Here is a 47801-nt window from a genome sequence, read left to right as displayed (position 1 = left end):
GTATAGTTTTTTCTCAGCATCTCTGCTGATTCGTTTCCTAGCCCTATTGATTCTGACTGTATTTTAATACAGACAGTATTTTGTGTTATTTCTCCAGTACTTCAATGAACTTTTACTGCTTCTTTTTACAGTAATGTAAGACCCTTGTCTTAAAAGCGAGTGCAAATATCGGGATATAAATTTGAACTTTCAAAATCTAAATCAAAAAAAAGATTTTTTATTTTTGACCAGTAATTGAGATTTGATTTTTCAACCTTATTCACCCTCTTTTGGGTGATCTTAGCCGTAATTGGATTGCAAACTTAGCAGACTGAATGAATATTACCAAACTGTGATGTTAAAAAAACTGCATACATAACCTAAGTATCTGTATACAAGATGAATGTTTTTACTTGGGACCCTTATATAAGGGTACAGTGCTACATGGTTCACCATACATGATTGATTTCGCATAAGGCTGAATGACGGCCATTATTCTACCATATGCATATAAGGGGACAGGGTATCTACTGCATCCTTTAATAACAACAGGTTTGTTTTCATATTCTCTCGGATTGATTTCTGAAATTGCCTTTTCAAATAGGTATTGCTCAAGGTCATCCATTCCCCCAATTACATATTCAATTCCGGCCTTGGAAAGAAAAGTTCCTACTAACATGAAGGCCCAATTGGGGACTATGGCATCTGCAGAACAGAAAACCGCAACAAGTTTACCTCGGTAAAGATCCCAATCAATTTTACTCAAATCTGACCGGAAATCTTTTTCTCTCAAAACCAATTCCTGAAAAAGAAATTCCTTGAGATCAAACCCCACTCTTTCTTCATGTCGATACAACGTCTCAAGATCTATTGTAATAATTGGGCTAGCCGCTACTCTATTGACAATTTCACTCATAGTAACAGGGGATTCTTTTTTGAAGTTAAAACCCTAAATTCCTTTAGGTAGTTCGGTTCAAAATATGCAATATCTTCAAAAGCATTATGAAGGTATTTCTTGAAAGCCAATGAACCAATCGAAGAAGCAGAGTTTAAATTTGGTAAGAAAACAGCCTTCTCATGGCTCAGGATACCGGTAAGTTTTGCAAGGCCATCTCCCAAGAAATATACCTTGCCAATTTCATGATAATTTAAAAATGGATTTTCAATAATTTCGAGAGGATGAGATGGTTCAATCAATTTACCTGCTCCATCAAATACACTAGTATAAACTTCCATTCTTCTTGCATCTAATAATGGAATCACAAAATCATTTTTGCCACATAAAAAGAAAGCTTGCGAGGCCAATCCTTCCAATGTATCCACTGCAATCAAGGGCAGCCCAAATGCAAATGCCAACCCTTTTGCTACTGAAACTCCTATCCTTAAACCTGTATAAGAACCCGGGCCTGAAGAAACTGCCACAGCTGCTAGATCAGACGGTTTCATACCCAATTCCTTAAAAATCCCCTCAATCAAAAGCATTAATTGTCTCGCATGGGCATTTTCTTGGTCATATTCAGATAACAACAACATCTCACCGTCACGATGAAGTGCGACAGAACAAATGGAAGTAGCGGACTCAATAGACAAAATCAACGCCATGTTTTTATACTTTCTATTTTGCCGAGGCTGTTAAAACCCTATTGATCTCAGCAGGATTTGAAAGGATTCCCAAGGCAGCAATTACATCTTCATCATTAACCAGAGATGCTTCAACTATACCTTGTTGAAAATAATATCTTGACACCAATTCTTCTCTAAGCGCCTCTTTGATCTCAAATTTGAAAGTGATTAAATCCTGCTCTTTATTATGGCTCACCTTTTTCTTAAGGTCTTCTATGGTTGGTTTGATATCATCAAAAAACTTCTCCCTTAAGGCATATTTTTCAAGATCATCGAGGGTTTTTTCAACATAAGTAGTGTAGTCATAATCCTTTCCTTCTAAAGAGGCTACAAAATCAGCATAGATTTCGTCAGTTACCACAAAATCCCTAGGATTGGAGATCATTTCATTTTCCAAGAAAAATTTGTTACCATATTCAAATACAAGGTTTCTAGCTACCAAACTATAGGTAATAGGGGCAAATGATTTTGATTCAGTTTTTTGGTCTGGTTCAATTCCCGCACCATCAAGAACAATCCTGCCATTTTTGGTTTTAAATTCTTTTCTCAGGGAATCAGGTATTGAAATAGAATTACCATTCTCATCCCTGTTCTCCTGGCTATAATCAATGGCTTGAATACACCTGCCACTTGGGATATAATATTTGGCAGTTGTGATTTTTACTTGTGCGTTATAGGAAAGCGGTACTGTTGTCTGTACCAATCCTTTTCCAAAAGTCCTTCTTCCTATCAAAACGGCCCTGTCATAATCTTGAAGCGCACCTGCTACGATTTCAGCTGCTGAGGCACTTCTTTCATTGATCAAAACCACCATTGGAATATCTTTATCCACAGGTGACTTAGTCGTTTTATATACTGAATTTACATTTTCCAGCTTTCCTATTGTCCGAACTACCTCTTTCCCTTTCGGTACAAATAAATTGACAATGTCTACCGCTTCTTTCAAAATCCCTCCCGGATTGTCTCTCACATCTAAAACCAGCCTTGTAATTCCCTGTGATTTAAGATCAACCAATGCATTTCTGACATCTGAAGCAGCGTTGGTAGTAAAGTCTGAAAGTTTGATGTAGCCTGTTTGGTCATCAAGTTTACCATAAAATGGCACATTACTAATGACGATTTTCTTTCTTGTCAGATTTACAGAAATGGTGTCTGTACCCCTCTTAACCTGAACAAAGACATTTGTATTGGCAGGGCCTTTTAACAATTTTGAAATATCGGATGTCAGACTGTTGACTACATTGACGGTATCTACTTTCAAAATCTCATCACCAATTCTTAATCCGGCAGACTGTGCCGGAAAACCCTTATAGGGCATCAAGATCATGTTCGAGCCAATTCTATTCCCAATCAATGCACCTACGCCTGCGTATTCACCGGTAGTCATCATCCTAAAATCATCTGAGTTTTCTTCAGGAATAAATTCAGTGTAGGGATCCAACTCCTCAAGCATGGCATTGATACCGATGGTCACAAGTTCATCTGCATTGATTTCGTCCACATAATAGGAGTCCAGTTCCCTTACAAGTGAAGCGAAAATGTCAAGGTTCTTTGCGATGGCAAATAGCTTGTCATTTTTTGTGGCAAAAGAAAACAGCAAACTTAAAGTGAGGAATGATACAAGAAGTAGAATTACAGGCTTTTTGAAATTTTTATTCATGGATTGTTTTTTTCGGAAAGCGGCTTTTCCTTAATAGTGGTAAGTATTTTTTTGATTTTGTTCTCAATGACCTGAAATGTAACAATTTCTGAAGAAACGTATATGAGGCCAATTATTTTTTTGCCCCCATTAATTTCTCCTAGAATTTGCTTATTGAGTCTATAGGACTCTCTCATCCTACGTTTGATCAGGTTTCTATCGACAGATTTTTTTAGCTTCTTCTTTGAAACGGAAAACAATACCTGATTGGTTTCTGGAATTTCAAAATTGATTTCCAAAACCATTACCTTAAAGGGATATAAAAAAAAAGAGGAACCTTTGTCAAAAAGTTCCTTTATTAACTTTTTAGAATGTAATCTCTCATTCTTGTGAAGTCGGAAATTCATTGCATTTTGATTTACGTATTAAACATACGAAACAGAATGCTCAAAATTACTTCTTCAAAGTCTTTTCAGAAGATACTGTAAGCTTGTGCCTTCCTTTTGCTCTTCTGGATTTCAATACTCTTCTTCCATTGGCAGTGGACATTCTAAGTTTGAATCCATGCTTGTTTCTTCTTTTTCTTCGAGAAGGCTGAAATGTTCTTTTCATGACGCTATCTATTTAATATTTTGTGCTTTGCTTGTAGAATTCCTGAAGGTCTCCCTTTAAAGGACTGCAAAGATAGATAACCTTTTTTTATTTACAAACCGTAGATTTACTTTTGTTTTGAATCCTAAGTCAAAGGCATATGCATTATTCCATTTTCAGAAAATCCTTTACTTCCCAATTTATCCAAATCCGGTTGGAGATTAATTGCTTTGAAAAGCAAATAATCCATCTCCAATTGCCGGCTTGGAGGCCTGGAAGATATGAGTTGGCTAATTATGCACAGAAAATCAGAAATTTTGAATTGACTTACCATGAGACGAAGCTTCCTTGGAAAAAAACGAGTAAAGACCTTTGGGAGTTTATTGCCCCGGTGTCCGGATTATATGTAATTCAATACGAGTATTACTGTAACCAAATGGATGCTGGAGGATGTTGGTCTGATGATGAACAATTATACCTCAATTTCTCAAATTTTATTTTTGATATTCAGGAAGGAAAAAATGAAGAAATCTATATTACAATTGAATTGCCAAATGATTATCAAGTAGCGACCGCTCTTGAAAACATCGAAGGCAATAAATGGAAAGCTGGCTCTTTTCAACACTTGATGGACAGTCCATTTTTGGCAAGTGCAGGTTTAAAGCATTTTTCGTATGATGCCCTGGATTCCAAATTCCACGTATGGATTCAAGGAGAAATCCATTTTGATGTAACTTATTTTCAATCTGTTTTGAAATCAATCACTGATTCTCAAATCAAGGACTTTGGAGAATTTCCGGCAGAGGATTACCATTTTATTTTTCAACTTTTGTCATATCGACATTTTCATGGAGTAGAGCATGCCTTTTCGACGGTCATCACCTATGGCCCTGCATATGCATTATCGGATAAATCCGAACTAGATGAACTTATCGGAGTAAGTTCGCATGAACTGTATCACTTTTGGAATGTTTGTAGAATAAGGCCATCCGGGATTCTTACCTATGATCTTTCCAAAGAAGTTTATTTAAACGAAGGATTGGTTATGGAGGGAGTAACCACATACATGGGAGATTATTATCTATTAAAATCCGGATATTTGAAGTTTGAAGATTACATAGATCTTCTTCAAAAACAGATCCAACGTGAATTTGATAGCTTAGGATGGAGGAATCAATCAATAGTTGAATCAAGTTTTGACCTGTGGCTAGATGGATACAAACCAGGAATACCTGACAAAAAAGTCAGTATTTATAACCGAGGTGCACTAATTTCTCTTTGCCTAGATCTGATGTTAAAATCTTCAGGTTCCTCACTTTCTGAATTAATGAAGGAAATGTGGGAGAAATTTGGGAAAACCAGAGTTGGATATAACCTTGGAGATTTTGAAAATCTAATTAGAAGTCTATCAAAAGAAGGGGAAAAAATAACTTCGTTTTTCCAAAGCTTTGTTTTTGGAAAGGAAGATTTACTAACGCTGATAAAAGAATTATTAGCACAGATAGGAATCGAAATCATTGAAAATTTTGAAGGAGATGGTCTATTGCACCATTGGGGAATCCGAAAGGATGAATCAGGAATCATCACACAACTGCATCCCGATTCTGGGGCATATGCCATCCTAATGAAAAATGACAAAATTCTGGAATATGATTTTGAAAATGCAACCAATGATCAAATCAATTTCAAAATAGAGAGATTAGGAAAAATCAAAGAAGTACCATTATCAAAGAACACGAAAAAGTATTTTCCGAAATTTATAATCCAAATTAAGGAAGATGACATTTTCAGTCTCAACAAACTCCTTGGAGAATAACTGTCTTTCTGATTTCAAAGGGAATTCTCAAAAAAAGCTAATAAGGATTTTTCAAAAATAGATCAAATCTTAAAGGTAATTGGAATAAAAAAAGGGCATCCAAAAATCCGGAGGCCCTTTTTCTTTTTTGATGCTTTTAATTTATTTGAAATCCTCGTCAGAAAGCTCCTGATTGAATTTCATTGATACCATCTTTGCTTCCAATGCCACAGGTAACATTGGGTTTTTGATCGAAAGCCTCATAGGGATTTTGACTCCGTCTATTTCAGAATAATCCATATAAGTGATATCTCCCGCTGCATCAGAGCTTGTTCTTAACTTAAGACCTGAAGCTACTGAATAATATTCTACGGTTTTCATGCCGTTTGGTGCAGTGATGATCAGCTTATTGGCATCTTCATCATTAATAATTTCTGTACCTTGAACCTCCATAGTATATCCAAGGTCTATGTAATGCATCTCAGGAAAAACATATGTTTGTGCTTTTAGCATAGTGACCATTTCCTCTGTCAGTTCTTGCTCCTGCCCCATACCGGATATTTTACCTTTGCCATTTACCAAAACCGTCTTTTGGGCAACATTACCCATCACGGATGTTTCTTGAAGCATCCTGCTGTTGACTTGGTCAGAAATTCCTTTAATCACTATGGTCGCCCCCTGAAATTCTGCTTCCATTAGCAAAACCGAATTTTTGATTTTTTCAACATTAGCTTTGCCTCCTACCGCTTTGATATAATTTTCAATAATAGAAGCAGGATCATTCTCAACATATGAATGGTCTTTTGATGGCTCTTTGTCTGTAATGTTTGCCTTGACATCTGATCCGATCAGAACTACACCCAATGCTAGTGCTGCAACAAATAATTTCTTCATTTTCTCTTGGTTAAATTTTTGAAATTTAAATAAAAAAAGAGGGATTGAATCCCTCCTTAAAATTTATTTTATATCGTCCTCAGAAATAGTAACATTGAATTCGATTTTTTCAACCTTTGTTTCCAAAGGCATCGGGATCATCGGGGATTTCAACAACATCATCATTGGATATTTTACTCCATCGATTTCTTTGTATTCGCTAAAAAACATATCGCCTGCTTCAGCACTTTCCGTTTTGACTTTCAATCCGGACTCTACACTATAGTAGTTGACCTGCTTGGAACCTGTGGGATTGGATACGATTACCTTGTATGCGTTTTCTCCTTCTACATCTTTGATTCCTTCCAAAACCATAGAATATCCCAATTCCTCATAATGTAACTCAGGAAAAATAAACATACTCATTTTGGCAGCCTCGTATTGTTCGTCAGTGAGTGCGGTGGATTGTCCCATTGCTGTAACTGAACCTTTTCCATCTTTGATAACAGTATTGGATGCCACATTGCCCATCATCATTACTTTTTGGGCAAATGCAGATTTTGGCTCATCATAAACAGCTACGAAATTCAGTGTCATTCCTTGTATTTCAGCGACAGATTCCATTTTGGATGTTTTTATGCCTTTAGCTTTGCCTTCTCCACCGATAGCATTGAGGTAATTTTCAATTACCTGATCTGCGGTCATTTCTGTATTCATGGCAATCTGCCTCTCAGGTTCCGCTGTGTTGGTGAATCTTTTTACTTCACCAAAAGCAAGAAGGCTTTTTTCAATTGCAGCCCCGTTTCCTACGACCGTAATGTACATGTTGTCAGGCTTCATGAATTTTTTTGCTGCAGCATTGATATCGGCTACAGTCAAGGCATTCAATTTCTGAAGATAAGTGGCATAGAAATCTTGTGGAAGCTTATACCTCTCAGTGTTAATAGCAAAATTGGCGATGGTGGAAGGACTTTCCAATGATCTACCAAACGAACCACTCAAATTGGCCTTTGCACTGATTAATTCTTCTTCAGTAATGCCGTTGTCTCTTAGGTTTCTGATCTCATAAATTATCTCTGTGATTGCTGAGTCAGTCGCAGTTTGCTTTACACTTGCATTTGCAGAAAAACTTGTGATCAATTTATCAGCACCGATTGAGGAATAAGCCCCATAAGTGTAGCCTTTTTCCTCTCTTAAGTTCATAAACAACCTTGAAGATGCTCCTCCACCAAGAATATAATTCAAAACCCTTGAGGCCAAATAATCGGGATTGCTTAGGTTCATTTCAAGTGGATAAGTCACATCTACGACAGACTGTACGGATGCTGATCTGTCCACTAATGCTACGGTATTTTTTGCAGGAAGAGTTGGTTTTTCATAGGAATGGGTCGGAACATTTCCTTTTTCCCATTTACTGAAATACTTCTTGACCAAAGCTTCTGCCTCTTTTTTGTTGATGTCCCCTACAATGGCAAGGTATGCGATGTTAGGTTTAAAATAAATATCGTAGTAAGACTTGATATCCTCCACCGTGATGTTTTTGACAGTAGCTTCAGTTTCTGATTCTCCATAAGGATGGTTTGTTCCAAAATTAAGTGTGGATGTCAACCTTCCTGAGATGGAATTTGGGTCGTCTTTGCTTGCGGCCAAGCCTGAAATCGTCTGTTTTTTAAGTTTATCCAATTCTTCTTGCGGAAAAACAGGATTGTATAATACATCCGTCATCAATTCGAGCACTTTTTCTTGGTGTTTTTTCAATGAGGCTGCATAAATGGAAGAAGCACTGGCATTGATGGAAGCACCGATAAAATCAATTTCCTCATCCAATTGGTCTTTTGTTCTGTTGGAAGTTCCTCCGGTCATCATCTGACCTACCATATTGAGCATTCCGGCCTTATCTCCTTCGAAAATGGGATCTCTTTCCAAGACTAATGAAAAAGCAACCCTTGGCAATTTCCTGTTTTCGACAACAAATACCTTTAGTCCGTTTGGAAGGGTAAAGGAGTCTGCATTTCCAAGTTTGATTTCTCTCGCAGGACCCGGTTCAGGATAGGAACTCCTATCAATCTGTGCAAAGCCTGATTGAACAACAAAGGCAAATAATATATATAGGATTATATTTTTCATGTTTTCTGATAGTATGAATAAAAGTGATTGGGAAAGTATCTTTTATCAATTTTTATTTTCCTTCATTGATGCTCCTGCAGGAGTTTCAGGAACTTGTGCTGACTTTGGCAGATAATACAAAACTACCCTTCCGTTCAACGAAAGGTACTCATTAGCTACCCTTTTTATGTCTTCAGGAGTTACCTTTGAGTAATATTCCATCTCCTGATTGATATAATCTGTCTTCCCGTAGAACACTTTTGACTCAGCGAGATTTTGTGCAATTCCTGCCATTGAACTGTTTTTAGTGACAAGGTCATTTTCGATGATATTTTTTAATTTTTGAAAATCCTTGTCGGAGATACCTTCTTTCTGAACCTTGGCTAAAATGACATCCATCTCATTTTCAAGTTCTTTTGGATCAACTCCCATATTCGCAATGCAATACATCAAAAACACACCTCCATCTTCTAAATCCAATGGAATAGCAGCTACTCCCAATGCCTTTTGTTGTTTGTCCACAAGTTCTTTCGTCATCAAGGAAGAATTCCCTCCCGCCAAGTAGGTCGAAAGCATAGAAAGGGCATATGAGTCAGGATGGTTTTTTGGAGGGAGATTGTAGGATTGGATCACAGCAGGAATCTGGATATTGTCATAAATGACGTCACGGGTTTCAGTTGTTTTTTTCGGTTCTGTGATGTTTGGACGGTAAAAATCAGATGGGCCTGACGGGATTTCACCGAAATAATCTCTAACCCACCTTTCAGCCTGACCATAATCTATATCTCCTGCAATAGTCAGGGTGGAATTTCGCGGCACATAATAAGCTTCATGAAAAGCCATAAATTCTTCCAATTTGGCTGAATCCAAATGTTCCATGGATCCGATCACAGGTGACATATAAGGATGCTTGACAAAAGATCTTTTCATTGTCTCAGGAAGAATTGTACCATATGGACGGTTGTCATAAGATTGCCTTTTTTCCTCTTTGATGACTTCTCTTTGGGTATCGACACCGATTTGATCGATTTTAGGATGAAGCATTCTTTCAGATTCCATGTATAAGGCAGTTTCCAGTTGATTGGAAGGAACAATCTCATAATAGTACGTCACGTCGTTTGATGTAAAAGCATTGAGCGTACCACCTATAGACTGGATTTTGCTCATATATTCACCCCTGCCGATATTCTCTGTACCTTCAAAAAGCAAATGCTCAAAGAAGTGGGAAAAACCTGTCCGATCCGGTTTTTCATTTTTGGACCCGACATGGTACAAAACAGATACAGCCACAATTGGAGTACTGTTGTCCTGGTGCATAATCACATTCAAACCATTGTCCAAGGTAAATTCCTTGAAATCAATCTTGTTTTGGGCTATCGCCGAAAGTGTCAAAAAGACTCCCGCCAACAGCGTAAAGGTAAACTTTCTCATATACTTGGATTTAGTTTTTGGTTCATGTAAGTTTTACTTTTTTTAATCAGATTTGTTTATCAAAAAAGGATAAAAGAATAAAAACGGATACCGGTGAAGAAATTTTTAAGTTATTTCTGCGAAAAATATAACACAATCAATAACTGAACAAATCTCCAACTAAATATTTTCAGTCAATTTCTTTACTCCCATAAATCTCATTTTGGAATCAGGGCAATAACCTACCAAGTATTTCTTTGGCTTCATGCCATTTCAGTCTAGGGCCAAATTGACTCACAATTTTAGAACTTGCCATTGAGGCCAATTTTCCGCTTGATGCATAGCTATGTCCATTGGTAATCCCATACATAAATGCACCTGCAAACATATCTCCTGCCCCATTGCTATCGATTGCCACTGTTTTGTAAGGTTCTATGTCTATAAATGTGTCTCCATCCCAAATCATAGCGCCATTTTTTCCTTGTGTGATTACAAAATGTTTGGCAGCCTTTTTCAATTCCTCCCTAGCCTCAAGAATGTTTTCCTTTCCTGTAAAAAGCATGGCCTCCTCTTCATTGGCAAAAAGCAAGTCAACACTCGGACCGATTACTTCATCAAAACCGGTATGAAAATACTTTACCATTGCAGGGTCTGAGAACGTCAGAGCGACTTTAGTGCCGGCCGATTCTGCAGTTTTCTTGGCATGGACCATGGCTTCTCTGCCGTTTGGAGAGGTAACCAAATAGCCTTCGATAAACAAATATTTGGAATCTTTGATAGCCGACTCACTCAGATCTAGAACGGAAAAATTTTGGGTAATTCCCAAAAATGTGTTCAGAGTTCTTTCAGAATCTTCGGTAACCATTACAAGACATTTGCCTGTAATTCCATCCTGGGGGACTTTACCTTCCAGGCTGTTGTCTACTCCGGAATTTTTTAAATCTTCAAGATAAAAATACCCTAATTCGTCATTGGCCACTTTACAACAATAGAAGGCATTTCCACCAAATTGGCTCACCGCAATGACTGTGTTCGCTGCAGATCCACCACACTGTTTTTTTGCTTCTTTGGTATTGATCACCTTCATGAGAGCATTTTGACGGTTTTCATCAACCAGTGTCATCAGGCCTTTTTCAACGTGATTGTCAAAAAAAAACTGGTCGGATACTTTAAATTCTATATCTACAAGAGCATTGCCTATGCCCGTTACATCGTATTTTTTCATGTTTTTTGATTTATTAATAATTGGTTTATTTATACCAAAAGGGAGATCCCACAAAAGCAGACCTTTTTCATTCAAAAATCTTATGCCTTTCAAATGGCAGCGACCTATCGAATAAATACCTGTAGGTATGGTGGGTTTTGTAAATTTTAGCATTCAGTTGCTCACAGACGCGCATCATTTTGGGATTAAAATCACCGATCCAATTCATTTCAATTGTTTTGTAAGGAAAAGAATCATGACGGGCAAAAGTTTCATTGTAGGCCATAATCATGGCGCTTTCCACACCTTTCCCTTGAAATTCCGGAATTACTCCAAATACCAAGCCCAACATTTTATTGGGTGGGAAAAAAGTTTTGTACCAAAGAAATTTGAGTTTTCCCATTAAATCTAATTTCCCATCCACATATTTGAATATCTGGTTGATCTCCGGAATATTGATAAAAAAAGAAACCGGTACGCCTTTATAAAAGCCAAAATAGACCAATCGGGGATCTCTGATAGGTTTTAATTTGGCAAACATCAATTGGGTTTCCCTAAGTGTGAGACTTTTCCCCATATGCTTTGCCCAAGCTTTGTTATAGACTTCCATAAAATATTCTGGGGCTTTTTCTGAAAGCTCTTTCCCCGTCAGGTGTCTAAATGAAAAATCCGGATCAGCCAAAACTTTATTGGCTCTTTCTACCATTTTGGCATCAAAATTTCCTCCTTGTACAGGCCTCATATAGGTATACTGTTTGAAATAAACTTGAAACCCGTAATCTTCGAAGAATTTTTGGTAGTATGGAAAATTCCAAGGCATGTTGTAATTAGGAGGCGAAAAACCCTGAACCAATAGACCCCACCATTTATCACGCTCACCGAAGTTGACCGGACCATCCATCGCTTCTATGCCCTGCTTTTCAAGCCAGGATTTTGCGGTGTCAAACAAAAGGAAGGCAACTTTGCTGTCATTTATTGCCTCAAAGAAACCAACTCCACCTGTCGGTTGCTTCTCTTTCCATTTGGGATGGATAAAGGTGGCAATTCTTCCAATAGTGTTTCCTTTTTGATCCTTGACAAGCCATCTTTTGGCTTTTCCGCCTTGCTTGAACAGCTTATTTGTCTCCGGCTCAAACAATCCCTGTATGTCTTTATCGAGAGGTCTTATCCAGTTTTCCTCATTTTTATATAGCCTTACGGCCATTTCCAAAAATTCTTTTTCAAGGGCTGGACTGTTGACCTCCAGAATATCCATAGTCATGATTTTAATTAAGCGGCTAAAAATAGGGAGATAATTTTAAAGTACGAAAGCGTCATGCCTCGCTTCCCTATCAATATGAAATTTACCGATTCTATTTGGGAGTAATAAATGTAATCAAAAGACTTTTTCTCCTTTATTTACCCAAATACTCCACGTTCTGTTATAGGTATGGATACGGTTTGTCTTCTTTTGATCTTGGTACACTGGACGCTCCTCATTGATCCAATGAAAAATCCCTCCATAAAGGTTATACACCTCTTTATATCCTGCGCTTTTGAGTTTTTTACCAATTTCCTGACTTCGTGCACCTACCGAACAGTAAACCACTATCGGTTTATCTTTTGGAATATCTTTTATGCTTTCCAATGAAAAAGTATCGTAGCCAACCCATCTTGCATTTTTCAGGTGGCTCACTTCGTATTCCTCTTTTTCTCTGGTATCGAACAAAATAGCCTTTTCAAGAATTTCATCTTGGTCCAAATACACCAATGGAAATTCATTATCATAAATCCCATTCAGCATGGTTTTATATGCAAAACTTTGACTGAAAGCAGGGAAATAAAATAAGAATCCAAGGAGGAAAATTCCAAGAATACGGATTCGCATGAGATTGAACTTGTTAAATTCCAAAATTGGACCTAGTAAATGGATACTTTTATTCAAACAAAAAAAAATTAAAATGATTGGATTAGCCTAAAAAAACTGATTTCAACAACTTTCAGCAAGGATGGTTATTTTTCAGTTCAAGAAATTTCATCCATAGAAATCAGACAACCTTGCCAAACCTCTCTTGTCAAGAACAAGGATTTTCTTTCCTTCAAAGTCGATCAACTCGTCCTTTTTGAATTCAGAAAGTAGTCGGATTACCGTTTCGGTTGCAGTACCCACCAAGCCTGCGATTTCTTCTCTTGTGAGTACAATGTCAATTTTCTCACCTGCATTCCCATCTATCCCGTAAGTCTCACTGAGTTTCAATAGCGTAAAGGCTAGCCTTTCTCTTATTGACTTTTGTGTGGCATCTGTAAGTTTGTCCTCCATGATTCCTAAATCATGGCAAAGTGCCTTGGTAACTCTTCTATGGAATTCTGTGTCTTCAGCCAATACCTTTAAAAAAGATTCCCTTGGGACAAAACAGATTTTGGCATCTTCTACAATTGTGGCAGAATTGGAATATGACTCTTCACCAAGTAGGGAAGCATATCCTAAAAAATCACCTTTTTTTGCAAGTCTGATAATCTGCTCTTTCCCATTGGATGCGGTTTTATAAACCTTTACTACCCCATCATTGATGCAGAAAACACCCAAGGGTTTGGTCCCTTCATAAAATAAAATCTGACCTTTTTTGTGTGTGATAAAATTTTTATGATCCGATAAATGGCATAAATGTGGTTCAGAAAGATTGGCGAAGAGTGAAAATTTTCTGCTCATGCAAAGCTCACATGGAGTACTTTTTTCTATCGTTTTCATATCAATTGGTTAAAACCGCTGAACAAACTTAAATGATAAATATAATTGATTACATGACAAATATCACATTAATCAAGGTTGAAATTGAGGTAAATCTGATATTTGTTCATAATTATTTACTTCAAAATTGTATTTCAAGAACAAATGCTGCCTACCGTTACTAATTCCCATGAAGGCAGCTCCAATTGTCTTATTATAGACCGCCACCTGTTCTACTGTTTTTTTGGAAAGCTTGACTTCGGGTGCTTTGCATTCGATCAATAGGAATGGATTTCCGACTCTATCCAACACCAAAATATCAAATCTTTTTTGAAGCGAATTATACATTACTTCTTTTTCCAAAGAAAAAAGTCCTTTGGGGTAGTTCCTATATTGGACCAAAAAAGAAATCATATGCTGTCTTACCCATTCTTCAGGTGTCAATATCAAATATTTCTTTCTAAGGGAATCGAAAATGCTTAATTTCCCATCAGTTTCCTGAATTTTGAATTCAAATTCTGGAAAATTGAGGGCAAACTGCATAAAACCATACCTATCCTCTACCATTCCGCAAATATGTCCGCTTTCTTGTTAGAAACTTCCACCAAACTCTCTAAAATGAAGAAATTTATTTTCTTTTCGCTTCTGTATTCGACTTTTTCAATTTTTTCCTGTACTACAAAGGAGAAAGTTGACCTCATTGTACATAACGGTTTAGTCTATACTGTAGATGAAGGTTTCACAATAACAAACGCATTTGCTGTCAAGGACAACCGATTTGTGGCAGTAGGCAATAACAATGCTATACTTTCAAAATATGACTCCGAGGAAATCATTGACTTACAAGGAAAACCAATTTACCCTGGATTTATCGATGCCCATTCCCACTTTTTTAGGTATGGATTAGGATTACAGGTCGCAGATTTGCTTGGTGCAGAATCAGAAACAGAATTGGTAGAAAGGGTAAGGATTCATGCAGAGAAAAACCCTGAGGCTTCATGGATATTAGGGAGAGGTTGGGACCAAAACCTTTGGGAATCAAAGGAATTTCCGACCAAAACCAAATTAGACTCCCTTTTTCCTGACAAACCTGTACTTCTGACGCGAATTGATGGTCATGCCGCCCTAGTCAACCAAAAAGCTTTGGATCTTGGAGGGATCACTTCATCCACATCAATGGTCGGTGGAAAGGTTATTCTAATCGGTAACAAGCCAACAGGAGTTTTGATTGACAATGCCATTGGATTAGTTTCCTCGAAAGTTCCGGATCCAAGCAAAGAAGAAGCCCGGATAGCCATGACTAGCGCTCAAGAAAACTGTTTTGCGGTAGGACTGACTACAGTAGTGGATGCAGGTTTGGATAAAGAAACTATCGACTTGATCTCCGAGATGCACAAAGACGGTTCTTTGACCATGCGTGTATATGCAATGATTAACCCAACCGAAGCCAATATGGCGCATTATTTCAAAACTGGAATATACCAAGATGACAACCTCACAGTAAGGAGTTTTAAAATTTATGGAGACGGCGCTTTGGGTTCAAGGGGTGCCGCATTGCTCAAACCTTATCATGATCATGCAGATTACTACGGGTTCCTTCTCAAAAATCCGGAGGAATTTGATGAACTCGCCAAAAAAATGTACGAAAACGGCTTCCAAATGAACACCCATTGTATAGGTGATTCAGCCAACAGAACGTTATTGGACATTTATGCCAAATACCTGAAAGGAAAAAATGACCTCAGGTGGCGGATCGAGCATGCACAAGTGGTAAGCAAAGAAGATATGCCTAAATTTGCACAATACAGCGTCATCCCATCTGTTCAGCCTACCCATGCCACCTCTGATATGTATTGGGCAGGTCAACGGCTTGGCCCTTTTAGGATAAAAACAGCCTATGCCTACAAAGAACTTTTAGATCAAAATGGTATGCTTGCCTTAGGAAGTGATTTTCCGGTAGAGCATATCAATCCCCTTTATGGGTTTCATTCCGGTGTAGTACGAAAAGATGCAAAAAATTGGCCTGAGGATGGATTTCAGCCTGAAAACAAAATCACAAGAGAGCATGCTTTAAAAGGTATGACCATTTGGGCTGCATTTGCCAACTTCGAAGAAAATCTAAAAGGAAGCATCGAACCGGGCAAACTCGCGGACTTTGTAGTCTTGGAAAAAGACATCATGACAGCACCTGAAAATGAATTAAGAGAAATCAAAATCTCAGGGACATTCGTTGGCGGAAAAAAGGTCTATTAACCTCGCGATCAAAAGAGAGTCAAAATTCCAGGTATGGTTTGAGTCTGTCCACCCATTCTTGATTGAATATTTTGATTTTTAGCAAATCGTCTGCTGATTGATATGGTCCATGCTGCTCTCTAAAAGCAATCATGACTTTGGCTGATCCGTAGTTTATATATGGATGTTTTGCCAAATCATTGACATCAGCCTGATTGATCAGGATTTTGTTTTTGATTTCGGGGACGAATTCAAAATATTCAAAAACCTTTTCCAATACTTCAGGCGTCATTCCGTAGACCTCCAATAATTGGTCCTTGCTGTATAACCCCCCCATATTCTCGCGAAATTTGACCACCCTTCCTGCCATCGTCTGACCAATCCCAGGTACAATCTGAAGCACAACAGAGTCAGCATCCGAGAATGACATTTTGTTCAGTTGTGGACTTTTGGGTTTTTGATATGTATTGGCCCTTTTGACTGTATCTGATTTGAGATCATTCAATTGATTTTGAAAATTACTCTGGTAAGGTTTCCAGCCGGCCATCACCAAGCTGTCTATTTTAATAGAGTAGGCTAAAAATTTCTCTTCATTTTTCTTTCTGACTAACCAATCATAACCTGAGGGAATAAGATAAAGGACAATAAGGGCAGGCACAACCAAAACGAACCCCTTTGATTCTCTTTTGGAGAATCCAAAATACGACTTCAGAAAAAAATAAATTTTAGCCATTTGATATAATTATAAAAAACCATGATCCAATCGCAACCGATAAATCGTATCTATCCCCGATAAAGTAATTCGATTGGAAATATTTTACAATTATTACGAAATTTGAAATTGAAAACCAAAAATTTAAGTTTTGTCTTTTTTATTTAGACCGAATTTAAATTGAACGGAAGTAAAGGGAAATTATCTTTTGCTATCTAATCTGAATTAAATTTGTAACGCAAAAGTATCTAAAATGCAAAAAACGTTTAGAGCCATCAGTTTATCGCACAAAAGTGCTCCTGTCGAAATACGGGAAGTCATCGCACTCGATGAGGGTTCCATCCATTCTCTTTTACTTAAACTGAAAGATTTTTTCAGCATTACAGACACGCTTATCCTATCCACCTGCAACAGGACAGAAGTATATTATTCCCACGAAATTGACCTTAATGAAGAAATCATCAAACTCATCGGTCTGGAAAAGGGCTTGACCAATGTGGTTGATTACATGGAATATTTCAAAATCCATAACGAGGACAGAGATGCCATCGAACATCTGTTTAGGGTGTCAATGGGTCTTGAGGCCCAAGTGGTAGGTGATATGCAAATTTCCAATCAGGTAAAACGGGCTTATCAGGCTTCCGCTGACTTGGACATGGCAGGGCCTTTTTTGCACAGATTGATGCACATGATCTTCTTTACAAGTAAACGACTTGTACAAGAAACCGCTTTCCGTGATGGGGCAGCGTCAGTTTCGTATGCAGCCGTCGAACTTATCGAAGAACTTACTTCCAATACTTACCAACCAAGGGTTTTGCTTATTGGCGTAGGTGAAATTGGCGAAGATGTTGCCAAAAATATGGTACACATCCCTGATGCTAAAGTCACTATCACCAACAGAACTTTTGAAAGGGCAAAGGCTTTGGCAGATGAAATGGGATTTGAAGTGATTCCCTTTGAGAATTGCTTTGAAGCCATGAAAGAGGCCGACGTAATTGTTTCCTCAATCATGAAATCAGAGCCATATATCACCAAGAAGATGGTGTCTGAAATCGAAATCAACAGCTATAAGCTTTTCGTAGATCTATCGGTACCGAGAAGCATAGAAACAAACCTGGAGGAAATTCCCGGGGTGATGCTTTATAACGTAGACAATATAAGAAGTAAGGCAACTGAAACTCTCGAAAAACGTCTTGCTTCTATTCCACAAGTCGAAAAAATTATAACTGAAAGTATTGAAGATTTTTTTAACTGGAAAAAAGAAATGATGGTTTCTCCGACCATCAATAAGCTTAAAAATGCATTGGAACAGATCCGTTTGGAAGAAATGGAAAGATTCCTTAAAAATGCTGATGAGGCACAAGTTGCCATGATTGATAAAATCACCAAAAGCATGATGCAAAAAATCCTCAAAGTCCCTGTGGTTCAGCTTCGCGCTGCATGCCAAAGAGACGAAGCGGATAAAATGATCGGAATCTTATCGGATCTTTTTGATCTTGAAAAAGATCCAGAAAAAAAGGTCTAGAATATTCCCCGCACTATCTTGAATTACAGATTCAATCCATTTATTTTACCTTCGTCAATTTCTAGATTTATGAAGCTTAAAATTTATTGGACAGTACCTCTTTATCTCATTTTTGTAACAATCACTGCTGAAACAGTAAAATCCCAGACCTATGAAGTTTTTGACCAAAACCTTAAACTAAAGTCGAGAATTGAATTTGACCAAATCAGTATTTTGGGAGAATCTGTAAGGATAAGCACTTCCAACAATCAACTTAAACTGCTAAGCAAGGAATATAAGCCATTTGTAGACTTAAAGGCAATTTCTGTATACAAATACGAACAACCATGGATAGTCGTGGAAAGCCCCAACGGAAAAGGAGCATTTCATGAATATGGTGAAGAAATTTTTGCTCCTGAATATGATGAAATTCAGATTTTGTATACCAGGCTACTTGCCAGAAAAGGAAATAAATATTGGATTTATTATCATTCCTCAAGAAAAACCGAATATTTAGGGGTTTTTCTCGAAGCAAAATTGGCAATGAACGGACAGGTAATCGCTAAGAATCCTGAGGGTTACTATTTGCCTATTTCCGAAACTCCTGATAAGCAATATGAACATCTTCAAGAGGTAAATGAAAGTTTCTTGATTTCAAAAGAAAGTACGGGATACGGATTGATAAACAGAGATGGTGATTACATTTTAGATCCTATTATAGACCATATGGTCTATCTTGACGGTGATTATTTTTATGCATTTGATGGGAAACAATACATGCTTGTCAGGTGCCTTGAAGAAAGAGCAGATATCAAATATACATCATACCATAAAATAACACTTGAGGACGGAATGCTTTTGGAATATATACACGGAAAGCTGCGTAGAGTAATGGATAATGATGGAATTTTATTGGACCAGGTTGGGATGGAAAAAGTTTCGGATGTTGGGTCAAAGCATTACAATGTTTGGCTGAGAGATAATAAATTGGGTCTTTTAGGACCTAATGGATGGGAAGTTTCCCCCATTTCGGAAGTTGATTTGATCCTTCAGGGAAGTGAAAGCCTTTACCCGGCAAAAAAATCCGGTGCTTTTGGTTTCATCGATAAATCAGGAAACTGGGTAGTTGAAAACCGCTTTGAAGAAGTTAGGAAGTTCAAAGAAGGAATCGCTGCATTCATGCTCAATGGGAATTGGGGCTATATCAACAACAAAGGTACTATAATCTTAGCGGCAGAATATGAGCATGTTTCAGATTTCAATAAAGGAAAAGCTATTGTTAAGCGTGAAGGCAGGTACTTATTGGTTGGCAAGGACGGTCTCCCAATTTTAGAAAAAACTTTCGACAGGATTTCATTGGCTGCCGACAGTTATTTTATTACTGAAAATGATGAAAAGTTTGGTTTGATTTCACCTGAAGGAAAAGAAATAGTGGAACCAAAATTTGAAGAACTTAGAAGAGAAGATTTAAATAAAATCTTGGTAAGGCTTGGGGATAAATATGGGATTTTGGATGAAAATGGCGACTATATCCTCCCCGTTTATTATAAAAGTATAGTATTCGATGTCGGCACCAATCAAATTCTGGCTGAAGATGACTATCAATTTGCGCCCCTAGAACCCATCGAAAACATTAATAACAAAAAGAAAAAGGGTACATGAACCCAACGTTAGATTATTGGCAATGAAAAGGCCTGACCCGAATTTGAAATCGGATCAGGCCTTTTTTATTTAAAATATTATTATTTCTTGTCTCCTTGTTTTCCTCTGCCCCCTTCGGTGCCGCTTGCGACATCAGTACCAGCTATTGAAGACCTCATTTCAGTATCAGATTTGATGTTTTCCATTTTATAATAATCCATGACACCAAAGTTGCCGCTTCTGAATGCCTCAGAAATAGCTTTGGGGATCTCTGCTTCAGCAGCGATTACAAGAGCCCTCATCTCAACCGTTCTTGCTTTCATTTCCTGCTCCAATGCAACTGCCATAGCACGTCTCTCTTCCGCTTTAGCTTCTGCTACTTTTAGGTCAGCAGAAGCCTGGTCAATCTGCAACTTGGCTCCGATATTGGTTCCGACATCAATATCCGCAATGTCTATTGAAAGGATTTCAAATGCTGTTCCTGCATCCAAGCCTCTTTGAAGCACTAATTTTGATATTTTGTCAGGGTTTTCCAGCACACTCTTATGATTCAAAGAAGAACCTATTGAGGTTACAATACCCTCTCCTACTCTTGCCAAAATGGTTTCCTCTCCGGCACCACCTACAAGCTGGGCAATATTGGCCCTTACTGTCACCCTTGCTTTGGCAATCAGCTGAATTCCGTCCGCAGCCACTGCAGCCACATTTGGCGTATTGATGACCTTAGGATTTACAGAAATCTGTACAGCTTCAAAAACATCCCTTCCTGCAAGATCAATTGCAGTAGCTTGTTTGAATGTTAATGTAATATTTGCTTTATCGGCAGAAATCAGGGCCCGGATTACATTTGGGACATTGCCACCAGCAAGGTAATGCGTTTCGAGGTCGTTTGTTGTCAGGTCAAGCCCTGCTTTAGTGGCTGTAATCAACGAATTGACAATAACTCCGGGAGGCACTTTCCTGATTCTCATTCCTATCAACTCTCCGATCCCCACTTTAACATTTGAGAAAATGGCTGTTATCCATAAATTGACAGGGATAAAGTATAAAAACACAAAAAGCAATATCAGCGCGGCAAATGCTGTAAACAAAATAATGGCCGAATTTGACATGTCCATAAATTATTATTTAATGATGATTGTATTGTTTTCCAATTTAGTGATAAAAACTGAGGTGCCTACCGAAATAAAACCTGATTCTGATTTGACCTCATAAATCCCTTCACCGATTTCAGCTTTTCCAATTGGTTTGACATCAGAAATAGTGATTCCTTTCATTCCTACTTCCAAGCCTTTGAGCCGATCATCAAATGCCCTGCTTTTGATTGCGCTTTTAAGTGCAAATTTCTTCCAGGCTCCTGTACGGAAGCCATAGATCAATGCCCCAAAATTAAGAACAAGGGAAGCCACCAAAACCATACTCGCTACTTGCCTGTCAAAAGTCACAAAGGCGTAGTAGATACCCACTGCAGTCACCAGAACACCAATGATTCCAACAACAGTAGTACCGGGAACAAAAAGTATTTCGGCGATCACCAAGATCAATCCAATCAGGAGGAGCGTACTTAAGATAAACCAGACCATTTTATTTATTTTTCATGAAATTAGTCAGTTTTTTGATCGAGAAAAATTGAAAATAAAATTAAAGCAAAAAAAATGCCTTCCCATCAAAATGAGAAGGCACCTTTAAGGTTTTACATTTATCAATAGGCTCTTGCAAAGTAAACTCTACCTTGGGAAGGATTTCCGGTAAGGATGCATTTCCCTTTTTCTTCCTTTCTGTCTATGGGAATACATCTGATAGTCGCTTTGGTTAGTTCTTTGATTTTTTCTTCTGTTTCAGAAGTACCATCCCAGTGGGCAGATAGAAATCCACCTTTGGACTCCAATAATTCTTCAAATTCAGACCATGAATTGACCTCAGTGGTCATCTGTTCTCTAAAATTGAATGCTTTTTTGTAGATGGTTTCTTGGATATCATCAAGCAAGTTACTGATATAATCCTCCAATACTATTTCTCCAAGATTTACGGTTTCTTTGGTAAGGGTATCACGTCTTGCCAGTTCTATTGTATTGTTTTCCAAATCCCTAGGTCCCATAGCTATCCTGAGTGGAACACCTTTGAGTTCATATTCAGCAAATTTCCATCCTGGCTTATGTGTGTCTCGGTTGTCAAAATGTACGGAAATGCCTTTCCTCCTAAGTTTACCGATGATTTCTTTGGCTTTAGCAGAAATCTTATCTAATTCCTCCTCATCTTTATATATCGGAACAATGACTACTTGGTTTGGTGCAAGCTTTGGCGGAAGAACCAATCCGTTGTCATCCGAATGCGCCATTATCAAAGCACCCATCAATCGGGTACTTGCTCCCCAGGATGTTCCCCAAACATATTCTAGTCCTCCTTCTTTTGTTGCAAATTTGACATCAAAAGCTTTGGCAAAATTTTGACCAAGAAAATGGGAAGTTCCCGCTTGCAGGGCTTTACCATCCTGCATCAATGCCTCAATGCAATAAGTGTCCTCAGCTCCTGCAAATCTTTCATTGGCACTTTTTACTCCTTTTACAACGGGAAGGGCCATAAATGATTCTGCAAATTCTGCATAAACATTCATCATTTTAACAGTTTCCTCAATTGCCTCTGCCTTTGTAGCATGTGCAGTGTGTCCCTCTTGCCACAAAAATTCAGTTGTCCTTAAAAACAACCTGGTTCTCATTTCCCATCGGACCACATTTGCCCATTGATTTACCAACAGCGGCAGGTCCCGATAGGATTGTATCCAATTTTTATAAGTACTCCAAATCACAGTTTCAGAGGTGGGTCTGACTATCAATTCTTCTTCCAACTTGGCTTCCGGATCGACGATCACACTTTTTCCATCCTCAGAGTTTTTGAGTCGGTAATGGGTCACTACCGCGCATTCTTTTGCAAATCCTTCAATGTGGCTGGCTTCTTTGGAAAGGTAAGATTTTGGAATGAAAAGAGGGAAGTAAGCATTTGTATGCCCTGTTTCCTTAAACATTCTATCGAGCTCTGCCTGCATTTTTTCCCAGATAGAATACCCATATGGTTTGATAACCATACAACCTCTTACAGGGGAATTTTCAGCCAAATCAGCCCGTTTTACTAATTCATTGTACCACAGAGAGTAGTCTTCACTCCTTTTTGGCAATCCTTTACTCATAGTGTTTTTTGATTTCAAAAATCTAATTATCTTCGCTAATTACTGTAGGGGGCAAATATAATCCAAAAAATGATAACCCTCTCTTATATGACTCGTATATAACGGTAATTAGTAAAAGCCAAACAAATGAAAAATCTTAACAAAATATTGATCCTTGGAGCAGGTACAGTTCTTATCCTCTCTTCTTGCAGCACTAGTCAAACAGCAACAAGGGGTAGAGAAACCGACGATCTATACTTTATGGCTTCAGATGTCAAGGTAGCCACCCAGTTTGCAGTTTCAAATAATAATCCGGAGAGTTTCAGAGAATTAAACACTGTAAATCCGGCTGAATTTGAGCAAGAAAATTTTTCAGCAAGAAATGTAAATCCCGAATATATAGCCAAATATCAATCTCAGAACGCATCCCAAAATACCGGTGAGGTATATTTTGACGACAATGAGGTACAAGAATCAAATCCAAATGTAAATGTTTATAATAATTTCTACGGTTCAGGTGCGGGAGTGAATGGGGCAGGATGGAACACTGGACTTAACGTAAATGTTGGATTCGGCATGGGTTTCGGTGCTCCGATGTGGGGTATGGGAATGGGATGGGGAATGCCAATGTGGGGAATGGGATGGAACTCAATGTGGGGATGGAATATGGGAATCGGATGGGGAATGGGAGGAATGTGGGGTAACCCATGGATGAATCCTTGGATGAACCCATGGATGGGTGGCGGAATGTGGGGTTGGGGACGACCAGGATGGGGTATGCCAGGATGGGGATGGGGAGCTCCAGGATGGGGCGGAGGAAATTGGGGCGGTGAAAACGGCCGTCAAGTAGTAAGAGGGGGTAGACCCGGTAGAGACTCCGGTATGGCTTCAGTGGGGAACAGACCAGGAACAAATTATCCATCTACTGCAAGATCAGCCAGAAGAGATGCTGTAAGTCCTGACAGGTCTGTCGGAGCTAGCAATAGGACTGCCGGAAGGGATTTTGGTAGATCACAAAATGATTACTACAATAGCTCAAGAAGTAGGGTTGCTAATTCCGCAGCTACCGGAAATAGAAATGTAGGATCAGCCGCAGCAACAAGACCAAGTAATAGGACCGGGATTGACAATGCCCGCCCAACTTATAACTCCAGGGGCAATTCCGGAATGTCAAACGGAACTGTCAATAGAGGTGGCACCACCTCTCCAAGTTTCAACAACAGAGGAACAACAAATACAAACAGAGGTGCAAACCCTTCTTACAACAGAGGTAACACAATGAATAATAATAGATCTACAACACCATCGAGAGGTGGAAGTATGTCAGCTCCATCAAGGGGTGGCAGTATGTCAGCCCCAAGTCGAAGTTCATCTCCTTCGTTCAGTTCACCAAGTAGAAGTGGTGGAAGTAGCATGGGAGGAGCAAGTCGAGGAGGCGGTATGAGCTCCGGAGGTTCTAGAGGAGGCAGAGGGGGAAGATAATTCCCCTTTTTTTATAGAGCCGGAATGAAGTTAAAATTTTAAATCTTCTCTTGTTTAATACCCTAAATCAAATTTCCATATTCCTTATATGATTTCGAAAAAACATTTATTGCTAGGAATTTTTATGGTTTTTTTAGGTACTTCTACGGTACTCGCCCAATTTGGATATTATGAAGATGCACTAAGATTCAGCCAGTTTAGGTCTACAGGTTCTGCTAGGATAATTGGTTTAGGAGGAGCTCAAATGTCTCTGGGTGGCGATATTTCAAATATCCACACCAATCCTGCAGGCCTTGGATTTTTCAGAAGGTCAGAGTTTAGTTTCTCATCAGCTTTTGGGACATGGAATACAGAATCCAATTATTTGGGCCAAATCCAAGATGACCGTACCGGAAATTTTTCTATACCTAATTTGAGTTTGGTAATCAGCAATCCAAGACAAGGAGCATTAAATACCAATGCATTTAAAGGCGGCTCTTTTGGAATCAGCTTTAATAGAATGAATTATTTCAACAGTCAATTTGGCTATTTTTCAGATGTAGAAGGAGATGTTTCTATAATTGATTTCTTTCTTCAGCAGGCAAATGGAATACCGGAAAGTCAAATTGAAAATTTTGGACTAACAGGATTGGCTTATCAGACCTTCCTCATCAATCCCATAGCCTTTGATTCCAACGGAAATCCTATAAACAACCCGAGCCAATATGATTCATTTGTTTTAGGCTTTCCTTTTCAGGATGAAACAGTAATCACTGATGGAAGAATAAGTCAAACATCCATTTCTTATGGAGCAAACTTCCTCAACAAATTCTTTATTGGTGGCGGATTGGGCTTATCGTCAGTAAGATACAGTTCAAGAAAGAATTATAGAGAAGAATTTTTTGATGAACCTTTATTGAATTCCACAATAGATGAAAGACTCACCATGAGTGGTTTTGGTGCCAATATCAACCTTGGAATAATATTCAAGCCAATAGACCAGCTAAACTTAGGGGTCAATTTCCAATCTCCAACTTGGTATAATTTCAATGAACAATATGAGGCTAGGATGGTCAATAATTTTGACAATTTTTTCTTTGAAGATGAAAACATTACACTAACCAGAGAAGAAGCCTCAACTCCAATCACCATTGGCAATTATAACCTAAATACACCATTGAGGTTGAGTGGCGGGGCAACAATTTTCTTGGGGAAAAGCGGTTTCATTACCGCAGACATCGACTATCTTGACTACAGTAAAAGCAGAATAAATTCAAGAGACTTCAATGCAGGTGCTGATAATCAACAAATCCGTGCATTGTTTGGCCAAACTTTGAATTACAGAGTCGGAGGTGAATTCAGATTTGACATTTGGAGAGTAAGAGGCGGGTACGGGTTTTATGGAGATCCTTTTGTTAACAGTAGTTTTGACAGAAGAACCCAACAGTATTCAGGAGGACTTGGTGTAAGGTTACAAGCCATGTACGTTGATTTTGCTTTGACTTCAACCAATTTTGATCAACTCTACAATTCTTTTCCTGTGGAGGAGGGTGGATTCAATATAGGCCCCTTTACCGAAATCAGAAACAACATCACTTCCGGAATCCTGACATTTGGTTTCAATTTTTAAAAAATCCCATTAATGCTGATAACAAGTGATCAGTGGAAATATCTTCTCCGCTGAGTATTATTTTCGATTTTAAGTAATAAAATTCGCGCTGAAGAATAAGATTTTTCAATTTTAAAGTGATTTCCCCCTCATCTAATCCGGCAAACATGGGTCTCTTTCCTGTTTGATCCCTCAATAATCTTTTATTGATCTCTTCCAAACTAACATCTAAATAAACCGAAACACCTTTTTGGTTAATGACCTCCATATTGTCATTAAAACAGGGAGTTCCCCCACCTGTTGATAGAACAAGCCCGTCTTCAGAAGCTAAAGTTTTTTCCAAAAAAAAAGTCTCGTACTCCCTAAATTTTCCTTCTCCTTCCAAAGTAAAAATTTCTCTTATTTTCTTTCCGGTTTCCTTTTCGATCACCTGGTCTAAATCAATAAATGTGAAATTAAGTTGCTTAGCAATCTGTCTTCCAAAGGTAGATTTTCCTGAACCGGGCATTCCTACCAATACAATTTTCAATGGTGATTTCATTGGGCAAAAAGACTTTTTATCTCATCAGGACTAGGTGTATTCCTGTAATGGTATTTCTTGAGTACCACACCTTCCCGAATCAGCATAATCCCGGGATTGGAACGCATGATGGTTTTGATAACTGTGGCATCTCCCTGATAACCTTCTATTCCCCAGTTCCGGGAAGAAATTAATGCTTCGATTTCATCTACTGAAGAGGCTGCAACCAAAACCGGCGTGATGCCGCTTCCCTGAAGACCATTTATCATTTCATCAATTTTCCCAAGATGATCTGTATTCATTTTGGCCATGAATGTCACAAAAATCACCGCTTTATTGCCCGTCAAAATACCTTCGGTAAAATCACCTTCTTCATTCCAAACAGCAAAATCTGAAATCTTAGGCAACGCATCTTCATTTACCAAAACCATGTCCACAAACTCATAAGATTCATCGGTTGGATATTGGTCTAGAACTACCTCCTTTCCATCCTTTTTCATGATATAATTATACTGCAAAGGGGCTGAAGGCTTCATTGCTGTCGTGATATCGACACCTTCTTTGTAAGCTCTAAAATCAATAAAAGGTAAATTTCTGATGGCAGTAATGGCCAAAACAAAAGAAAGGAGCAAACTAGACCTAACCACCCATTTGGCCCAATTTGGACTCTGATTTGAAAGATCATTTTTGAAAAAAAACAGGATTCCTATCAGCACCAATAAAATCACATCCTTGGTAAATGACTCCCAAGGTGTCAGCTTAATAGCGTCTCCAAAGCATCCACAGTCGGTAACTTTGTTGAAGTAGGCTGAATAAAAAGTAAGGAAGGTGAAAAACAAAATCATGATTCCTAATGCCCAAACGGTAAGCTTTAACCTCACTCCAAGAATAAGCATCACACCCAGTACAACTTCCGCTACAACCAAAAAAACTGCTATTTCTAATGCATAATCTTTAAAAATAGAGAAGAATGAGGCAATATCATTGGAAAACACATCAAAGTATTCCTCCAATTTAATGGCGGTGCCTACCGGGTCATTAACTTTGATCAATCCTGAAAAAATGAACAGCCCTCCTACCAAGAACCTGATAATATATGGCATGGTTTGCTTAAGCATGATAATTCAATTTAATTAAACAGAAAACACAATAATTGATCATATCCTGATAATTGGCTTCAATTCCTTCTGAAACCAAAGTCTTTCCCTGATTGTCCTCGATTTGCTTTACCCTGTAGAGTTTCATCAAAATAATATCAGTCATGGACGCTACTCTCATGTCTCTCCAGGCCTCTCCATAATCATGGTTCTTGTCTTCCAATAAACTTCTGGTAGCCTCAACCCAATGGTCATAAAAAGGTTCAAGTTCACTAAATGGGATCTCAAGACGTGTGTCATTTTGGTAAGAAATCTGAATCAAAGCGATAATGCAATAATTAATAATCCCGACAAACTCATCTGCAATCGGATCATTGACTTTTTGATTCCCTTTTTCCTGAATAGATCTAATTCTTTGCGCTTTTATGAAAATCTGATCCGTGATGGAAGGAAGCCGAAGGATTCTCCATGCTGTCCCATAATCTTGGGTTTTCTTCTTAAAGAGTTCTTTACAATGGCCGATAACTTGATTATATTCGCTGACAGTTTGCGTTTTCAAAGTATTTTCGATTTTAATGATTTCTGATTTTCAACTGACTTCCGCCTCCGAAGATATATTATTTCCCACAAAAATAACATTCTGTTCCAAAGGAAAGCTATTGGTTTTGGATAGACCCTGGATTATGGGAATATTAAATGTGACTCCCGATTCCTTTTTTGAAAACAGCAGGTTACTTACATCAAAAGAAGGTTTTTTGAAAGTTTCAGAAAGGATGATTTTCGAAGGTGTAGACATTTTAGATATCGGTGGCTACTCAAGCAGGCCAATGGCTGAGGATATTTCAATTGACGAAGAATTGAAAAGAACCATTTCTACGATTGAAAAAATCAAAAGGGAATTTCCCGACATCCTAATTTCAATAGATACTTTCAGGTCAAAAGTTGCCGAAGAGGCAGTTGCTGCAGGCGCAGATTTTGTCAATGATATTTCCGCCGGAGAACTTGATCCTTCAATGATTGAGCTAGTCGGAAAGTTAAATGTTCCCTACATAGCCATGCATATGAAGGGCAACCCAAAGACGATGCAAACAAAAACTGATTACGAGGATATTTTATCAGAAATAATGCATTATTTTTCTAATAAACTGAACCTATGCAAGAAAGCTGGCATTAAAGATGTATGGATTGACCCTGGATTTGGATTTGCCAAAACTTTGGAACAAAACTATTGGATTCTCAAAAATTTGGCTTATTTTAAAAGAATTCAAGCTCCGATAATGGTTGGGGTATCAAGGAAATCCATGATTCAAAAAATCCTTGGAGTTACGGCTGAAGATGCACTAAATGGAACAACTGCCTTGAATATGGCCGCCCTGATAAACGGAGCAAACATTTTGAGAGTTCATGACGTGAAAGAAGCAAAAGAAACCATCAAATTATATAAAGAAATTTACCCTTGACATTACTTTTCAAAATAGGATTTTTAGAAATATCCATTGTGAATATCATAGATATCACATTGGTGAGTATCCTTATATATCAGGTTTACAAACTCTTGAGAGGTAGCGTGGCGATCAAAATTTTCCTTGGCTTCTTATCCATATATTTGATTTACCTCATGGTAAGTGCTCTGAGGATGGAACTCCTTTCGATTATCTTGGGCCAATTTATGGGAGTGGGTGTGATCGCCGCAATCATCATATTTGCTCCGGAAATCCGTAAATTTCTTTTGATAATAGGCAGGTCTTCTTTCCTATCCAATGAAAATTTCTTTCAGGAATTGCTCTTTTGGAAAAAAAGAGAAAGTCATGCATTTAACATTAATCCAATAATCGAGGCATCAAAAAGTCTCTCAGGTACAAATACCGGTGCTTTGATGGTTTTGTCTAGCAATACCGAATTGAAGTTTTATGCTGAAAGCGGAGATATTCTGGATGCACAGATTTCAAAACGACTTCTGATTTCAATATTCAATAAATATAGCCCATTGCATGATGGAGCAGTAATCATCTATAATGGAAAGGTAAAAGCTGCAAGGTGTATCCTTCCTGTGACAGAAAGGGAAGTACCGGCCCAGTTTGGTCTGAGGCACCGTGCCGGTATAGGCATGTCAGAAGCAACTGACACTTTGGTATTGATCATTTCAGAAGAAACAGGACAGGTTTCTTTGGCGAAAAACGGAAAAATACTCCACAACCTTTCTTTTCAAGAATTACGGGAATTGATCAATGATTATCTTTCAGGAGTAGATATTGATGAAAAATTTGAATCAATTTCAGTATTCGAAAGAACAAAGCTTAAGAAAGTCACTCCAACAAGTGCATAAAAAAAGGGCTAAAAATTTCATTTTAGTCCTTTTTTTATACTTCAAAGCAAAGCTACTTCTATAATTTTTTTACGTTAATTGCATTTAGGCCTTTTTTGCCATCTTTAACATCATAGGTTACTTTGTCATTTTGGGCTACTTTGTCCACAAGTCCTGTGGCATGGACAAATACATCATTTTGAGACTCGTCATCAACGATAAAGCCGAATCCTTTTGCATCGTTGTAGAATTTTACTGTTCCGGTAAGCATGATAAATTTTAGAATTTTGTGGTTAAATGTCCTTTAAATGTAAATATACTAGATGACAAAACAAAAATTTATTTTGCTAAATTGGCCATATGAAAAAGCTTGTAATTATCAGGCATGCCAAATCTTCTTGGGATGATCCCTTTCTAAATGACCACGACAGACCACTTGCTGAGAGGGGACTTAAAGATGCCCCAAAGATGGCAAAGAGGTTAAAGAAAGAAAAAATCCACCCCGATGCCATCATTTCTTCAGATGCTGAAAGGGCAAAAGCAACTGCCATCATTACCGCAGAATATCTGGATTTTTCACCAAAAAAGATAGATTTCAAGAAAGATTTATACCATTGCTCAGTGAATCAATTATTGTCAGAAATCAAAAAAACCCGAGATGAAGTCAAGACTTTATTCTTAGTGGGCCATAACCCCGGTTTAAATGATTTGATTTGGAAATTTGGCGGTGAAATTGATAACCTTCCGACTGCGGGGCAATTTGGGTTAAAATTCGATATAAAAAACTGGGATGAAATCAGTTCAAAAAATGCAAAATTCTGGTTTTTTGACTTTCCAAAAAAGGATTGATCTTTGTAATAAAATGCCCTTAAAAAATTAAAATTCTCGAACATCCTGAATCACCCCCTCAAATTTATCTGCATTTTCTATCAGATACAGTATTTTTTCAGCCGCAAATTCCGGACTACTCAAATTCATGTTTTCTTTAAGCAATATAAATTTCGGCAGTGAAGAAAAATCAGAAGCAGAAGAATTCCTTATTTGTTGTTGCATAGCGGTATCCACCACTCCCGGAGCCACTGCAAAAAATCGAATTCCATTGCGATCAAGGTCTGCTTCATTTTGGGCTGTTTGGGTCAACATATTCAAGGCAGCTTTGGAAGCCGAATAACCTGCCCATCCATCAATTGCCTTTGATGCCGCACCTGAACTTATATTTACGACGATTTTTTTCACTTCCTCCAATCGCGCATATTTCTTAACAAAGGCATTCATCAAAATGGTCGGTGCAATCGTATTGATCTCGAAAATCTGACGGATACTTTGGCTTCCCAATTTGCCCAGATGCGCAATATCACCAATTATCCCTGCATTGTTGATCATCACTATTTGATCAAAATCCCCTTTGGGGAAGATATCATCAAGTTTGCTTTCAAGATTCTTTAAATCCCCCAGATCACAGATCACATGGCGGTAATTTGAATGGGATACTTGAGATTTGGTTCGGGCAATACCTATGACAAGGGATGGATTTTTTTGAAGAACCTGCCTCACCAGAGCCTCGCCAATACCTTTACTAGTACCGGTAATTATAAAAAGTGATCCTTTTGACATGATTCAAAGATATTGATTTTAGAAATTATACATAAAAAAAACTCCAGACATCAACAGAGAAATGCTTTGGAGTCTGGAGTTTTGAAATTGAGATTTAGATAATCTATTTACAAGATATACTGTGAAAGGTCTCTGTTTTTGACCAAAGAAGTCAATCTTTCTTGTACCATTTCTTGGGTAATCATGATTTTTGAATTTGCCTCTATGGTATCAGGAACTTCAAAAAGGAAATCGTTAAGCAAGTGACTCATGACGGTATGGAGCCTTCTTGCCCCGATGTTTTCCACTTCCTCATTGATCTGAAAAGCCAATTTGGCAATCTCGCGGATGGCTTCATCATTAAAGTCAAGAAATACCTCTTCCGATTCAAACAAAGCCTGGTATTGTTTGGTCAAGGCATTCTTAGGCTCTTTCAATATTCTGTAGAAATCATCCTCTGTCAAGCTGTTTAATTCAACTCTAATTGGAAATCTTCCTTGAAGTTCAGGAATCAAATCGGATGGTTTTGCAACATGGAATGCCCCGGCCGCAATAAACAGGACATGATCTGTATTGATGATACCATACTTGGTATTTACAGCACTTCCTTCTACTATCGGCAGCAAATCACGTTGCACACCTTCTCTGCTGACATCAGGCCCACCTCCTCCTTTTCCACTTTTTGATGCTATTTTATCTATTTCATCTATGAAGATGATTCCATTGTTTTCAGCCAACCGAAGAGCTTCCTCCTTTACCTCATCAAAATCCACCAACTTTGAGGTTTCCTCTTCCATCAGTATCTTTCGTGCTTCCGCAATCGTAACCTTTCTTTTCTTGGTTTTTTTCGGCATCATGCCACTAATCATGTCTTGAATTCCCGCCATGCTGGCATCATCCATCATGCCGTTGCCTATCATTCCGATTCCAACAGGAGGACTTTGCTTGACATTGATTTCTACCTTTCGGTCTTCTAGCTCCCCATTTTTAAGTTTTTCCCGAAACCTGTCTCTCGTCCTTTCATTTAGCTCATCATCAGGAGCCTGCTCCGGATTAAAATCTATTGATATAGAGGTGGAAGGACGTACAAAGCCTGCGGTTTTTACCGGTGGAATGAGAATATCAAGAATTGCTTCATCTACAGCTTCTGCTGCTTTACCTTTTACCTCTTCATTTTTCTTTTCTCTTACCAAATGGACGGATTGCTCTACAAGATCACGGACCATACTTTCCACATCTCTCCCTACATACCCAACTTCTGTAAATTTAGATGCCTCCACCTTGGTAAATGGAGCATTTGCGATTTTTGCTAATCTCCTTGCAATCTCTGTTTTACCAACGCCTGTAGATCCTATCAGAAGGATGTTATTGGGGACAATATCTTTTTGAATATCTCCCTTCACATTCATTCGCCTTATTCTATTTCTAAGGGCAATCGCTACGTTTCGTTTGGCATCGTGCTGCCCTATAATGTATTTATCAAGCTCCACAACAATCTGTTTTGGAGTCAAATCACTAAAATCATTTCTCATATTGTTGACGTTAAAACGTTCTCCATTCATTTAATTTGGTGGATATTGAAAACATTTGATCCACAGGGTACTTTGCAAAACATTCTGAAATGGTAAGAACGCTTGGCTTTTGGATGATTTGTATGATGCATGCCTTCCAAAAAAGGGGTTTAGAAAATATCAGCCAAATTTCTTCAGCTTAAAATCACCTCATGCTATTTGCCTGCTGTTTTCAGATTCTTTTGGGAAAGAAAATATCATTGGATCATCCACTTTGGATTTCATCAAAGCTATCTCAAGCACTTCCTCCACTTTGTCTACAAAGTGAAAGTCTACGCCTTTGATATACTCCTTGTCAATTTCATCGATATCTCTTTTGTTATTTTTGCAGAGGATGATTTCCTTGATCCCAGCTCTTTTTGCCGCAAGGATTTTTTCTTTGATCCCACCCACGGGCATAACTTTGCCTCGAAGAGTGATCTCCCCTGTCATAGCCACTTTGGATTTCACTTTCCTTTGGGTAAAAATGGAAGCCATTGCTGTCAGCATGGTAATACCCGCAGAAGGCCCGTCCTTAGGAACTGCTCCCGCAGGAACGTGTATATGAAGATCATAATAATCAAACAAACGGTCATCAATTCCCAATTTATCAGCCTTGGATTTGAGGTATGAAAGTGCTGTCATTGCAGATTCTTTCATCACTTCTCCCAATTGACCTGAAAGTGTCAATTTTCCCTTTCCTTTACTTAGGGAAGTTTCTACAAAGAGTATTTCCCCGCCTACGGATGTCCAAGCCAAGCCAGTCACTACACCTGCAGTACTGTTATCTTGGTACATTTCTTTGTCGAAAATTTCTCCACCAAGAATTTTCCGTACCATATCGGGTGTGATTTTCTTGTCATATTCCTCCTCCATGGCAATAGATTTTGCCAGGTTTCTGACCACTTTGCCAATGGCTCTTTCGAGATTTCTTACACCCGATTCCCGGGTATAATCCTCTATGATTTTTGAGATCGCTGCCCTATCAAATGATATATCTTTTGCTTTGAGACCATGTTCCTGTCTTTGCTTGGGAATAAGGTGTTTTTTAGCGATTTCAATTTTCTCATCTAGGGTATATCCTGTTACTTCTATGATCTCCATTCTATCCCGGAGTGCAGGCTGAATGGTATCAAGGGAGTTGGCTGTGGCAATAAATAAAACTTTGGATAGGTCATACTCCACTTCCAGGTAATTGTCAACGAAAGTGCTGTTTTGCTCCGGATCCAAAACTTCCAAAAAAGCAGAAGATGGATCTCCCCTGAAATCTGAACTTAATTTGTCAATTTCATCCAATACATATACAGGATTGGAGTATTTGACTTTTTTCATGTTCTGAATAATTTTTCCCGGCATAGCGCCAACATAGGTTTTTCTATGTCCGCGGATTTCGGCTTCATCATGCAATCCGCCAAGTGACATCCTGATATATTTCCTTCCCAGCGCCGTAGCGATGGACTTACCCAAAGATGTCTTACCAACTCCCGGAGGTCCATAAAGGCACAAAATCGGTCCCTTAAGGTCTTTCTTCAATTTGAGAACGGCAAGGTATTCGATAATCCTATCTTTGACTTTTTCGATACCGTGATGGTCTTTGTCCAAAATAGCCTTTGCCCTTTTGAGGTCAAAGTTATCCTCTGTAGTTTCATTCCATGGGAGTTCCACTAATGTTTCTGCATAATTCAAAGCGATCGGATATTCAGCCGCAGAGGGATTGATTCTAAGTATTTTATCAAGTTCCTTTTCAAAATGTCTGGCAACTTCCTTTGGCCACTTCTTAAGCAATCCTTTGGCACGGAGTTCTTCCACTTCCTTTTCAGGTCCTTCTTCACCTAATTCGGTCTGAAGGACTTTCATTTGCTGACGTAGAAAATAATCCCGCTGCTGTTGGTCGATGTCTGTATGGACCTTCTTTTGAATCTCGCTTTTGAGTTCGAGCATTTGGATGTCCTTCATCATAAACTCCAACAAGAGTGTGGCTCTCTCTACACCATCATTGATTTCAAGCAATTTCTGCTTTGCTTCAACAGGCGCATTGATGTTTGAGGAAAGAAAATGAGTTAGGAAAGCGGTATTGTCTATATTGTCCAAAGCCACTTGAGCCTCCCTTGGAATCTCAGGATTGAGGTGTAAAATCTTGGCGGCGGAATCTTTCAGTGATTCCTCTAAAGCCTTTATTTTTTTACTGTTTTTTGGAAAATTCTCCTCAAGGTATTCTACTTTAGCCATAAAATATGGATCCTCAGTGACGGTTTCGGTAATGCGAAACCTCTTTTTTCCTTGGATAATAATTGTAGTATTGCCATCAGGAAGAATAATCATTTTAATGATCTTGGCCAAAGTACCTACATGGTAAATATCCTCCCAAGATGGATCGTCGTTTTGGGCATTGATTTGGGCGCAAACTCCAATAAGTTTGTCCCCTTTTTGAGCCTTTTTGACCAATTTTATAGAGCGCTGCCTACCGACGGTAATCGGGATGACTACCCCGGGAAACAAGACAGTATTGCGAACAGAAAGAATCGGGATATCAGTAGAAAAATTTTCCGGCTGCTGTAGGCTTTCGTCTTCATCGTCAGCAATCAGCTGAATTAAATCGCCTTCTCCGGCATAATCACCTGTTATCATCGATTGGTATAATTGGTTTTCAAAATTCTTCATAAAGGACAATATGACAGACAAGCTGTCAAGTAAATAATAAAATAAAGAAGAACCCTCAATTTAAGAAGGTTCTTCAAATAAAATCAATGAACATGCCAAGGATATTTTAAGTACAAATTGGCAGGTTAATAAGTATTAATATCAATTGAATTCGATTTGATTTCTTTCAAAACACTAAAACAATCAAAATTTAATCGCAGCAACCAAAGAATAACCATTCAAAGTGTATTTATAATGACCCGAAGCCTGCGCTCCCGGGGCAGAAGCGAAAATCTCCCCAAAACGTCCCATTCTATGGACTTGGCCCTCCAAAACCAAAGCTGTTTTTGTTGTGATTTTTGTGGTTAATCCCAATCTAATAAGCAATCCAATATTATTGCCTACATCTAGTTCTTGGGGGTTAAATGATTCAATCAATTCTCCGTTAGTCTTTCTGGCTTCAGCAATGATCGCATTGGTAGTTTTATTCAACAATCTATAATTCATCCCTATTCCTGTATGAACTTTAAACTTATCATTCCCTGCCAGATAATAATTGAACAATAAAGGTATACCAACACTGCTGATATCAAAATCCTCATAGATAATAAAACGTCCACCCAATACCGGAAAATTAATATCCATTGAAGTCTGAAATTTTTGAAAAATAAATCCTGAAGTTATAAAAACTCTAGGAGCATCCCTGACCAAGTGAAAATCCAACAAGGCGTTGATCCCTAAAGAACTACTGACAGGTTGAACTGAGGAATAAGTACCATTTACACTTTGAAACATTTGGTAATATCCCACACCTATATTAGGGCTGATTTTGAGCAAAGGATATTTGGCGCCAAACTCTTCATAATCGTAATCATTCAATTTATGATATTCCTCAAATAATTCTTTAATCGCATTTTTTTTTGGTGGAACATTTCTGATTTTTTCAACAAAGTCGTATTCCATTCCTGTTCCGAGCCCATAAGTCAACAAACCTATATATCCGAATGATTCAGTTTTAACCTGCCTCATATTTACTTCCTTATTTTGCTTAAATTCAAGTCTTTTCAAACCCTCCTCAAGTTCTATAAATAGCTGATCTTTGTAACTTAAGTAACTTTTTCTCCCTACAATGATCTCTTCAAAAAAAACAATTTCTCCTGTATTTGGATGACTTGCAGATCTATATCTTGCACCATTGGCAAGCCCAAATCCTCGGATATCTTCAGGTTTGAATATTGTGTCAAAAATTCCTTCATCTGAAAATTCCAAAACCTTATACCTTCTAGGATCCAATGGCTTTTTTACTTCGCCTCGGATAATTTCCCCTGTTAAATAAATAACATAATCTTTTTTGTCAATTTGAGCAAAACTATAATTGTTGATAATACCAAAAAAAGCTATCAATAGTAAATGGGTTATTATTTTTTTCATGTGATTTTTAAAATATGATAATTTTTATTGTGAATAAAGCCTAAATAGGACCCTGTTGAAACTTATGTTTTGGTTCAAGAATCCTAAACCTAGAGCTCTCCTTTAATAAGAAATCGCCTTAGTTAACTTAGAATGCACTAAATGGTTGGTTAATTTCCGAAATAAGGATCATACTCAATTAGTAAATCGCCATAGTGAAAATAGCCTTTATCATTATTTTGGAGTAAAATACCTCTAAATCCTAAACTTAAGGGATTATCAGGGTGGGTATTTAAATATTCAAAGGAGTAGTTCTCAAGATTAATTTTGATAAAAAGTGATTGAAACCTGACATATGCGTATTCTTTAAAAATAAGAACTTCATTCATCCTAAAGGATTCATACACATCATATATTGCCAAATTTTCCCATAATAGCGTACTTTTGTTCAGCTTTTTAAGCTCCTTCCTGTATGTGGAAGCATTATTTCTTAAGGCAAAAATTTCATTTTTATATTCAAAAATTAAATCTTCTTGAAAGTTATAGAAATCTACACTTTCTGCTAAATCATCCAGTTTGGCCCACGCATCCTGCTGTACCAAATATTTATATCTTTTGTTAGTAAATCCTTGCTGCTCCGGTGAATTTTGAAAAGATCCTCCTTCAAAAATTATGTCGCCATTATGCTCATAAATTTTTGTGGGTCTCCCGAAATTTTCAGGAAAATCAGCCAACTTTCTTACGGATTTAGAGATCGGATCAATTTCGTAAAAGGTCTTGATATCAAAACCTTCATCAGATACACCTCCTCCCATATAAATCTTCCCGCCAAATTGCCTGAACATGGTAGAATTATGGAAATAAAATGGAATTTGAAGTTCAAGACTTTGATTAAAATTACTCTCCAACAGGACACTGTATAATTTATCTTCGGAAACAAAATACCCCTTATTTCCTAAAACAATTGATTCACTATCTATCCCATACTGTTGCTCATTATATTTAGCAACTAAAAATAATGGACTTATGATTTTATAATTCACCCCATTTTCAGATAATTTATCGAAATTCCTAATGAAAAATTTCCCTGACCTTTGGGGAAAAATATAATCGGAATTGAAATTAATATGCAATTCATTTTGGTTTACAAAAACCATGTTAAAGGGTATTTGAAATCCATTTTCATCTATTAATTGATTAAACCCTGAAAGATCCGGGGCGAAATTCTCCCCTGCAATTATTGAGCTGGAGAAAAAATAAACATCAATTTCTTGACCTGGATTAACTATAGTGGGTTTAATCCCAAAAATCTGGCCTAAATTATAATCTTTGCCCCTTACATTAATTGTTAGGTTTGGCTTTTCAAGCGGGTGATTTAAATCAAAAACCTTGAATTTTATTTCGTTTTCTGAAGTTGAGATGGGTTGAATTTGATTTCCATTAAATTTGACAAAAATGTCTTGACCAAGAAAAAATGACCCTTGGAGAGTTAAAGTATCACCAAAATTAAAACTTTGAAAACCTTGAACCTCAAAAATAGGGTCAACAAATGTAAAAACCCGTTTGAATTCTTTTTCTAGAACTCCATCAGAGATTTTGATTGAAAGTTCTAAGTTCTTTTTATTGATTTGATTTGCCAATTCCTTCGGCAAAATAAACTTAATACCGTTTTGGTCTCCATAAATCACTTGTGCCTCCGCATCAGAGACACTTACAGATTTATTTGCCATTCCATCGCTGAAATTATTTCCAATAACCTCCACTGTATCCCCATAATAAACCTCGTCTTTAAAATTAATTTTTTCAACAAAAAACCCTCCTGAACCGGTACTGACAAAAGAAACCGGTTCTGAATAAACAATATTTTTATTTGTCTTAATAAAAGCTGCAACCCAATAAGTCACACCTTTTGTGAGTGATGAGGTGATGACCAAATCAAAAAATAATTCAGGTTTTCCCGACTTCTTGGTTACACTCAAGGGTTGAATCTTGGGTTGTGGCAATACAGACACAGCAAAACCATACTCAATAATCTCATCAGATCCATAATCAAAAACATTTGCCGCCACAGAAATACCTTGCGTATTGGTTTCTTGGATTTGAGCCACACTAAATCTCGGATTTGTGGCAGGCTTGACATCTTCTTCCTTTTGACAGGAGTAAAAGACTGAAACTCCTAATACCAACAATGCTATTATTCTTGCTTTCATAATTTTCTCCACTTAAAAACGTAAACCAATAAGAAGGGAACTGACCATCCTGTCATAGATTACCACATTGAAAGGAAGGCTTACACTCATCACTTCGGAATTTTGTGTAATCTGAAACTCTGCGATCAAAGCGAGTTTTTTGCTTAAGTTGATGACACTCCCAAGCTTTGCAACAGGACTGACAAACCTTCTTTTGATATCTGTCAATGGTTCTTCGTAAAGGGTGGTGATTCCGGTTGAATTCAATGTCTGGTCAATGATGGAAAATTCACTTTCGATCTTGTTATAATTGGACACAACCCCCAATCCGATATAGGAATCGACATTCCCCATTCTGATCCAGGTATAGTTAATGGTTACAGGGACCATGATGGTGCTTGCAGCATAATTCTCGGTAGCTGTCATGTATTGCTCGGTAGAAACATATTCTGAAAGGACTGTATTGTCCTGCCTGAGATAAGCAATAGAAACATCCATAGACAACCTTGGCCATTTTCTAAACTGATGTGCTTTGACACCTATCTGAAAAATGGGAAAAATACTGGTCTCAAAAGCATCTTTTCTGTTTCCGCTAATAGTAGATGGGGTGAGCACTATAGAAGACATCCCTGCAGAAATCACAGGAGAAATCCTGGTAAATGGTTCTTTCTTGAAATGGAGCTCAAAAGGCAGATTTTCGCAAAGGTGATATTTTGACAAAACTGAAATAAAACCATATTCTTCATATTTTAAATTGAAGATATCCTGATACAATTCATTGGTGCAATTTCCCGCCATCAACATATTCAGGGTAGCGATATATGGTCTCTTGAAGTCACTGAACTCCCTGCCATTTATTGATTCCTCCTCGTAGTGGGCTACCAATTCTATGATATCTGTGCCGTTGTCTATGTAAAAAATATTCTGGCTTCTCAATAAGGTTAACTTACCTGAAATCAAAACCTGAACGAATTCAGGTTCTTTTTCCTCGGCTAATTTTTTTACCAAATATTGCCATCCGTTTTCAAACCCGAATCCACCAATATCACTTGGAAAAAGGGTTTTGGGTTTTTCACCCGGTTTTGAAAAACGGATTTTATCATAAGATTCATAGTCAAACTTCTTTTCGATTTTACCATAAACTTTGGAGCCGTCTTTTAGGATGATGTAATCATCTGACTGTGCTGTGGCAAAATGGGAAAAAACAAAAAAATGCAATGTCGAAACCAAAATAATGGCGGCAAATATCTTCATAAATGGGCGATCAAATTTTAAATCGAACAATGATACCCAAAAAAGTAATATTAAAAAATAAGGGGATGAAAAAAATTTTCATCCCCTTTGAAATCTTGGATTTTGACCAAATTAAGGCCCTGTAAATAATTTCAGGATGTCATTCCCAATCGCAAAAACCATCAAGGCTAGGAGTAAAACCATCCCAACTTTTTGTGCATTTTCCAAAAACTTATCGGAAGGCGCCTGACCTGAAACCATCTCATAAAGTAGAAACATAACATGTCCACCATCGAGTGCGGGAATAGGAAGGAGGTTCATAAATGCCAAAATCATGGAGATCAAACCGGTGATACTCCAAAATTTAACCCAATCCCAACTGTTGCCATAGATTTTTGCCATACCTATCGGACCGCTTACATTCTTGGCTGACACCTCTCCGGTAAACATTTTTCCAAGAGCCTTTGCGTTGACAATAACTACTCCAAATGCCCGCTGAGTTCCTTTGGTGATAGACTCCGCAATACCATATTTTTTGACAACAGGTTCCAATAAAGGATTCACCGCAATACCGATTGTTCCTTCATCTGATATTTGGGCTGTTTTTTCTAAGGTTTCACCGTTTCTTTCAACCACCAAAGTGGCTTCTTTTCCCTTTAGATCTGCAAGAGAGCTTTGCAATTCATTGAAATAAGCAATCTGAGAACCGTTTACTCCTACTATCTTATCCCCGGCTTTCAAGCCTATTTTCTCTGCTGAAGAATTTGGACTTACTTCTTTGACCTCAAAAGGAATCCTGATATTGATGAAGCTGGCCATGGCCTGCTCACTGTTAAAGGAATTGATAAACCCTCTTGGGATTTCGATTTTCAGAATTTCTCCTCCTCTATCCACTGTATAAAAACCTCCACTGCTCAATAAAGCCTCTCCCCCACTCAGTTCATTGATGCTTTCGTACGGTAAGCCATTGATATCAAGAATTTTGTCCCCATCCTGAAAACCAATCTGTTGTCCTATTTCAAGAGCAACTATTCCATTCTGAATGACTTGGTCGCGCGAATAATAAGTTTCTCCTCTTTGGTGTACCAAAACCACAAAAATTATGATACCCGTAATCACATTGACAATGATACCCCCAAGCATTACAATCAATCTCTGCCAAGCCGGTTTTGATCTGAATTCCCAAGGTTGGGGTTCGGAAGATAGCATTTCTGTATCCATGGATTCATCGACCATACCGGAGATTTTGACAAAACCTCCCAAAGGAATCGCTCCTATGGAATATTCTGTTTCACCCCATTGGAAGCCGATGATTTTTGGAGGAAATCCAATGGAGAATTTCTCCACACGCATCCCAAACATTTTGGCGGTAAGCAAGTGGCCTAACTCATGCAGGCCTACTAAAATTGACAAACCCAAAATTAATTGGGCTACCATAATCAGTGTATCCATTATACTTTACTCTTTATAAATTCTTCTGTGATGATACGAGACATTTTGTCCGTATTTACATAATCTTCCAATGTTGGTTTTTTAACGAAATCAGCTTTTACCAAGGTCTCGGCAATAATGTCCGACATTTCAAGAAATCCGATTTCCTCCCTCAAAAATGCAGCCACAACGATTTCATTGGCGGCATTTAAAATACAAGGTGCATTTCCTCCTCTTTCAAGTGCTTCAAAAGCCAAACCCAAATTACGGAATGTTTGGATATCAGGTTGTTCGAAAGTCAAGTTTGGGTATTTGGCAAAATCAAACCTCGGAAAGTCTGCCTTTAACCTATCAGGGTAACTCAAAGCAAACTGAATAGGAATACGCATATCAGGCAATCCAAGTTGTGCTTTGATACTCCCGTCTTCAAATTGAATCAAAGAATGGATAATGGATTGGGGATGAACAACCACTTCAATCTGATCTTTGGACAACCCAAACAACCATTTGGCTTCGATTACTTCCAGACCTTTGTTCATCAGTGAAGCAGAATCTATGGTAATTTTTGCTCCCATGTCCCAATTGGGATGTTTGAGGGCTTGGGCCTTGGTCACTGTTTCCAAATAAGATCGGTCTTTTCCTCTGAAAGGACCTCCTGAGGCAGTAAGTATGATTTTCTCAATAGGGTTGTGAAACTCTCCTACCAAACATTGAAAAATCGCAGAATGTTCTGAATCAACAGGATAAATATTCACTCCTTTTTCACGGGCCAATTTGGTAACCAATTCACCAGCAACCACTAAGGTTTCTTTATTGGCTAGGGCAATCGCTTTTCCGGCCTCAATTGCTTTCATGGTAGGAATCAGTCCCGAATATCCGACAAGAGCTGTCAAAACGATATCTATAGATTCCATAGTAACCACATCTGCTAAGGCTTTTTCCCCTGCAAAAACTTTGATCCCCAAAGGAAGTAAACTATCCCTTACCTTTTCGTAAAGTGCTTCATTGGAAATCACCACACAATTGGGCTGAAACTCAATGGCCTGATTGATCAATAAATCAGCGTTATTTTGGGCAGTCAGGACTTCAACTTGAAATTTTTCGGTATGAGATCTGATGACCTCGAGGGTCTGGGTTCCTATGCTCCCTGTCGAGCCAAGGATGGCTACATTCTTTTTTCCTGACATTAATTCAATTTGCATGATCAAGGGACAAAGTCTATCTGTCTGATAAATTCCCTTTAAGACATGACAAAATTACAAGGTTAATGGACTTTTCCTCCAAATTTTTCAGTCTTTTTGAAAAGGGGTAATTTTGGCACATAAATCGGTGTATACATCTAACAGTACTACAAAAGGACTAACCCAAATTTTGAGTAATTCGTTATGGCAAATATGATAAAAAATGCGAAGACAATTCTTTTGGCCTTTTCAGCAGGTTTGTTAGGGGCTTGGGCCTTTCAGGAATTTGGCCCAAATGAAAAAATTCCACAAAATGGAACGAATGAATTTCCAGGTATTCCAAATTATAATGTCAATTATAATTCACAGCCTTTGCCAAGTACTAATGCCCCGATATCATTTGTAGAGGCTTCGGAGAAAAGCACCCCATCAGTCGTTTTTATTAAGAATTTTTCGGGAACGGACCAAAGACGTTACAGCATGTTTGACTATTTTTTTGGAACCGAACCAACCCAAAGGGTAAGCACCGGTTCGGGAGTGATCATCAGTGCTGACGGCTACATCATCACCAACAACCACGTCATCGACCGTGCAGAAACCATAGAAATCGTCCATCAAAAAAGAACCTACCCTGCCAAATTGATCGGGACGGACAAGAATACTGACATTGCAGTATTGAAAATTGAGGCGGCCAATCTTCCTGCCATCCAATTGGGGACAAGCCGTAGCTTAAAAATTGGGGAATGGGTAATTGCCGTAGGAAATCCTTTCAATCTGACATCCACCGTAACAGCGGGAATTGTCTCAGCCAAAGAAAGACAGATCAATATTTTGGGCGGTGAATTTCCTTTGGAGTCCTTTATCCAAACCGATGCCCCGATCAATCCCGGTAATTCTGGCGGTGCTCTGGTCAATATTAATGGGGAATTGGTTGGGATCAACACCGCGATCCTTTCCAGAACAGGTTCTTATACAGGATATGGATTTGCAGTGCCGGTAGATATTGCCATGAAAATCGCCAATGACCTGATCAAATACGGTGAAGTCCAGAAAGCCATTCCCGGACTTGAAGTAGTTGAAATCACTCCCGAACTCGCTGAAGATATGAAATTACCTTCATTGGATGGGGTTATCATAACACACGTAGTACGGGAAGGTGCTGCAGAAAAAGCAGGAATGCAAAAAAATGACGTCCTGACTTGGATAGAAAATATTGACATTACAGGAAAAGGAAGTTTTGAGGAAGTATTGTCCTATTATAAACCAGGCGATAAAGTCCGTGTCCAATTTAAAAGAGGCACTGAACTCAAGAGTGCTACACTTACTCTCCAAAATCTGGAGGGAACTACCGGAGTGATCAAAAGGGAATATTACACTTCCAATTTGCTTGGGGCGAAACTTGAGACTGTCAATACCATAGAAAAAGATAAATTCGGAATCAACTATGGCATCAAAATTACTTCAATGACAAGGGGATATTTGAGGGATCTGGGATTAAACAATGGTTTTGTGATCACCATGATCAATGGAGAACCCGCCAAAAATCCTGATGAAGTAGGCCAATATCTTGAAAAATTCAGTGGCAGATTAAGGCTGGAGGGAATCACCCCAAGCGGACAACCCTTTATGCAGTCCTATAATGTGAGATAATTTTCCTAAATTAAGGTTTTGCAATCCACATCTTCAAGATGAATTGTACTCCAAAATAGACACCACTACTTATGAAAATAGCTCCTCCCTCCTGCGAAAAGTGTTTTGAAGACTATAAGGATGCTCTAAATGAGCTACAGGACGTTGTCAAGCTTTATAAAACCGCTCCGAATGAACCTAAAAACCAAAAAAGGGTGATCCGGACATTTGAGCTTACCCATGAATTGGCATTAAAAACCATTGCGGAATATTTCAAAAAACAAGGTCGGATTCAGCCATTTTCAGGTTCACGGGATGCAACTGTTGAGGCTTTTAATGAAGAACTGATTGACGACGGTAAAGGTTGGCTGGAAATGATCATAGAAAGGATCAAATTCAACCCGCTTTATACAGAAGATTTCCAAGGTGAATTTGCCGAAAACATAGCCAAGACATATATCAAGCTTTTGGAAAATTTTGAAAGAAAGCTCAAAAACAAGCTGGATTAAGTTAGAAGTAAATGTCAGGCTAGCTACAAAATATTGGTTGGGTAAATTAGATGATAACCTAGCTAAAAACTTTTACCGGAAGTTCTCACATTTTTTTATTGTCCCTGTAGCACAAAAGCCAAAATAACCGTCAAGGAGATATGGCCTTTTGAGCTGATTATTTATCAATTAACCTATTTTCCAAACTACCATGAAAAATAAGAGTAACCCCACTATCGGAAAAAACCTGCACTTGGTTTTGGCGTTCATGATGTTTTTGGTTTTACCTTCCTGCCATGATGAGGTCACCAACACCTACACCTACAAAACATCCTATCCGGTTTATCTGGAAATGAGTACAGTAAGGCAAGCCGACATCATCATCGAACCGGGAAAGGAACTGGACAACCCAGGAAAAATCTACATTTATGGGGATTACCTTTTTATCAATGAGCCACAGAAGGGAATCCACATTCTGGATAATTCAAACCCTGCATCTCCAAAAAACATCAATTTTATCAACATCCCTGGTAATGTGGACCTGGCTGTCAATAGCGAAATCCTATATGCAGACAATTACGTTGACCTGCTTTCTTTTGATATCAGCGATGTCAGGAGTATCAAAATGGTAGATAGGGAAGAAGATGTTTTTAAAAACATGTATAGCAATTTTGATACGGGACAAATCATCACTTGGAAAGATACAGTCCTGACAAGTGAATCTGATATGATGTGGGGTTGGGGAGGATGGTGGGGCCGTCCTGAGTTTTTGGCAATGGCGAATGATGCCGGTAGCAAAGGCGGAGGTCAAAGCTATGGTCAAGGAGGCTCAATGGCAAGGTTCACATTGATGAGCGGACACTTGTATGCTGTGGATGAATATAGTCTTAGAGTCTTTGATGTCAACAAAGAAGATGAGCCTGTTTTTATCAAAAATATTGACCTAGGTTGGGGAATCGAAACCATTTTCCCTTTTCAGGAAAAACTTTTCATCGGTTCCAATACAGGAATGCATATCTATGATGCAAGGGTTCCTTCAGACCCAAAGAAAATGGCTGAGTATTCACATTTCACTGCCTGTGACCCTGTAGTTGTCAACGAAGATTATGCCTTTGTGACGCTCCGCAATGGTCAATTTTGCAGACAAGGTGTCAATGAACTACAGGTATTGGACATCAAAGACCCTTACAATCCAAAGTTATTGAAAGCCTATGAAATGCTGAATCCTCACGGTTTGGGCCTTGCAGGGGATTTTCTTTATATCGCAGAAGGGGAGCACGGACTCAAAAGCTTCAAAGTTGCGGACGTCATGAATATAGACAAAAACCAATTGGAATTTTTGAAATCCATGAAATCGGTAGACATCATCCCCGGTCCAAAATCTCTGATTGTGATCGGTCCTGACGGAGTCTGTCAGTTTGATTATTCAACCCCCTCAGTTCTCAAACCATTGAGCTGCATTCAGGTCAAAAATCCTGTAATTGTTTGATTTCAAAAAACCCTTCAAGAGTTAGATGTCCTTTCAAAAACTAGACGATGAAGAAAATACTGTTTCTAATTTTGATCCTTTTTTCATTTTTGGGAAAAACATATTCCCAAGAAAAGACTTTTTTCAATCAAACAGATCTTGGATTATCCATTGGACAAGTAAAGACAGATTTTGAAGGATATACTGAAAGAGTAAATTTTTCATTCCAAACATTGAATGGTGTGTGGATCAATAAATACCATGCCACGGGATTTTTGGTGGGAGTAGACACCTATCCAAATTTTACCTTGATGCCAATCGGTTTGGGTTGGCGTGGTTTTTTGGACAAAGGCAAGAGGCATACCTTATTTGCGGGAATGGATTTGGGGGCTGCCTCAACCATGTTGGAAAAAAAAGTGGAAACAGAATGGACAGAATCCTGGTATGAAGGAGGTTTGTTTTTGAACCCCAGCATAGGAATCCGACGCAACTCAAAAAAAGGGAAGCATTCTTCGGTTTTGAGTATTGGATACAAAAGACAGGAAGCAAACTTTTATGAGGGATCAAAAGAAATTGGATTTTCATCTTTTAGAGATGCCTCTATCCCACCGGGATTCATTTCGGTACGCAAAGAAGAATATGTATTCAACAGCTTTGTTCTTAAATGGGGCTTGATATTCTGATCTGAATATTTATCGGACAAAAATGAAATCTCAATAACCTTCAAATAAGATTTTGCGGTACTTATTGAGACGGAAAAAAAATTCAGGGAAAAAGGTAATGTGGTCAAAAATAGTTGGTGACTTTTACTAAAAAAT

The 47801-nt window shown here is 38.2% G+C and carries 42 protein-coding genes; 13 read left to right on the top strand and 29 right to left on the bottom strand.

Annotated features, from left to right (window positions below):
- Positions 1 to 388: 388 nt before the first annotated feature.
- From NU887_RS20715 to rpmH, 5 genes are read right to left on the bottom strand one after another with little or no spacing between them, the layout of a single operon-like run.
- Positions 389 to 895, bottom strand: coding sequence for a DUF2480 family protein (locus NU887_RS20715; RefSeq protein ID WP_258425303.1), 507 nt, complete (start codon positions 893 to 895; stop codon positions 389 to 391).
- On the bottom strand, positions 892 to 1581 hold the full coding sequence (tsaB, locus tag NU887_RS20710) for a tRNA (adenosine(37)-N6)-threonylcarbamoyltransferase complex dimerization subunit type 1 TsaB (RefSeq protein ID WP_258425302.1): 690 nt from the start codon (positions 1579 to 1581) through the stop codon (positions 892 to 894). The genes NU887_RS20715 and tsaB overlap by 4 nt, the downstream gene beginning before the upstream one ends.
- Positions 1582 to 1594: 13 nt before the next feature.
- On the bottom strand, positions 1595 to 3262 hold the full coding sequence (locus NU887_RS20705; RefSeq protein WP_258425301.1) for a S41 family peptidase: 1668 nt from the start codon (positions 3260 to 3262) through the stop codon (positions 1595 to 1597).
- Positions 3259 to 3648, bottom strand: a complete 390-nt coding sequence (rnpA, locus tag NU887_RS20700; protein WP_258425300.1) for a ribonuclease P protein component — start codon at positions 3646 to 3648, stop codon at positions 3259 to 3261. Before rnpA ends, NU887_RS20705 begins: the two co-directional genes overlap by 4 nt.
- A gap of 46 nt (positions 3649 to 3694) precedes the next feature.
- Positions 3695 to 3853 carry a 50S ribosomal protein L34 gene (rpmH, locus tag NU887_RS20695; protein WP_113926163.1) on the bottom strand — a complete coding sequence of 53 codons (159 nt, stop codon included), beginning with the start codon at positions 3851 to 3853 and terminating at the stop codon, positions 3695 to 3697.
- Positions 3854 to 3992: 139 nt separating this feature from the next.
- Between rpmH and NU887_RS20690 the strand changes: the two genes are divergently transcribed.
- Positions 3993 to 5648 (top strand): M61 family metallopeptidase, encoded by a 1656-nt coding sequence (locus tag NU887_RS20690; RefSeq protein WP_258425299.1) that lies wholly within the window; start codon positions 3993 to 3995, stop codon positions 5646 to 5648.
- Between the two features lie 141 nt (positions 5649 to 5789).
- On the opposite strand, the gene NU887_RS20685 is transcribed toward NU887_RS20690, so the two are convergent.
- The 8 genes from NU887_RS20685 to NU887_RS20650 all read right to left on the bottom strand — a co-directional run bounded on the left by NU887_RS20685 (position 5790) and on the right by NU887_RS20650 (position 14494).
- Positions 5790 to 6521 carry a LolA-like protein gene (locus NU887_RS20685; protein ID WP_258425298.1) on the bottom strand — a complete coding sequence of 244 codons (732 nt, stop codon included), beginning with the start codon at positions 6519 to 6521 and terminating at the stop codon, positions 5790 to 5792.
- Between the two features lie 63 nt (positions 6522 to 6584).
- Entirely contained in the window at positions 6585 to 8627 is a 2043-nt protein-coding gene (locus tag NU887_RS20680; protein ID WP_258425297.1) for an insulinase family protein, read from the bottom strand.
- Positions 8628 to 8672: 45 nt separating this feature from the next.
- A complete protein-coding gene (locus NU887_RS20675; protein WP_258425296.1) occupies positions 8673 to 10037 on the bottom strand; it encodes a M16 family metallopeptidase in 1365 nt (454 codons plus the stop codon).
- Positions 10038 to 10245: 208 nt separating this feature from the next.
- Entirely contained in the window at positions 10246 to 11241 is a 996-nt protein-coding gene (locus NU887_RS20670) for an adenosine kinase (RefSeq protein ID WP_258425295.1), read from the bottom strand.
- 67 nt (positions 11242 to 11308) lie between these two features.
- Positions 11309 to 12475, bottom strand: coding sequence for a hypothetical protein (locus tag NU887_RS20665; protein ID WP_258425294.1), 1167 nt, complete (start codon positions 12473 to 12475; stop codon positions 11309 to 11311).
- A 120-nt stretch (positions 12476 to 12595) separates the two neighbouring features.
- Positions 12596 to 13087, bottom strand: coding sequence for a rhodanese-like domain-containing protein (locus NU887_RS20660; protein WP_258425293.1), 492 nt, complete (start codon positions 13085 to 13087; stop codon positions 12596 to 12598).
- A 147-nt stretch (positions 13088 to 13234) separates the two neighbouring features.
- Entirely contained in the window at positions 13235 to 13948 is a 714-nt protein-coding gene (locus tag NU887_RS20655) for a Crp/Fnr family transcriptional regulator (protein WP_258425292.1), read from the bottom strand.
- Between the two features lie 72 nt (positions 13949 to 14020).
- Positions 14021 to 14494 carry a type I restriction enzyme HsdR N-terminal domain-containing protein gene (locus tag NU887_RS20650; protein WP_258425291.1) on the bottom strand — a complete coding sequence of 158 codons (474 nt, stop codon included), beginning with the start codon at positions 14492 to 14494 and terminating at the stop codon, positions 14021 to 14023.
- A gap of 51 nt (positions 14495 to 14545) precedes the next feature.
- Here NU887_RS20650 and NU887_RS20645 point away from each other — a divergent pair, with 51 nt between their 5' ends.
- A complete protein-coding gene (locus tag NU887_RS20645; RefSeq protein WP_258425290.1) occupies positions 14546 to 16180 on the top strand; it encodes an amidohydrolase in 1635 nt (544 codons plus the stop codon).
- A gap of 19 nt (positions 16181 to 16199) precedes the next feature.
- On the opposite strand, the gene NU887_RS20640 is transcribed toward NU887_RS20645, so the two are convergent.
- Positions 16200 to 16892 carry a ComEA family DNA-binding protein gene (locus NU887_RS20640; protein WP_258425289.1) on the bottom strand — a complete coding sequence of 231 codons (693 nt, stop codon included), beginning with the start codon at positions 16890 to 16892 and terminating at the stop codon, positions 16200 to 16202.
- A gap of 232 nt (positions 16893 to 17124) precedes the next feature.
- On the opposite strand from NU887_RS20640, the gene hemA reads away from it, so the two are divergent.
- Together hemA and NU887_RS20630 are read left to right on the top strand one after the other, a co-directional pair.
- Positions 17125 to 18396, top strand: a complete 1272-nt coding sequence (gene hemA, locus NU887_RS20635) for a glutamyl-tRNA reductase (RefSeq protein ID WP_258425288.1) — start codon at positions 17125 to 17127, stop codon at positions 18394 to 18396.
- Positions 18397 to 18465: 69 nt separating this feature from the next.
- Entirely contained in the window at positions 18466 to 20037 is a 1572-nt protein-coding gene (locus NU887_RS20630) for a WG repeat-containing protein (protein ID WP_258425287.1), read from the top strand.
- Between the two features lie 80 nt (positions 20038 to 20117).
- Here the strand turns inward: NU887_RS20630 and floA are convergent, their stop codons facing one another.
- The 3 genes from floA to proS form a co-directional block, all read right to left on the bottom strand.
- Complete coding sequence (gene floA / locus NU887_RS20625) at positions 20118 to 21134, bottom strand: flotillin-like protein FloA (protein ID WP_258425286.1); 1017 nt, start codon at positions 21132 to 21134, stop codon at positions 20118 to 20120.
- A 6-nt stretch (positions 21135 to 21140) separates the two neighbouring features.
- Positions 21141 to 21599, bottom strand: coding sequence for an NfeD family protein (locus tag NU887_RS20620; protein ID WP_258425285.1), 459 nt, complete (start codon positions 21597 to 21599; stop codon positions 21141 to 21143).
- Between the two features lie 119 nt (positions 21600 to 21718).
- On the bottom strand, positions 21719 to 23200 hold the full coding sequence (gene proS, locus NU887_RS20615; protein WP_258425284.1) for a proline--tRNA ligase: 1482 nt from the start codon (positions 23198 to 23200) through the stop codon (positions 21719 to 21721).
- 126 nt (positions 23201 to 23326) lie between these two features.
- Between proS and NU887_RS20610 the strand changes: the two genes are divergently transcribed.
- Both NU887_RS20610 and NU887_RS20605 read left to right on the top strand, forming a co-directional pair.
- Complete coding sequence (locus NU887_RS20610; RefSeq protein WP_258425283.1) at positions 23327 to 24661, top strand: hypothetical protein; 1335 nt, start codon at positions 23327 to 23329, stop codon at positions 24659 to 24661.
- A gap of 88 nt (positions 24662 to 24749) precedes the next feature.
- Complete coding sequence (locus NU887_RS20605; RefSeq protein ID WP_258425282.1) at positions 24750 to 26270, top strand: OmpP1/FadL family transporter; 1521 nt, start codon at positions 24750 to 24752, stop codon at positions 26268 to 26270.
- On the opposite strand, the gene NU887_RS20600 is transcribed toward NU887_RS20605, so the two are convergent.
- Genes NU887_RS20600 through NU887_RS20590 form a run of 3 tightly spaced genes read right to left on the bottom strand, consistent with a single transcriptional unit; the run spans position 26260 to position 28425 of the window.
- A complete protein-coding gene (locus NU887_RS20600; protein WP_258425281.1) occupies positions 26260 to 26790 on the bottom strand; it encodes a shikimate kinase in 531 nt (176 codons plus the stop codon). The genes NU887_RS20605 and NU887_RS20600 overlap by 11 nt on opposite strands.
- Positions 26787 to 27887 carry a BT_3928 family protein gene (locus NU887_RS20595; protein WP_258425280.1) on the bottom strand — a complete coding sequence of 367 codons (1101 nt, stop codon included), beginning with the start codon at positions 27885 to 27887 and terminating at the stop codon, positions 26787 to 26789. Before NU887_RS20595 ends, NU887_RS20600 begins: the two co-directional genes overlap by 4 nt.
- A complete protein-coding gene (locus NU887_RS20590; RefSeq protein ID WP_258425279.1) occupies positions 27880 to 28425 on the bottom strand; it encodes a DUF1599 domain-containing protein in 546 nt (181 codons plus the stop codon). Before NU887_RS20590 ends, NU887_RS20595 begins: the two co-directional genes overlap by 8 nt.
- 16 nt (positions 28426 to 28441) lie before the next feature.
- Between NU887_RS20590 and folP the strand changes: the two genes are divergently transcribed.
- On the top strand, positions 28442 to 29326 hold the full coding sequence (folP, locus tag NU887_RS20585; protein WP_258425278.1) for a dihydropteroate synthase: 885 nt from the start codon (positions 28442 to 28444) through the stop codon (positions 29324 to 29326).
- Entirely contained in the window at positions 29323 to 30192 is an 870-nt protein-coding gene (cdaA, locus tag NU887_RS20580) for a diadenylate cyclase CdaA (protein ID WP_258425277.1), read from the top strand. Before folP ends, cdaA begins: the two co-directional genes overlap by 4 nt.
- Before the next feature lie 58 nt (positions 30193 to 30250).
- On the opposite strand, the gene NU887_RS20575 is transcribed toward cdaA, so the two are convergent.
- Positions 30251 to 30442, bottom strand: coding sequence for a cold-shock protein (locus NU887_RS20575; protein WP_113926186.1), 192 nt, complete (start codon positions 30440 to 30442; stop codon positions 30251 to 30253).
- An 89-nt stretch (positions 30443 to 30531) separates the two neighbouring features.
- On the opposite strand from NU887_RS20575, the gene NU887_RS20570 reads away from it, so the two are divergent.
- Positions 30532 to 31020 (top strand): SixA phosphatase family protein, encoded by a 489-nt coding sequence (locus tag NU887_RS20570; protein ID WP_258425276.1) that lies wholly within the window; start codon positions 30532 to 30534, stop codon positions 31018 to 31020.
- Between the two features lie 27 nt (positions 31021 to 31047).
- On the opposite strand, the gene NU887_RS20565 is transcribed toward NU887_RS20570, so the two are convergent.
- The 8 genes from NU887_RS20565 to NU887_RS20530 all read right to left on the bottom strand — a co-directional run bounded on the left by NU887_RS20565 (position 31048) and on the right by NU887_RS20530 (position 43404).
- Positions 31048 to 31785 (bottom strand): SDR family NAD(P)-dependent oxidoreductase, encoded by a 738-nt coding sequence (locus NU887_RS20565; RefSeq protein WP_258425275.1) that lies wholly within the window; start codon positions 31783 to 31785, stop codon positions 31048 to 31050.
- 107 nt (positions 31786 to 31892) lie between these two features.
- Positions 31893 to 33296, bottom strand: a complete 1404-nt coding sequence (hslU, locus tag NU887_RS20560) for an ATP-dependent protease ATPase subunit HslU (protein WP_258425304.1) — start codon at positions 33294 to 33296, stop codon at positions 31893 to 31895.
- Between the two features lie 189 nt (positions 33297 to 33485).
- On the bottom strand, positions 33486 to 35975 hold the full coding sequence (gene lon / locus NU887_RS20555) for an endopeptidase La (RefSeq protein ID WP_258425274.1): 2490 nt from the start codon (positions 35973 to 35975) through the stop codon (positions 33486 to 33488).
- A gap of 183 nt (positions 35976 to 36158) precedes the next feature.
- Positions 36159 to 37385, bottom strand: coding sequence for a hypothetical protein (locus tag NU887_RS20550; RefSeq protein ID WP_258425273.1), 1227 nt, complete (start codon positions 37383 to 37385; stop codon positions 36159 to 36161).
- Positions 37386 to 37534: 149 nt separating this feature from the next.
- Complete coding sequence (locus NU887_RS20545; RefSeq protein ID WP_258425272.1) at positions 37535 to 39574, bottom strand: Kelch repeat-containing protein; 2040 nt, start codon at positions 39572 to 39574, stop codon at positions 37535 to 37537.
- Between the two features lie 12 nt (positions 39575 to 39586).
- Positions 39587 to 40807 carry a hypothetical protein gene (locus NU887_RS20540; RefSeq protein WP_258425271.1) on the bottom strand — a complete coding sequence of 407 codons (1221 nt, stop codon included), beginning with the start codon at positions 40805 to 40807 and terminating at the stop codon, positions 39587 to 39589.
- Positions 40808 to 40918: 111 nt separating this feature from the next.
- Positions 40919 to 42238, bottom strand: coding sequence for an RIP metalloprotease RseP (gene rseP, locus NU887_RS20535; RefSeq protein WP_258425270.1), 1320 nt, complete (start codon positions 42236 to 42238; stop codon positions 40919 to 40921).
- Positions 42238 to 43404, bottom strand: a complete 1167-nt coding sequence (locus NU887_RS20530; RefSeq protein ID WP_258425269.1) for a 1-deoxy-D-xylulose-5-phosphate reductoisomerase — start codon at positions 43402 to 43404, stop codon at positions 42238 to 42240. Before NU887_RS20530 ends, rseP begins: the two co-directional genes overlap by 1 nt.
- Positions 43405 to 43611: 207 nt before the next feature.
- Here NU887_RS20530 and NU887_RS20525 point away from each other — a divergent pair, with 207 nt between their 5' ends.
- The 4 genes from NU887_RS20525 to NU887_RS20510 all read left to right on the top strand — a co-directional run bounded on the left by NU887_RS20525 (position 43612) and on the right by NU887_RS20510 (position 47666).
- Positions 43612 to 45048: a trypsin-like peptidase domain-containing protein gene (locus NU887_RS20525; protein WP_420839802.1), complete on the top strand. Its 1437-nt coding sequence runs from the start codon at positions 43612 to 43614 to the stop codon at positions 45046 to 45048.
- A gap of 71 nt (positions 45049 to 45119) precedes the next feature.
- Positions 45120 to 45536, top strand: a complete 417-nt coding sequence (locus NU887_RS20520) for a nucleotidyltransferase substrate binding protein (protein ID WP_258425267.1) — start codon at positions 45120 to 45122, stop codon at positions 45534 to 45536.
- Between the two features lie 190 nt (positions 45537 to 45726).
- Complete coding sequence (locus NU887_RS20515) at positions 45727 to 47004, top strand: hypothetical protein (protein ID WP_258425266.1); 1278 nt, start codon at positions 45727 to 45729, stop codon at positions 47002 to 47004.
- A 47-nt stretch (positions 47005 to 47051) separates the two neighbouring features.
- Positions 47052 to 47666 (top strand): hypothetical protein, encoded by a 615-nt coding sequence (locus NU887_RS20510; protein ID WP_258425265.1) that lies wholly within the window; start codon positions 47052 to 47054, stop codon positions 47664 to 47666.
- Positions 47667 to 47801: the final 135 nt, after the last annotated feature.

It is taken from the genome of Aquiflexum gelatinilyticum (assembly GCF_024741135.1).
GTDB classification, from domain to species: domain Bacteria; phylum Bacteroidota; class Bacteroidia; order Cytophagales; family Cyclobacteriaceae; genus Cognataquiflexum; species Cognataquiflexum gelatinilyticum.
This window is presented reverse-complemented; position numbering and strand designations above follow the sequence as displayed.

Excerpts from the sequence above, each read along its gene's own strand:
- NU887_RS20525 (WP_420839802.1), top strand. The coding sequence starts at position 43,612 with ATGATAAAAAATGCGAAGACAATTCTTTTGGCCTTTTCAGCAGGTTTG.
- NU887_RS20515 (WP_258425266.1), top strand. The coding sequence starts at position 45,727 with ATGAAAAATAAGAGTAACCCCACTATCGGAAAAAACCTGCACTTGGTT.
- NU887_RS20570 (WP_258425276.1), top strand. The coding sequence starts at position 30,532 with ATGAAAAAGCTTGTAATTATCAGGCATGCCAAATCTTCTTGGGATGAT.
- NU887_RS20705 (WP_258425301.1), bottom strand. The coding sequence starts at position 3,262 with ATGAATAAAAATTTCAAAAAGCCTGTAATTCTACTTCTTGTATCATTC.
- NU887_RS20605 (WP_258425282.1), top strand. The coding sequence starts at position 24,750 with ATGATTTCGAAAAAACATTTATTGCTAGGAATTTTTATGGTTTTTTTA.
- NU887_RS20690 (WP_258425299.1), top strand. The coding sequence starts at position 3,993 with ATGCATTATTCCATTTTCAGAAAATCCTTTACTTCCCAATTTATCCAA.
- NU887_RS20650 (WP_258425291.1), bottom strand. The coding sequence starts at position 14,494 with ATGGTAGAGGATAGGTATGGTTTTATGCAGTTTGCCCTCAATTTTCCA.
- tsaB (WP_258425302.1), bottom strand. The coding sequence starts at position 1,581 with ATGGCGTTGATTTTGTCTATTGAGTCCGCTACTTCCATTTGTTCTGTC.
- hemA (WP_258425288.1), top strand. The coding sequence starts at position 17,125 with ATGCAAAAAACGTTTAGAGCCATCAGTTTATCGCACAAAAGTGCTCCT.
- NU887_RS20645 (WP_258425290.1), top strand. The coding sequence starts at position 14,546 with ATGAAGAAATTTATTTTCTTTTCGCTTCTGTATTCGACTTTTTCAATT.
- NU887_RS20660 (WP_258425293.1), bottom strand. The coding sequence starts at position 13,087 with ATGCGAATCCGTATTCTTGGAATTTTCCTCCTTGGATTCTTATTTTAT.
- NU887_RS20630 (WP_258425287.1), top strand. The coding sequence starts at position 18,466 with ATGAAGCTTAAAATTTATTGGACAGTACCTCTTTATCTCATTTTTGTA.
- NU887_RS20620 (WP_258425285.1), bottom strand. The coding sequence starts at position 21,599 with ATGGTCTGGTTTATCTTAAGTACGCTCCTCCTGATTGGATTGATCTTG.
- NU887_RS20595 (WP_258425280.1), bottom strand. The coding sequence starts at position 27,887 with ATGCTTAAGCAAACCATGCCATATATTATCAGGTTCTTGGTAGGAGGG.
- lon (WP_258425274.1), bottom strand. The coding sequence starts at position 35,975 with ATGAAGAATTTTGAAAACCAATTATACCAATCGATGATAACAGGTGAT.
- floA (WP_258425286.1), bottom strand. The coding sequence starts at position 21,134 with ATGGACATGTCAAATTCGGCCATTATTTTGTTTACAGCATTTGCCGCG.
- NU887_RS20640 (WP_258425289.1), bottom strand. The coding sequence starts at position 16,892 with ATGGCTAAAATTTATTTTTTTCTGAAGTCGTATTTTGGATTCTCCAAA.
- NU887_RS20600 (WP_258425281.1), bottom strand. The coding sequence starts at position 26,790 with ATGAAATCACCATTGAAAATTGTATTGGTAGGAATGCCCGGTTCAGGA.
- NU887_RS20610 (WP_258425283.1), top strand. The coding sequence starts at position 23,327 with ATGAAAAATCTTAACAAAATATTGATCCTTGGAGCAGGTACAGTTCTT.
- NU887_RS20670 (WP_258425295.1), bottom strand. The coding sequence starts at position 11,241 with ATGAAAAAATACGATGTAACGGGCATAGGCAATGCTCTTGTAGATATA.
- NU887_RS20510 (WP_258425265.1), top strand. The coding sequence starts at position 47,052 with ATGAAGAAAATACTGTTTCTAATTTTGATCCTTTTTTCATTTTTGGGA.
- NU887_RS20655 (WP_258425292.1), bottom strand. The coding sequence starts at position 13,948 with ATGAAAACGATAGAAAAAAGTACTCCATGTGAGCTTTGCATGAGCAGA.
- NU887_RS20665 (WP_258425294.1), bottom strand. The coding sequence starts at position 12,475 with ATGGATATTCTGGAGGTCAACAGTCCAGCCCTTGAAAAAGAATTTTTG.
- NU887_RS20675 (WP_258425296.1), bottom strand. The coding sequence starts at position 10,037 with ATGAGAAAGTTTACCTTTACGCTGTTGGCGGGAGTCTTTTTGACACTT.
- folP (WP_258425278.1), top strand. The coding sequence starts at position 28,442 with ATGATTTCTGATTTTCAACTGACTTCCGCCTCCGAAGATATATTATTT.
- NU887_RS20680 (WP_258425297.1), bottom strand. The coding sequence starts at position 8,627 with ATGAAAAATATAATCCTATATATATTATTTGCCTTTGTTGTTCAATCA.
- hslU (WP_258425304.1), bottom strand. The coding sequence starts at position 33,296 with ATGAGAAATGATTTTAGTGATTTGACTCCAAAACAGATTGTTGTGGAG.
- NU887_RS20715 (WP_258425303.1), bottom strand. The coding sequence starts at position 895 with ATGAGTGAAATTGTCAATAGAGTAGCGGCTAGCCCAATTATTACAATA.
- NU887_RS20545 (WP_258425272.1), bottom strand. The coding sequence starts at position 39,574 with ATGAAAGCAAGAATAATAGCATTGTTGGTATTAGGAGTTTCAGTCTTT.
- rseP (WP_258425270.1), bottom strand. The coding sequence starts at position 42,238 with ATGGATACACTGATTATGGTAGCCCAATTAATTTTGGGTTTGTCAATT.
- NU887_RS20550 (WP_258425273.1), bottom strand. The coding sequence starts at position 37,385 with ATGAAAAAAATAATAACCCATTTACTATTGATAGCTTTTTTTGGTATT.
- NU887_RS20540 (WP_258425271.1), bottom strand. The coding sequence starts at position 40,807 with ATGAAGATATTTGCCGCCATTATTTTGGTTTCGACATTGCATTTTTTT.
- NU887_RS20575 (WP_113926186.1), bottom strand. The coding sequence starts at position 30,442 with ATGCTTACCGGAACAGTAAAATTCTACAACGATGCAAAAGGATTCGGC.
- rnpA (WP_258425300.1), bottom strand. The coding sequence starts at position 3,648 with ATGAATTTCCGACTTCACAAGAATGAGAGATTACATTCTAAAAAGTTA.
- rpmH (WP_113926163.1), bottom strand. The coding sequence starts at position 3,853 with ATGAAAAGAACATTTCAGCCTTCTCGAAGAAAAAGAAGAAACAAGCAT.
- NU887_RS20530 (WP_258425269.1), bottom strand. The coding sequence starts at position 43,404 with ATGTCAGGAAAAAAGAATGTAGCCATCCTTGGCTCGACAGGGAGCATA.
- NU887_RS20685 (WP_258425298.1), bottom strand. The coding sequence starts at position 6,521 with ATGAAGAAATTATTTGTTGCAGCACTAGCATTGGGTGTAGTTCTGATC.
- NU887_RS20565 (WP_258425275.1), bottom strand. The coding sequence starts at position 31,785 with ATGTCAAAAGGATCACTTTTTATAATTACCGGTACTAGTAAAGGTATT.
- proS (WP_258425284.1), bottom strand. The coding sequence starts at position 23,200 with ATGAGTAAAGGATTGCCAAAAAGGAGTGAAGACTACTCTCTGTGGTAC.
- NU887_RS20520 (WP_258425267.1), top strand. The coding sequence starts at position 45,120 with ATGAAAATAGCTCCTCCCTCCTGCGAAAAGTGTTTTGAAGACTATAAG.